Origin of the sequence: Hyphococcus formosus (assembly GCF_046736345.1) — a bacterium.
Taxonomy (GTDB): domain Bacteria; phylum Pseudomonadota; class Alphaproteobacteria; order Caulobacterales; family Parvularculaceae; genus Hyphococcus; species Hyphococcus formosus.
The window spans coordinates 545,343-603,013 of the sequence record NZ_CP157210.1; the positions used below are offsets into that span (position 1 = coordinate 545,343).

55 protein-coding genes (2 of these 55 cut by a window edge) are annotated in these 57,671 nt (G+C 53.0%); 33 read left to right on the forward strand and 22 right to left on the reverse strand.

Annotated features, from left to right (window positions below):
- The 3 genes from ygiD to ABFZ83_RS02520 form a co-directional block, all read left to right on the forward strand.
- On the forward strand, positions 1-257 hold the 3' portion of the coding sequence (ygiD, locus tag ABFZ83_RS02510; RefSeq protein WP_411817858.1) for a 4,5-DOPA dioxygenase extradiol. 529 nt of this gene lie to the left of the window's left edge; the window shows 257 of its 786 coding nt (coding positions 530-786); the start codon falls outside the window, past its left edge; the stop codon is at positions 255-257.
- A 163-nt stretch (positions 258-420) separates the two neighbouring features.
- A complete protein-coding gene (locus ABFZ83_RS02515) occupies positions 421-1,383 on the forward strand; it encodes a helix-turn-helix domain-containing protein (protein WP_411817859.1) in 963 nt (320 codons plus the stop codon).
- A gap of 145 nt (positions 1,384-1,528) precedes the next feature.
- The gene (locus ABFZ83_RS02520) at positions 1,529-2,020 is read left to right on the forward strand and encodes a VOC family protein (protein WP_411817860.1); all 492 of its coding nucleotides are present in this window, start codon (positions 1,529-1,531) and stop codon (positions 2,018-2,020) included.
- 117 nt (positions 2,021-2,137) lie between these two features.
- Here the strand turns inward: ABFZ83_RS02520 and ABFZ83_RS02525 are convergent, their stop codons facing one another.
- From ABFZ83_RS02525 to rpsF, 7 genes are all read right to left on the reverse strand, one after another.
- Positions 2,138-2,917: an ABC transporter ATP-binding protein gene (locus ABFZ83_RS02525; RefSeq protein ID WP_411817861.1), complete on the reverse strand. Its 780-nt coding sequence runs from the start codon at positions 2,915-2,917 to the stop codon at positions 2,138-2,140.
- Positions 2,918-2,919: 2 nt separating this feature from the next.
- Positions 2,920-3,693 carry an MlaE family ABC transporter permease gene (locus ABFZ83_RS02530; protein WP_411817862.1) on the reverse strand — a complete coding sequence of 258 codons (774 nt, stop codon included), beginning with the start codon at positions 3,691-3,693 and terminating at the stop codon, positions 2,920-2,922.
- A 27-nt stretch (positions 3,694-3,720) separates the two neighbouring features.
- A complete protein-coding gene (gene alr, locus ABFZ83_RS02535) occupies positions 3,721-4,809 on the reverse strand; it encodes an alanine racemase (protein WP_411817863.1) in 1,089 nt (362 codons plus the stop codon).
- An 84-nt stretch (positions 4,810-4,893) separates the two neighbouring features.
- A complete protein-coding gene (locus ABFZ83_RS02540) occupies positions 4,894-6,384 on the reverse strand; it encodes a replicative DNA helicase (RefSeq protein ID WP_411817864.1) in 1,491 nt (496 codons plus the stop codon).
- Positions 6,385-6,474: 90 nt separating this feature from the next.
- The gene (gene rplI / locus ABFZ83_RS02545) at positions 6,475-7,080 is read right to left on the reverse strand and encodes a 50S ribosomal protein L9 (protein WP_411817865.1); all 606 of its coding nucleotides are present in this window, start codon (positions 7,078-7,080) and stop codon (positions 6,475-6,477) included.
- Between the two features lie 5 nt (positions 7,081-7,085).
- On the reverse strand, positions 7,086-7,310 hold the full coding sequence (rpsR, locus tag ABFZ83_RS02550) for a 30S ribosomal protein S18 (protein ID WP_369313791.1): 225 nt from the start codon (positions 7,308-7,310) through the stop codon (positions 7,086-7,088).
- An 18-nt stretch (positions 7,311-7,328) separates the two neighbouring features.
- On the reverse strand, positions 7,329-7,715 hold the full coding sequence (gene rpsF / locus ABFZ83_RS02555; protein ID WP_411817866.1) for a 30S ribosomal protein S6: 387 nt from the start codon (positions 7,713-7,715) through the stop codon (positions 7,329-7,331).
- 838 nt (positions 7,716-8,553) lie between these two features.
- Between rpsF and ABFZ83_RS02560 the strand changes: the two genes are divergently transcribed.
- The 3 genes from ABFZ83_RS02560 (at position 8,554) to ABFZ83_RS02570 (ending at position 13,004) form a co-directional block, all read left to right on the forward strand.
- On the forward strand, positions 8,554-11,055 hold the full coding sequence (locus tag ABFZ83_RS02560) for a TonB-dependent receptor (RefSeq protein WP_411817867.1): 2,502 nt from the start codon (positions 8,554-8,556) through the stop codon (positions 11,053-11,055).
- A gap of 80 nt (positions 11,056-11,135) precedes the next feature.
- Positions 11,136-12,065 carry a hypothetical protein gene (locus ABFZ83_RS02565; RefSeq protein WP_411817868.1) on the forward strand — a complete coding sequence of 310 codons (930 nt, stop codon included), beginning with the start codon at positions 11,136-11,138 and terminating at the stop codon, positions 12,063-12,065.
- Positions 12,066-12,098: 33 nt separating this feature from the next.
- Positions 12,099-13,004, forward strand: a complete 906-nt coding sequence (locus ABFZ83_RS02570; protein WP_411817869.1) for a glycerophosphodiester phosphodiesterase family protein — start codon at positions 12,099-12,101, stop codon at positions 13,002-13,004.
- On the opposite strand, the gene ABFZ83_RS02575 is transcribed toward ABFZ83_RS02570, so the two are convergent.
- Positions 13,001-14,032, reverse strand: coding sequence for a glycosyltransferase family 4 protein (locus ABFZ83_RS02575; protein WP_411817870.1), 1,032 nt, complete (start codon positions 14,030-14,032; stop codon positions 13,001-13,003). The genes ABFZ83_RS02570 and ABFZ83_RS02575 overlap by 4 nt on opposite strands.
- Before the next feature lie 197 nt (positions 14,033-14,229).
- Here ABFZ83_RS02575 and fabD point away from each other — a divergent pair, with 197 nt between their 5' ends.
- The 7 genes from fabD to gmk all read left to right on the forward strand — a co-directional run bounded on the left by fabD (position 14,230) and on the right by gmk (position 20,480).
- Complete coding sequence (gene fabD / locus ABFZ83_RS02580) at positions 14,230-15,165, forward strand: ACP S-malonyltransferase (protein ID WP_411817871.1); 936 nt, start codon at positions 14,230-14,232, stop codon at positions 15,163-15,165.
- A 45-nt stretch (positions 15,166-15,210) separates the two neighbouring features.
- A complete protein-coding gene (fabG, locus tag ABFZ83_RS02585; protein ID WP_411817872.1) occupies positions 15,211-15,948 on the forward strand; it encodes a 3-oxoacyl-[acyl-carrier-protein] reductase in 738 nt (245 codons plus the stop codon).
- A 166-nt stretch (positions 15,949-16,114) separates the two neighbouring features.
- The gene (locus ABFZ83_RS02590) at positions 16,115-16,351 is read left to right on the forward strand and encodes an acyl carrier protein (protein ID WP_369313801.1); all 237 of its coding nucleotides are present in this window, start codon (positions 16,115-16,117) and stop codon (positions 16,349-16,351) included.
- 140 nt (positions 16,352-16,491) lie between these two features.
- Entirely contained in the window at positions 16,492-17,778 is a 1,287-nt protein-coding gene (fabF, locus tag ABFZ83_RS02595) for a beta-ketoacyl-ACP synthase II (protein WP_411817873.1), read from the forward strand.
- A 123-nt stretch (positions 17,779-17,901) separates the two neighbouring features.
- Complete coding sequence (gene mltG, locus ABFZ83_RS02600; RefSeq protein ID WP_411817874.1) at positions 17,902-18,936, forward strand: endolytic transglycosylase MltG; 1,035 nt, start codon at positions 17,902-17,904, stop codon at positions 18,934-18,936.
- On the forward strand, positions 18,936-19,826 hold the full coding sequence (locus ABFZ83_RS02605; RefSeq protein WP_411817875.1) for a YicC/YloC family endoribonuclease: 891 nt from the start codon (positions 18,936-18,938) through the stop codon (positions 19,824-19,826). The genes mltG and ABFZ83_RS02605 overlap by 1 nt, the downstream gene beginning before the upstream one ends.
- 9 nt (positions 19,827-19,835) lie before the next feature.
- Positions 19,836-20,480 (forward strand): guanylate kinase, encoded by a 645-nt coding sequence (gene gmk / locus ABFZ83_RS02610; RefSeq protein WP_411817876.1) that lies wholly within the window; start codon positions 19,836-19,838, stop codon positions 20,478-20,480.
- Between the two features lie 67 nt (positions 20,481-20,547).
- Here the strand turns inward: gmk and greA are convergent, their stop codons facing one another.
- Positions 20,548-21,021, reverse strand: a complete 474-nt coding sequence (greA, locus tag ABFZ83_RS02615; protein WP_411818792.1) for a transcription elongation factor GreA — start codon at positions 21,019-21,021, stop codon at positions 20,548-20,550.
- Positions 21,022-21,213: 192 nt separating this feature from the next.
- A complete protein-coding gene (carB, locus tag ABFZ83_RS02620; protein ID WP_411817877.1) occupies positions 21,214-24,522 on the reverse strand; it encodes a carbamoyl-phosphate synthase large subunit in 3,309 nt (1,102 codons plus the stop codon).
- Positions 24,523-24,788: 266 nt separating this feature from the next.
- Between carB and ABFZ83_RS02625 the strand changes: the two genes are divergently transcribed.
- The 4 genes from ABFZ83_RS02625 (at position 24,789) to ABFZ83_RS02640 (ending at position 27,155) form a co-directional block, all read left to right on the forward strand.
- Complete coding sequence (locus ABFZ83_RS02625) at positions 24,789-25,106, forward strand: ArsR/SmtB family transcription factor (protein ID WP_411817878.1); 318 nt, start codon at positions 24,789-24,791, stop codon at positions 25,104-25,106.
- A gap of 3 nt (positions 25,107-25,109) precedes the next feature.
- The gene (locus ABFZ83_RS02630) at positions 25,110-25,532 is read left to right on the forward strand and encodes an SRPBCC family protein (RefSeq protein ID WP_411817879.1); all 423 of its coding nucleotides are present in this window, start codon (positions 25,110-25,112) and stop codon (positions 25,530-25,532) included.
- Between the two features lie 113 nt (positions 25,533-25,645).
- Positions 25,646-26,659 carry a lyase gene (locus tag ABFZ83_RS02635; RefSeq protein ID WP_411817880.1) on the forward strand — a complete coding sequence of 338 codons (1,014 nt, stop codon included), beginning with the start codon at positions 25,646-25,648 and terminating at the stop codon, positions 26,657-26,659.
- A gap of 1 nt (position 26,660) precedes the next feature.
- Complete coding sequence (locus ABFZ83_RS02640; protein ID WP_411817881.1) at positions 26,661-27,155, forward strand: choice-of-anchor V domain-containing protein; 495 nt, start codon at positions 26,661-26,663, stop codon at positions 27,153-27,155.
- An 8-nt stretch (positions 27,156-27,163) separates the two neighbouring features.
- Here the strand turns inward: ABFZ83_RS02640 and ABFZ83_RS02645 are convergent, their stop codons facing one another.
- The 4 genes from ABFZ83_RS02645 to carA are packed head-to-tail and all read right to left on the reverse strand — an operon-like array spanning position 27,164 to position 29,919.
- Positions 27,164-27,898: an MBL fold metallo-hydrolase gene (locus ABFZ83_RS02645; protein WP_411817882.1), complete on the reverse strand. Its 735-nt coding sequence runs from the start codon at positions 27,896-27,898 to the stop codon at positions 27,164-27,166.
- Between the two features lie 32 nt (positions 27,899-27,930).
- Positions 27,931-28,185 (reverse strand): hypothetical protein, encoded by a 255-nt coding sequence (locus tag ABFZ83_RS02650; protein ID WP_411817883.1) that lies wholly within the window; start codon positions 28,183-28,185, stop codon positions 27,931-27,933.
- Between the two features lie 21 nt (positions 28,186-28,206).
- A complete protein-coding gene (locus ABFZ83_RS02655) occupies positions 28,207-28,686 on the reverse strand; it encodes a hemerythrin domain-containing protein (RefSeq protein ID WP_411817884.1) in 480 nt (159 codons plus the stop codon).
- 60 nt (positions 28,687-28,746) lie between these two features.
- On the reverse strand, positions 28,747-29,919 hold the full coding sequence (gene carA / locus ABFZ83_RS02660; protein ID WP_411817885.1) for a glutamine-hydrolyzing carbamoyl-phosphate synthase small subunit: 1,173 nt from the start codon (positions 29,917-29,919) through the stop codon (positions 28,747-28,749).
- Between the two features lie 226 nt (positions 29,920-30,145).
- Here carA and ABFZ83_RS02665 point away from each other — a divergent pair, with 226 nt between their 5' ends.
- Together ABFZ83_RS02665 and ABFZ83_RS02670 are read left to right on the forward strand one after the other, a co-directional pair.
- Complete coding sequence (locus ABFZ83_RS02665; protein WP_411817886.1) at positions 30,146-30,604, forward strand: GatB/YqeY domain-containing protein; 459 nt, start codon at positions 30,146-30,148, stop codon at positions 30,602-30,604.
- Positions 30,605-30,715: 111 nt separating this feature from the next.
- The gene (locus ABFZ83_RS02670) at positions 30,716-31,915 is read left to right on the forward strand and encodes an acyltransferase family protein (protein WP_411817887.1); all 1,200 of its coding nucleotides are present in this window, start codon (positions 30,716-30,718) and stop codon (positions 31,913-31,915) included.
- Here the strand turns inward: ABFZ83_RS02670 and ABFZ83_RS02675 are convergent.
- Together ABFZ83_RS02675 and typA are read right to left on the reverse strand one after the other, a co-directional pair.
- Positions 31,912-33,354, reverse strand: coding sequence for a hypothetical protein (locus tag ABFZ83_RS02675; RefSeq protein ID WP_411817888.1), 1,443 nt, complete (start codon positions 33,352-33,354; stop codon positions 31,912-31,914). The genes ABFZ83_RS02670 and ABFZ83_RS02675 overlap by 4 nt on opposite strands.
- A 173-nt stretch (positions 33,355-33,527) precedes the next feature.
- Entirely contained in the window at positions 33,528-35,369 is a 1,842-nt protein-coding gene (gene typA, locus ABFZ83_RS02680) for a translational GTPase TypA (RefSeq protein WP_411818793.1), read from the reverse strand.
- A gap of 165 nt (positions 35,370-35,534) precedes the next feature.
- Here typA and dnaG point away from each other — a divergent pair, with 165 nt between their 5' ends.
- Positions 35,535-37,490, forward strand: coding sequence for a DNA primase (dnaG, locus tag ABFZ83_RS02685; RefSeq protein WP_411817889.1), 1,956 nt, complete (start codon positions 35,535-35,537; stop codon positions 37,488-37,490).
- Positions 37,491-37,503: 13 nt separating this feature from the next.
- Positions 37,504-39,477, forward strand: a complete 1,974-nt coding sequence (gene rpoD / locus ABFZ83_RS02690; RefSeq protein WP_411817890.1) for an RNA polymerase sigma factor RpoD — start codon at positions 37,504-37,506, stop codon at positions 39,475-39,477.
- A 104-nt stretch (positions 39,478-39,581) separates the two neighbouring features.
- On the opposite strand, the gene ABFZ83_RS02695 is transcribed toward rpoD, so the two are convergent.
- Together ABFZ83_RS02695 and katG are read right to left on the reverse strand one after the other, a co-directional pair.
- Positions 39,582-40,493: a hypothetical protein gene (locus ABFZ83_RS02695; protein WP_411817891.1), complete on the reverse strand. Its 912-nt coding sequence runs from the start codon at positions 40,491-40,493 to the stop codon at positions 39,582-39,584.
- 163 nt (positions 40,494-40,656) lie between these two features.
- Complete coding sequence (katG, locus tag ABFZ83_RS02700) at positions 40,657-42,843, reverse strand: catalase/peroxidase HPI (protein WP_411818794.1); 2,187 nt, start codon at positions 42,841-42,843, stop codon at positions 40,657-40,659.
- A 374-nt stretch (positions 42,844-43,217) separates the two neighbouring features.
- On the opposite strand from katG, the gene ABFZ83_RS02705 reads away from it, so the two are divergent.
- The 4 genes from ABFZ83_RS02705 to ABFZ83_RS02720 all read left to right on the forward strand — a co-directional run bounded on the left by ABFZ83_RS02705 (position 43,218) and on the right by ABFZ83_RS02720 (position 46,051).
- The gene (locus ABFZ83_RS02705) at positions 43,218-43,511 is read left to right on the forward strand and encodes an aspartate decarboxylase (protein WP_411817892.1); all 294 of its coding nucleotides are present in this window, start codon (positions 43,218-43,220) and stop codon (positions 43,509-43,511) included.
- 126 nt (positions 43,512-43,637) lie between these two features.
- On the forward strand, positions 43,638-43,934 hold the full coding sequence (locus tag ABFZ83_RS02710; protein ID WP_411817893.1) for a hypothetical protein: 297 nt from the start codon (positions 43,638-43,640) through the stop codon (positions 43,932-43,934).
- A 9-nt stretch (positions 43,935-43,943) separates the two neighbouring features.
- Positions 43,944-45,293, forward strand: coding sequence for a hypothetical protein (locus tag ABFZ83_RS02715; protein WP_411817894.1), 1,350 nt, complete (start codon positions 43,944-43,946; stop codon positions 45,291-45,293).
- The gene (locus ABFZ83_RS02720) at positions 45,293-46,051 is read left to right on the forward strand and encodes a PepSY domain-containing protein (protein WP_411817895.1); all 759 of its coding nucleotides are present in this window, start codon (positions 45,293-45,295) and stop codon (positions 46,049-46,051) included. Before ABFZ83_RS02715 ends, ABFZ83_RS02720 begins: the two co-directional genes overlap by 1 nt.
- A gap of 53 nt (positions 46,052-46,104) precedes the next feature.
- Here ABFZ83_RS02720 and ABFZ83_RS02725 read toward each other — a convergent pair whose 3' ends face one another.
- A complete protein-coding gene (locus ABFZ83_RS02725; protein WP_411817896.1) occupies positions 46,105-46,419 on the reverse strand; it encodes a hypothetical protein in 315 nt (104 codons plus the stop codon).
- Between the two features lie 179 nt (positions 46,420-46,598).
- A complete protein-coding gene (gene ald, locus ABFZ83_RS02730) occupies positions 46,599-47,708 on the reverse strand; it encodes an alanine dehydrogenase (RefSeq protein ID WP_411817897.1) in 1,110 nt (369 codons plus the stop codon).
- A 151-nt stretch (positions 47,709-47,859) separates the two neighbouring features.
- Between ald and ABFZ83_RS02735 the strand changes: the two genes are divergently transcribed.
- From ABFZ83_RS02735 to ABFZ83_RS02755, 5 genes are all read left to right on the forward strand, one after another.
- Complete coding sequence (locus ABFZ83_RS02735) at positions 47,860-48,312, forward strand: Lrp/AsnC family transcriptional regulator (RefSeq protein WP_411817898.1); 453 nt, start codon at positions 47,860-47,862, stop codon at positions 48,310-48,312.
- A 105-nt stretch (positions 48,313-48,417) separates the two neighbouring features.
- Positions 48,418-49,140 (forward strand): hypothetical protein, encoded by a 723-nt coding sequence (locus ABFZ83_RS02740; RefSeq protein WP_411817899.1) that lies wholly within the window; start codon positions 48,418-48,420, stop codon positions 49,138-49,140.
- Positions 49,141-49,195: 55 nt separating this feature from the next.
- Positions 49,196-50,149 (forward strand): lipoyl synthase, encoded by a 954-nt coding sequence (lipA, locus tag ABFZ83_RS02745; protein WP_411817900.1) that lies wholly within the window; start codon positions 49,196-49,198, stop codon positions 50,147-50,149.
- Positions 50,150-50,161: 12 nt separating this feature from the next.
- Complete coding sequence (locus tag ABFZ83_RS02750; RefSeq protein ID WP_411817901.1) at positions 50,162-50,845, forward strand: glutathione S-transferase N-terminal domain-containing protein; 684 nt, start codon at positions 50,162-50,164, stop codon at positions 50,843-50,845.
- On the forward strand, positions 50,842-51,291 hold the full coding sequence (locus ABFZ83_RS02755) for a type II toxin-antitoxin system RatA family toxin (RefSeq protein WP_411817902.1): 450 nt from the start codon (positions 50,842-50,844) through the stop codon (positions 51,289-51,291). The genes ABFZ83_RS02750 and ABFZ83_RS02755 overlap by 4 nt, the downstream gene beginning before the upstream one ends.
- Here the strand turns inward: ABFZ83_RS02755 and ABFZ83_RS02760 are convergent.
- Both ABFZ83_RS02760 and ABFZ83_RS02765 read right to left on the reverse strand, forming a co-directional pair.
- The gene (locus ABFZ83_RS02760; protein ID WP_411817903.1) at positions 51,288-51,791 is read right to left on the reverse strand and encodes a CinA family protein; all 504 of its coding nucleotides are present in this window, start codon (positions 51,789-51,791) and stop codon (positions 51,288-51,290) included. The two genes, ABFZ83_RS02755 and ABFZ83_RS02760, sit on opposite strands and share 4 nt — an antisense overlap.
- The gene (locus tag ABFZ83_RS02765) at positions 51,788-52,966 is read right to left on the reverse strand and encodes a bifunctional 2-C-methyl-D-erythritol 4-phosphate cytidylyltransferase/2-C-methyl-D-erythritol 2,4-cyclodiphosphate synthase (RefSeq protein WP_411817904.1); all 1,179 of its coding nucleotides are present in this window, start codon (positions 52,964-52,966) and stop codon (positions 51,788-51,790) included. The genes ABFZ83_RS02760 and ABFZ83_RS02765 overlap by 4 nt, the downstream gene beginning before the upstream one ends.
- 73 nt (positions 52,967-53,039) lie before the next feature.
- On the opposite strand from ABFZ83_RS02765, the gene dusB reads away from it, so the two are divergent.
- The 3 genes from dusB to ABFZ83_RS02780 form a co-directional block, all read left to right on the forward strand.
- Positions 53,040-54,050, forward strand: coding sequence for a tRNA dihydrouridine synthase DusB (dusB, locus tag ABFZ83_RS02770; RefSeq protein ID WP_411817905.1), 1,011 nt, complete (start codon positions 53,040-53,042; stop codon positions 54,048-54,050).
- 243 nt (positions 54,051-54,293) lie between these two features.
- Positions 54,294-56,576, forward strand: coding sequence for an ATP-binding protein (locus ABFZ83_RS02775; protein WP_411817906.1), 2,283 nt, complete (start codon positions 54,294-54,296; stop codon positions 56,574-56,576).
- A gap of 27 nt (positions 56,577-56,603) precedes the next feature.
- Positions 56,604-57,671: the 5' portion of a sigma-54-dependent transcriptional regulator gene (locus ABFZ83_RS02780; protein WP_411817907.1), read on the forward strand. Its footprint extends 321 nt past the window's final position; only the first 1,068 of its 1,389 coding nucleotides appear in the window; it begins with the start codon at positions 56,604-56,606; its stop codon lies beyond the right edge, outside the window.

The window sequence follows — 57,671 nt, forward strand, 5'->3', positions numbered from 1 at the left end:
ACGAAAAAGCGAAGCCCTATGATTGGGCGACGCGCTTTAACGACTACATCAAGGACTGCGTTAAAAAGAAAGATACTGATGGCCTCGCTAACTACCTGAACGCAGGTCAGGACGCGGTTCGGTCTGTTCCCGGCAATGACCATTATTTGCCGCTTTTATATGCGGTTGGTGCCGCTGGCGACGATTACGAAGTGAAATTCAACCCGGATTTCATCATCTATAAATCGCTTAGCATGACCAGCATCACCTTTCGCTAGGCCTCCGGTACAGTCTGTTTAACGCGCACACTAAATCGACTGTACTTTCTCCCGAGCGCCGGGGCGGCAATGTTCGTCCCGGTGACTTCGGCTTTCATGCATATAGCTTTTTGGGGGTGAACGGCAGTATAAGCAGCCGTTTAAACCATTGGCCTTTGATTTTATGAGTGTCTGGAAATACGCCACCGCCGCAGAAAGCGACGCAAATAGCGTCGCCCATTGGCGTGAGGCGATGTCACGAATCAACCTGCCGGTTGAAACCGTAGAAGATCCTTCGACTTTCCGCGGTTCGATTATTTCGCGGGAATCGCCACTCGGAATCAAAATCTCCGTGGTTGAGGCAGAGCCGCAAAAAATTGCCGGGAAATATGGCAATCAACCGAATGCGATCTGGATGGCGGCGATGATCAAGGGCGACGCGCAGCTTGATGCCGAAGGCATGGACTTGAAGATTGCGCCTCGTGATATTGTGTACGGGAGGACAGGCGGCAAGCAGGCGTCGCTTTCCTATAAAACGCCTTACAAGCAGATTTTCATTACTGCGCCGCCGCTGGTCATTGATCCGCGTTTGATTAGCCCCGTTGCCTTGCAATTAGGCTGCATCCGTATGGATTCGAGTATCGCGCGAATTTTTTCGAACCTATTGCTCGATATTGCTGAAGATTTCGAGACCATGGACACATCGGAATTGCGTCCGATCGAATTATCATTGGCCGAGTTGTTGATCTCCTGCATCATGGCTGAAGGCGGCGAGGTGGCACTCGGGGGCGCTGCTGCGAACCGCACCGCGCATCTCAACCGAATTCAGCAGACGATTGAGGCATTTCTCGGGGACCCCGCACTGGACACGAAATATATTGCCGATCGCGAAGGGGTCTCTATCCGCTATCTGCAAAAACTGTTCTCGACCTCAGGGCAAACGATCGCGACCTATATCCGCATGCGCCGTCTCGAACGGTGCAAGGATGACCTCCTCAATCCGGCTTTTGATAATCTCTCAATTACGCAAATCTGCTTCCGCTGGGGGTTTAGCTCGTCCGCCCATTTCAGTCGTGCTTTTCGCGACCAATTCGGCGTCTCACCTCGGGAATTCCGCAAGCATATCAGGCCTTTAGGGGATAGCTGATTGTTGCGTCGAAGGGTGTGTGCCGAGAGGCAAATTTCGGGACGCTTCTAGTCAAGACCGTATGGCCGACCTTCTCTACCACTAACAGATACAAAGGGTTAGGTGCGCAATCATGAATGATGCGCCGAAAAGGTTAGAGGAATACATGGCATATCCGAACACACTGATTTTTGTTGACTTGGCATCCGATGACCCAAAAGCGGCTGGCGAATTCTACGCTGCTGTTTTCGGTTGGGAGAATGATGCGCGTCCAGAGGGTGTGTTCCACCGTATGGTTCCCGGTCAGAACTTCCGCCTTTCCGACGGTTCGCAAAGTGAAGTCGGTAATCTTCATCTTGGTATTTTTGACGCGGCGAATGCGCGTCCAAATCCAAATCCCGAAGGTGTTGAGCCGCGCAAGCTAGCGGATACTGGCCGTAAAGCGCGTATCTGGATCATGGTCAGCGAGGATGATTCAGTTGATCGCATTCTTGGCGAAGCTGAGAAGCGCGGTGCGACCGTATTGTGGCGCAATCACTATTGGAAAGAGTTCAACGGATTCAATCATTGCTTCCGCGATCCATGGGGCAACGAAATTCTGCTTTGGGTAAAGGGTGGCGACAACCCTCAGATCCCTGAAGATTATACTCGCGAATAAATAACTCGGCCGGAGTAGTTCAGAACGAATGATCTGGCCACCAATTATTGTTTAGCGTCTTTGCGGCGCGATTGAGCCGTTGGATCATCCAACGGCTCTATTTTTTATTGGTGTTTGTTAGCTACGCCGGAGCGTCATTTGAATTGGCCCTTCGGCACGTCCGTGAACGAATTGATCAACCATCGGATTACCGGAATTATCGATTTCATCTGGCGTGCCGCGCCAGATAATGCGGCCTTGATAAAGCATTGCAATTTCGTCGGCGATTTTTCGCGCTGATGCCATATCATGTGTGATTGATATGGCCGTTGCGCCAAGGGCTTTAACGCGATCAACGATCAAATTGTTGATAACATCCGCCATGATTGGGTCGAGGCCCGTCGTTGGTTCGTCGAAAAAGAGAATATGCGGATCAGAGGCGATCGCTCGTGCAAGGCTGACGCGTTTTTGCATACCGCCTGACAACGCAGCCGGTTGGAGATCTGCGACCTCAGGGGCCAAGCCGACCTGCGTCAGGCAATCAATGGCTTTTTCGCGCGCTACGCTTCGCGATTTCTTCTCAGCGTTGAGCAATCTGAAGGCGACATTTTCCCAAACCCGTAAGCTGTCAAAAAGGGCCGAGCCTTGAAACAACATGCCCGATTGTTCGGTCATGTATTTCTGATCAGCATTGGTTTGGCGTGCGATATCGCGACCATTGATTTGGACGGTGCCTCTATCGGGCCGCAAAAGCCCGAGCATGCATTTCAGCAAGACTGATTTGCCGGTACCGGAACCGCCGATGATCACCAGCGACTTGCCCTTGTCGATATCGAAATCAACACCACGCAAAACCTGTTTGGTGCCAAAGCTTTTGTGCAGATCGCGGACGGAGATTGTGTGTTTGGCTTTACTCATGCTCAAGTCTCAACGAGGAGGGACGTCATGAAATAGTTCGAGGCGAGAACGGCAACCGCACCGGCGACAACGGCGGTACGGGTTGCAGCACCAACACCCTGCGCGCCGCCGCGACTATGATAGCCGTAATAGCATCCCATGACTGCGATCAGGAAACCAAACACGGCTGCTTTCATAATGCCCGAGACCACATCGCGTGTCGTCAAAAAGTCGGCAAGGTTTGTAATGAAAACGGGCCCGGAAAAATCGAGCGCATATACGGCCACGAGATAGCCGCCATAAATGCCAATGATGTTCGCGATCAAAACGAGCAAGGGCAGGGCGATCGTCGTCGCTAAAATTCGCGGTGCGATCAGATATTTGAAGGGATCAACGGCGAGCGTCGACATGGCATCGATCTGCTCGGTTACGCGCATCGTGCCGATCTCCGCCGCCATCGCAGACGAACAGCGTCCGGCGACCATCAGTGCCGCGAGAACAGGGCCCAATTCGCGGACAATGGAAACGCCGAGAATTTGCGGAAGGAAAGTCTCGGCATTGAACCTAAGGCTGCCATCATAAATGTTGAGCGCAAGCGCGGCACCGGTGAATACAGCCGTGAGCCCGACGACGGGCAACGATGTAAAGCCGATCCTTCCAAAAGCGGAAAAGAAAGCCCGCCAATAGAAAGGACCCAATACCCAAGTGACAGCACCGCGCCCCGCAAAATTGGCCATGCGGCCTGTTTCGCGCAGCGCCTCTATCGTCATGCTGCCGATCATGGCAATCACGTTCATCGGCGGAGATCCCCCCTTTGGTGGATATTAGAGGTAGCGGCGATCGACCCGTCCGCCAAGTCCTGTAAGCAAATCATAAGCGACCCGATTGGTGATCCTCGAAGCTTCGGTAAGGCGTAAATTCGGACCAAAAAACTCTGCAATATCACCGGGTTCTACGGATTTCTTCAAGCCGGTTATATCAATTGTGATGAAGTCCATGGATATCCGGCCCGCAATCGGCGCGCGTGCGCCGCTCACAAGTGCGATACCGGCTGGCATGTTATTGCGTGGATAGCCGTCACCATAACCCAGCGCAGCGGTTGCGATTTTCGCCGGTTTCTTTGCGGTGTAGGTCGCGCCATATCCAACCGCCTCCCCAGCAGCAATATCCCGAACCTGGACGATCGGAGCCTTGAGCGAGGCAACAGATTTGATTCGCAAATCGTCCTCGTCAAATGGTGAGCCGCCATAAAGCGCGATGCCGGCGCGGATCATGTCGAAATGATATTCCCGGTCCATCAGCGCGCCCGCGGATGCGCCCAGGCTCAGCCGAGCATCCGGGAAGTGGGTGGCCGCGGCGACAAAACGCTCACGCTGTGTCCGATTGAGCGGATGGTCCGGCGACGACCCGCAAGCCAAATGGCTCATGACCAGACTAATATTCAGACTGTTGAGTGCCGCAATCTCATTCACGGCGCTCTGTTCTGCGCCCATTCGATTGATGCCAGTGTCGACATGCAGCGAGGCTTCTTGCCCGGGCCGGTTACTGGCCCAGTGTTTCGCCTGTTCGAGACTGTTCAGAACCGGAATGAGGGATGCCTGATCAAACAACGGTAAGGTGTCATCGTTTTGCCCCGCGAGGCAAAAAATCCGGGCGTTCCGATCGGCTAAGGTCTCTCTAAGGGCCAAGCCTTCTTCGGGGTAAATTACGAAAAAGGTCTCGCAACCAGCGCGTGCCGACAGCGTATGGGCAATTTTCTCATGTCCCAATCCATAGGCATTACATTTGACGACCGCCGCGATTTCACAATCACTCGTCACATCGCGCAAAAGCGCATAGTTCTCACAGAGGTTGGATAGGTCAATATCGACCCAAGGTCCGTGACGCGGCGTGGATAGCGAAGTTTGGCTCATACAAGCCAGCATTAGGCGGCTTTTGCGGTCGGGAAAAGAGGTATAAGCGCGCAGGACGCGTGTAGAGCCTACAAAACCACACGATTAGTGGTCGTGCTCACCCATATAGCGGTCATCCGCCAGATTAGAGAATTTCGTGAATTTCTCTTCAAAGTGCAGATCAACTTTACCGATTGGGCCGTGACGCTGTTTACCGATAATAACTTCGGCGGTATCGCCGACTTCGCTCATGCGGGCGAGCCATTTTGCATGCTCTTCGGTGCCTTCACGGGGTTCGGTCCGCCCGAGATAGTATTTTTCACGGAAAACGAACAAGACAACGTCGGCGTCCTGCTCGATCGAACCCGATTCGCGAAGGTCAGCGAGCTGTGGTCGTTTATCTTCGCGGGCTTCAACCTGACGTGACAACTGCGAAAGGGCAATCACCGGAACATCAAGTTCCTTTGCGATCGCCTTTAGGCCCATACTGATTTCAGTGATTTCCTGCACCCGGCCATCAGAGGCGCGTTTGCCTGAACCGGACAGAAGCTGCAGATAGTCGACGACAATCAGGCCGAGCCCATGCTGCCGTTTTAAGCGGCGCGCGCGCGCGGCCAACTGGCCGATTGAGATACCGCCGGTGTCATCGATATAGAGCTTGAGTTTTTCAAGCTCTCGAGCCGCATGATAAATCTGGTCGAATTGTTCCTGATCGACTTCACCGCGGCGAATCTTTTCCGAAGCGACTGTCGCAAACTCAGACAAGATACGGGTTGCGAGCTGTTCAGCTGACATTTCAAGGGAGAAGAAACCGACGACCGCGCCGTCAACGGCCTTCATGGTGCCGTCAGGTTGTTTTTCTTCGCGATAGGCTTTGGCCGCATTCACAGCAATATTGGTTGCGAGCGACGTCTTACCCATAGAAGGGCGGCCCGCGAGAATAATCAGATCAGACGGGTGCAAGCCGCCCATCATGCGATCAAGGTCGCGCAAGCCGGTCGAAACACCGGCAAGACCCCCGTCGCGTTTAACGGCGGCATTCGCCAATTCAATCGCTTCGGTAATGGCTGTTCGGAATGATTTAAATCCGCCGCCATATTTGCCGGTTTCCGCGAGTTTATAGAGCGCCTGTTCGGCGTCTTGAAGCTGCGCGGACGGGCTATCATCAAGCGTTGCGACTTTTGCCCGATCCGCCATCTCTGTGCCGATCGACATCAAGCCACGGCATACAGAAAGGTCAAAAACGATGCGCGCGTAATCCGCCGCGCCCGTCGTTGATGGAACATTGGCCGCTAGTTGTTCTAGATAACGTTTGCCGCCTGCATCGAGATAGCCTTGCGCATTTGCGAGATAGGTATCGATCGTAACGGGCGAGGCGAGGCGACCGGAGTTTACAAGGTCACCTGCGGCTTCGAAGATCAGTTGATGGACGGGGTCGAAAAAATGCTCGCCTTTCAAGAAGATAGAAATGCGATGATAGATTTCGTTGTCAAAGAGAATGGCACCCAGAATGGCCTGCTCGGCATCAAGGCTTGCGGGGAGTTTATCCTCCGCACCCGAACTAATTTGTGAAGCTGCCCCTGATCCGTCCGCCATGGTTATGTTAGATCAAAAAAATCGCCGGCTGGAAAGCCAGCCGGCGACTAAATTATTCCCCATGACGGGTAAACAATAAGAAGCGCTATATTAAGCTTCGGTAGTGTCGGCGGCTTCGCCTTCTTCCGAATCAACAGCGGCTTGTGCCTCTTCGTCAAAGAACTCGGCTTTTGCTTCTTCGTCCTCTGCGGCTTCACGGTCGGCTTCGCTTGCCAACACGTCTTCACCACGGGCTTGACGTTCTGCTTCGTCTTCTGACCGCGCAATATTGATGTTGATATTCGCGTCGACTTCGGGGTGAAGCGCAATGCGAACAGGGAAAACACCAAGTGCTTTCAGCGGCTTGTCGAGTCGAACCTGTGAACGCTCGATGCTGAAGCCACCAGATGATGCGGCATCCGCAATGTCACGGGTTGTCACTGAGCCGTAAAGCGCGCCCATATCCGAAGATTGGCGGATAAGAACGTAGCTTGTGCCTTCGATTTTCTCAGCAACAGCTTCAGCTTCTTTTTTGCGTTCGAGGTTGCGTGCTTCAAGCTGAGCGCGTTGGGCCTCGAAAGCTTTCTTGTTGTCATCATTAGCGCGGAGCGCTTTTTTCTGCGCCAACAGATAGTTGCGCGCGTAACCTGGGCGTACATTTACAATATCGCCCATTTGGCCGAGATTTTCGACCCGCTCAAGAAGGATAACTTGCATGGGCCTTACTCCGATACATAGGGAAGCAAAGCGAGGAAACGCGCGCGTTTAATTGCGCGGGCGAGCTCACGTTGCTTCTTGTGTGAAACGGCTGAGATCCGCGATGGAACAATCTTGCCACGCTCTGAAACGAAGCGCTGCAACATTTTCGGATCCTTGTAGTCAATCTTCGGTGCGTTATCACCGGAGAAAGGACAGGTTTTGCGGCGTCTGAAAAATGGTTTAGCCATGATTTATGTCCTCTTCTCTTACCGGCGTCCGCCGCGGTCACCACGGTCTCCGCGATCGCCGCGGTCTCCACGATCATTTCTGTCGCGGCGGCTCAATACGGGTGATGGCTCGGCATCCAATTCGTCAACACGGATCGTCAACGAACGCATGACGTCGTCGATAATCTTTTCCTGACGCTCAAGTTCAGCGATTGCCGCTGCCGGCGCTTCGATGTTGAAAAGGCTGTAATGGCCTTTGCGGTTTTTGTTGATTTTGTACTGGAGGTTACGAAGACCCCAATATTCTGACTTCTCGATTTTGCCGCCATTGTCGGTGACAATCTTGGCGAGCGTTTCGGTCAGACCTTCGACTTGCGCGGGGGAGATATCCTGACGCGCAATAAAGATGTGCTCATAAAGCGGCATAGAGCCAGCTCCTTGTTTGGCGATGGAGACCCCGGGGTGCTGCTGGCGTACCCGGCTGGCCTTTGGCTCACATGACTAAGGGACCATCCCTTAAACCCGGACAAAGATGTCCGAGCGCCTGCGACCATCGCTCGTGAAGACCGGGGCAATAAATGAGGGTGTGGAGATTTGCAAGCCTGAAACCAATGAATATTGAGGGATTTTGCCGGTTTGGCGCGAAAAAGACATGGCCGGAAAGCTGTTATCTTGTGGCATCTAGCGAAAGGCGCACTAGATGCGTATTTTGATATTTCGATTCGAGAGCGTGTGGTTGCGCCACCGGACGCTGAAACTCGAACCAGTACCCGGTTCGTGACGGTAGTCGATTGAGCGACCGATTTAGCATTGCGAGTTGCAAGTAAAACCAATCAATATTGCTAATAATCACCACCCTGATGAGTTCACCGATGCAAAAATATTGAGCACCAAATGCGCAACGGGACGCGCATGGTACGCGTTTGTTAAAGAACTGTAGCAATTGTTATGCATGGCGTTCCTATATGCCGTTCAATTCGCAACGGGTTTGGCATTCATATAAAGTAAAAAAGATCCCTGTACGATGTAATGAAGTAAATATTCATCTGCGAAGTCTGGTCAGTATTTTCGTATAAAAGAATTTATTACCATTCCGGCAATGCACAATTTGTTTAAAAAACAATCGCAAAAGTTTCATCAAAAGTCGGTTCACAGAATAAATCCGTTAACGCTAGAAGCGCGCTGCGGGTTGTGGGGGAAGCAGCACGTAATTTTGCTCATTTAGTCGGCCCCGTAGGTGCCGGCGCAAATTCTGGGGATACTCATGAAGAAATTATATCTCGTAGCATCTGTTGCTGCGATTGCGGCTAGCATGGCTGTGTCAAATGCGGCATTGGCACAAGATGCGAACGGCGAAGATTCAATTGTCGTAACTGGATACCGATTGCAAAACCGTTCGTCGATTGCTGCGAAAGCCGACGAAGATCGTATCGCTGACTTCCTCAGCGCGGACGAGCTCGGTCGCCAGCCAGACCTCAATGTTGCAGATAGCCTTCGCCGTATTCCGGGCGTGGTCACAGTTTTCGACGAAGACGAAGGCCGTTATGTTGGCCTGCGTGGTCTCGATCAGCGCTACACATTTATTTCAATCGATGGTGGTCAAATCGCATCGACCGATCGTTCGGATCGCGACATCAATATCGAGTCTATTCCGCCAACAGCGGTTAAGCGTCTTGAAGTCATCAAAGCGGTAACGCCAGATTATGACGGCCACAGCGTTGGCGGCGTTATTAATCTCGTTACGCGTTCAGCATTCGATACTGAAGGTCTTTACGCTGTTGCAAACGCATCTGTTGGTCTTCACAATAATACGGGCCAGCTTCCAAACAGCTTCTCAAACCCATCATATCGTTTTGACGGTGCGGTCTCTCATACATTCTTTGATGATACAATCGGCGTCCTTTTCGCCGGTACGTATTTCGACAAGAAGCGCGATCAGGGCCGCCCAATCATCGGTGTCGGTTCAAACGAAATCGGTGATTTCGTCAATGAAGCGCAGCCGCTTGATTACGCAAATCAGATCAAGCGCTGGAACGGTCTTGCCAAGTTTGAATACAAACCGAATGACAATTTCCATGTCGCGCTTTCCGCGTCGCGTTTCGACTACCAGTATGACGAAGTTCGTACGCAGTTCCGGATCTATGAAGAAGGCCTGACGCAAACCTCTGCGACTACAGGCAGCTATGATGCTGGTCAGGGCTATCTTCGTTTTGACAAATTCCCGCTCGGTCAGACGATCGACAACCTCCAGGGCACAATCGAGTTCCGCCCAACGGAACGCGGCCTTCTAGAAGTCGGTGCATATTATTCGCACGGTGTTCAGGGGCACCCATACCCGAACGCGTCATTCCGCACCGGTAGCCTTGCTGGCTTTGGTTACAGCTATGACTTCGAAGGCGAAAGCATTGATGATGGTCAGCTCGCGACTGTCGTTCTGAATGACCCATCACTGCTCCAGAACGGCCTTGATCAGTTCCAATTCCAGAACTACTTCCACGGCAACTTCCGCAATGAAGAAGACGTGACTGAGTTTAAAGCTGATTATAGCTGGAATCTCGAGGGCGACGCGGAAGGTCTTGGTTTTAAGGTCGGTGCAAAATATCGCAATCTCGAAAAGAACCGTTACGACGAAGCGACTAACTTCACTCTTGCCGATCCAGGTACAGTATTGACCGTTGAAGATTTCATCGACGCTGGATCACAGTCTTACACCGTCGAAGATCTTGGCATTAATTACCCACTAATCGATGAAGATCTGTTCACAGACTTCCTTTTTGCAAACCCGGACCTCTTCAACGCGGTTGATGCTTCGAATGCGAATTCATTCTACGACATTCAGGAAGATGTCATGGCTGGCTACGGTATGCTTTCATACCGCCACGGACCGCATACTTTTATCGGTGGTGTTCGCTATGAGCGCACTGAGGTAGCAACTGTTGCGACGCTCAATGGTGGTCCTGAGCAAATCGCGCGTGAGATCGAGTATGATCACTTCCTACCGTCTATGGTCTACACATTCGAAATCACTCCGCAAATGAAGATCCGTGCGGGCTTCGCCGAAGCCCTTGGTCGTCCGAACCATCCGGACCTAGCGGGTGCGGAAACTTTTGACGAAGTGAACCTCACAATCCGCCGGGCGAACACGGCGCTTAAGCCGCGCGAATCGAAAAGCTTTGATCTTGGTTTCGAATGGTATATCGACCGCGGTCAATTCTTCTCGGTTGCAGCGTTCCACAAGATTATCAAAAACCAGATTACCTCTGAGACATTCGAAGAAGTTATCAATGGTGATACATACACTGTAACGCAGCCAATCAACCTTGATCAGGTAGAAGTTTCTGGTCTCGAAATCTCCTATGCGGACGATGCTTTCGAATTCCTTCCGGCTCCGTTTGACGGTTTGGGTATCGCTGCCAACCTTACGCTGATGGACGGCATCAATGGTCCTGCACCGGGCGGAAACCTGTTGTCACAGCCTGACTATCTCTACAATGTGGCTGCACTTTATGCGAAAGGCCCATTCTCGGCGAAAGTCACTTATAACTATGTTGATGATCGTCCAACGAGCGCAACGCGTGCCGAAGCGTCTTATGAACAGCTCGACGCGCAGGTTCGTTGGCAGTTGAATGACAACTTCCAGTTCCAGGTAGAGGGACGGAACCTTCTCAATAATCCACGTACAAATTACTATTCGGACTTGAACCACCTTCGCGAAATCAATGATTTCGGGAACTCTTACTGGTTCACGATTTCCTACAAATACTAATTTGTAGGCTCTTGATCGCGGGAACGGTCGGCACCCTGTGCTGGCCGTTCCTTATTCCATTCGAAAAAGGAATTTCGGTTATGTTTAAAGCACTATTGTCGGGAATTTGTGCGGGTGCGGTTTTATGTGCGTCTGTTTCCGCGGAACCGCTGCGCTTCGCCGTATTTGGTGACATTCAAGAAGAGACTGCGGAAGGGCATGCGAAAGATTTGGCACTCGCAGAGCGCATTAACGAAGCCAATCCTGAATTCACTGTTTTTGTAGGCGATATTCAAGGCGGTGGACCGTGCACAGATCAACAGCGCGAAGAGGCGGTTGAAGTATTCAGCCGGATCAATGGGCCATTGGTGTTCGTGCCGGGCGACAATGCGTGGACAGACTGCAAGCTCAAAGGAAAAGGCGACTGGCATCCGTTGGAGCGCCTTGAGAAACTACGTGAAGCCCTGGTCCCCAAGGGTAAAAGCCTTGGCAAAAATCCGATGCCGCTAGTTCAGCAAAAGGGTGAGTACCGCGAGAATGCGCGGTGGATGCGTAAGGGCATTGTATTTGTGACACTCCATATGCCGGGCGGAAATAATGGTCTGTACCCCGACCGCTACGCTTTTGAAGAATATGAACGCCGCAACAAGGCTAATCTTGAATGGCTGCAAGCGGCTTATGACGAGGTAAAATCAAAGAACGCGAAGGGCCTAGTGGTTCTGTTCCACGGAAATCCCGGTTGGGACGATATTTATTGGCGCGCCACCGCCTATCGCGATTTCAAATCTCTATTGGCCAATGAAGGTGAAGAACTGGGCGTGCCTATCCTCGCGGTTCACGGCGACTCGCATATTTTCCGTGTCGATAAACCCCTCAAATTCAAAGACGGCCGTACACGTGCAAATCACGTAACGCGACTTGAAGTCTTTGGCTCACCCGAGCGGGGCTATGTGCTGGTTACCGCTGATGAAAATAATCCAGAGATTTTCTCATTCTCTGCGGTCGAAGTTGAAGGTCATCCGGGTCAATAGGGTCCGGATACCCAAATTATACAGGCATAAAAAATGTTGAAATTTTCGCGGTGGATTGTTGCCGCGCTACTCCTAATGTTGTCCGGGTGTATGGCCCTTAAAGAAGGCGTGCGCACAGGGAAAATCGTTTCTTGTCGTTCGGATTCCGTTCTTGCGTCGATCCGGCACGATCGGACTGGGCGCATCCTCGTAACCGCGCATCGCGCCGCGCATGACACAGCGCCGGAAAATTCAATCGCTTCGATAGAGCGCGCAATCGCTCTAGGTGTCGATATCGTCGAGCTTGATGTCAGGCTGACCAGCGATGGCGTTCCGGTCTTGATGCATGATGCGACGGTTGATCGAACCACCAACGGCGAGGGGGCCGTTGACGGATATACGCTCGCGGCATTGCGGCGATTAAAACTCAAAATGCCCGATGGTACGCTTACTGAAGAGAGGGTGCCGACATTGAGCGCCGCGCTTAACGCAGCGATGGGCCGTATTGCTGTCAATATCGATCTGAAATCGACGGAAATTGCCCCTATCGCGCATGTGGTCGAGAGAAGCGGCGCTGCATCTGGGGTCTTTTTTTACCACAGCAAAATGAGCGTACTTGATGAAGTGCGGTCATATTTACCTGACGCGGTGGTGCAGCCGATTGCGTCTTCAGCCGAAGAGGCGCTTTCATTAGCGAAGCAGAACAACTTGGAGCTTATTCACCTTCGCGAGGAATATGCCTCTCAAGAATTATCCGACGCGCTCGATGAAATCGGTGTATCCGGTTACATCAATATCTTAGGCATGCCGGATCAGATGCTCCGGTGGGGTGATGAACGCCTAGTGCGCGCGATTATTGATACGAACCCGGATGTTATTCAAACGGATGAACCAGCGGCGTTAATTTCTATTCTCGATGAGCTAGGCGTGCGAAAGGATCTTTCGCGGGCTTGTAGCTAATGTTTACCGAACCAATTCTTCAATAAATCGGTGAAGAATTGGATCGTATTGTCCTCGCTGCAATTCTGCGCGGCGTAGTTTTTAGCGTTGTGGCCGATCCGCATTGCGAGTTCCGGGTCATCTGCCAATGTCTTGATCGCTTCGACCAGCGCGGCGCTGTCTCTCGCGGGGACGAGAAGTCCAGTTTCGCGGTCCTTGATGTAGTCCGCGGCACCGGCTGCGTCGGTGACGATTTGCGCCTTGCCGAGATGCATCGCGCCAACCAAGGTCACGAGCCCGCAGGGTGTTTCTCGGCTGCGAAGCGGAATGATCGCCGCTTCGGCATACTGGACGATGGCCCACGCTTCGTTGAACGGAAGGTTGAACCTAACCTCCAAATTGGGCGGCGGGTTCAGGCCGTCAAAATTATGCGGGCGTGCGACAACGATAAATCGGATTGCTGGAAGCGCGCGGGCCGCTTCGCATAAGACTTCATAATCGCGGGCTTCGCCGCCAAGTGCCGCAAAATAGGCCTCTGAGACGGCGCGAGGCTCGATTTTGGTGAGCGGCGACGAAACACCCCAAGGCGCACGCAAAAACCGGCTTTGGTCGATGTTGAAGAGATCCGCGTAAAGCCCTTGTTCTGCATCGGTAAATACCGCGAAACCGTCGACATTTTTGAATGCCGATTGCATGAGGCTTTTTCGGACCCCGGTCGGCAAATCCGTATAGTTGAAGGAAAATGCCAGATGCTTTGCGGCGTTAATGGCGGGCCCAGCGACCCATTCCGTCCAAGCGGTGGCCCAAGGGCCATGGGAAACAACAAGGTCAAAGGGCTGTTTGCGTGCATCTCGGGCTAAGGCGCGTGCGCCTTTTAAACGGCCGAGCGCTGCCAATCGCGGCGATTTTGCCGCCATGGAATAGCCCGTCCATTCGAGTGAGCGTCCATTCACGGTGAGGTCACGGGGCATCAGATCCCGTAGCCACACCCAATCCGGGTCAGGGTTATTCGAAATATTTGCGATGCGGATGGGCGTCTTATTGGTCATATGGCTCGTTCGTTGCCGCGCAATCCGCCTTTACGGCGCTGCACAAAAATCTATCAATCATCAATGCTGATAACAGCGCCCGGCAAATGCCGCAAAATATAGTTGATTTGTGCCAGTAATTTACGCTGGTTCTTGCCCTAAACGGTGGTGAAGGCTATGTCCGCGCTCTCAAATGATTCCAATGAAGGGCAGACCAGATGGCGCGTGCATATGTATTTCCAGGGCAAGGTAGTCAGGCCGTAGGCATGGGCTCAGATCTGGTCGATGCATTTCCCGCGGCGCGGGAGGTTTTTCAGGAAGTTGATGACGCGCTTGGCCAGAACCTGTCCAAATTGATGCGTGAAGGTCCAATGGAAGAGCTTACCCTGACGACCAACACGCAGCCCGCATTGATGGCACATTCAATTGCGGTGGTGCGGGTTCTGGAGGCAGAAGCCGGGCTCGATATTGCAAATGCGATGTTTGTCGCCGGTCATTCGCTCGGTGAGTATTCCGCGCTGTGTGCGGCGCGCGCGATTAGCCTTGCGGATACGGCAAAGCTCTTGCGGATCAGGGGCGAAGCCATGCAAGCGGCTGTACCGGTCGGCGAAGGCGCAATGGCAGCATTGATTGGCGTTGATCTGGACGCTGCGCAAAAAGCAATCGATGCGGCTGAGGGCGACGGGGTTTGCGAAATCGCTAATGATAACGCACCCGGTCAGGTGGTTATCTCGGGCGAGAAAAAGCGCGTCGAAGCAGTATGTGCCGGCGCGAAGGAATTCGGTGCCAAGATCGCTAAATTGTTGCCAGTGTCAGCGCCATTCCACTCTTCTCTCATGCAGCCTGCGGCAGAGCGAATGGAAGACGCTTTGTCGAAGGCGGAAATATCAGCGCCAGCGACTGCATTGGTTGCAAACGTAACGGCGAAAGATACCGTGAGCCCGAGCGATATTCGCGCGCTACTAGTAAAACAGGTTACGGGGCGTGTACGTTGGACTGAAAGCGTTCAATATATGATTGCACAGGGGTGCGATAATTATGTTGAACTGGGATCAGGCAAAGTCCTGAGTGGCCTGATTAAACGGATCGACCGCAGCGCAACGATTTCCAATGTCGGTGCGGCTGGCGATATTGATGGTTTTGTAAAAGGCTGATTACACAAATTCACTTCTTCCGTAGACAGAAAAAAGGGATACGGCATGTTTGATCTTTCCGGTAAACGGGCACTTGTCACTGGCGCAACGGGCGGCATTGGCGAAGCGGTTGCGAAATCACTGCATAAGCAAGGGGCGGCCGTTACCATCTCCGGAACGCGCGCCGAAAAACTTGAGGCGCTGGCGACTGAGCTAGAAGGCCGCGTTCATGTTGCGCCTTGTAACCTTTCCGATCTTGATGCGGTTGATGCACTACCAAAACAAGCAGCCGAGAATATGGGCGGGCTCGATATTGTGATTTCGAATGCGGGCGTGACTCGCGACAATCTCATGATGATGCTCAAGCCCGATATGTGGGATGAGGTCATCAAGATCAATTTGACCGCGTATTTCCGTCTGGCGAAGGCGAGCCTCCGGGGCATGACCAAGCAGCGATTCGGCCGCATTATTGGCGTTACCTCAGTTGTAGGTGTGACCGGCAATCCTGGACAGGCGAACTATTCTGCCTCTAAGGCCGGCATGATTGGCATGTCAAAATCACTGGCTCAGGAAGTGGCGAGCCGTAATGTGACCGTGAACTGCATCGCGCCTGGATTTATCGCGACGGCCATGACCGATGCCCTGAATGATCAGCAAAAAGAAGCGATTCTGGGGAAAATTCCTGCCGGCGCGATGGGATCACCTGATGACATTGCCAGCGCGGCTGTATATTTGGCATCGGAAGAGGCGCGGTACGTCACGGGCCAGACAATCCATGTCAATGGCGGCATGGCGATGGTCTAGGGCCAGAATTGCGTCAGTTAGTGACTTGAAAGTGGTAGTTTTGACGTTGCAACAATCTGCAATATGCCGTAATTGCGCCCCGAATGACATCTTTCTGGCTGCAGCGGACCATCTTCAAGTTATCTGTCGGAAAGTATAAATAACTGTTTTTACTAAGGAGCGTTGAATGTCTGATCTCGCGGAACGCGTAAAGAAAATTGTTGTCGAGCACCTCGACGTGGATGCAGCTAAAGTTGAGCCGAAAGCGAGCTTTATCGATGACCTCGGTGCCGATAGTCTTGATATCGTCGAGCTGGTTATGGCGTTCGAAGAAGAATTTGACGTTGAAATTCCTGATGACGCTGCTGAAACGATCCAATCGGTTGGCGACGCTATCAAGTTTATCGAAGAGCAAAAGAAGTAATTTGCTTTTCTTGTGTTGACGTGCCGCTTGGTGGTTTTGCGCCAGCGGTGCCGTTTGCCTGTATTGTTGATGCCTGCATCGGTGCCTGACTTAAGCGCTTACCATCTCGGCTCAATTGTATTTGATCGGAGTTGAATGGCATGCGCCGTGTTGTGGTCACTGGTATTGGAATCGTTTCTCCACTCGGGTTCGGGATTGAGCCCGTATGGTCGCGACTCATCAATGGCGAATCTGGAGCCGGAGTTGTTGAGAAATTCGACACCTCTGGACTTCCTTGCCGTATCGCAGCGGAAGTTCCCAAAACCAATGGTTATGGCGGCGGCGAAAAAGCCGGTGAGGCTGCGTTCAATGCAGATGATTGGGTCGAGCCGCGCGAGCAGCGTCGCATGGACGACTTTATGGTCTATGGCGTCGCAGCGGCGCAGATGGCCTTTGAAGACTCCGGTCTTGAGCTGAAAACCGACGAAGAACGCGAACGCGCTGGTGTGATGACCGGCTCGGGTATTGGCGGGCTTCAGGGGATTGAGCGTGAGGTTCTTGTTCTCAACGAAAAAGGGCCGCGCCGTGTATCGCCATTCTTTATCACCGGTAATTTGATCAACCTTGTCTCCGGGCAGATTTCAATCCGCCATGGGATGAAGGGGCCGAACCATGCAGTTGTGACCGCCTGTTCATCGGGGGCACATTCAATCGGTGATGCTGCGCGCCTGATTGCATTTGATGATGCTGACGTGATGTTGGCTGGCGGCGCAGAATCGTCAATCTGTCCGATCGGGTTTGCCGGCTTTGCTTCATGCAAAGCGCTGACGACGCATTTCAATGACACGCCGGAAAAAGCATCGCGCCCCTACGATACCGACCGTGATGGTTTCTTGATGGGTGAGGGCGCTGGTTTTGTCATGCTCGAAGAATATGAGCGCGCAAAAGCCCGTGGCGCAAAGATCTATGGCGAGGTCATCGGTTACGGCTTGTCTGGTGACGCCCATCACATCACTGCCCCGGCAGATGATGGGAATGGTGGTTACCGGGCGATGCAGATGGCGTTGAAACGCGCTGGACTGGCCCCCAAAGACATTGACTATGTCAACGCGCATGGGACCTCGACCCCTGTCGGTGATGAAATTGAATTGCGGGCGGTTGAGCGCCTGTTCGGCGATGCCGCCGAGAATCTGGTGATGTCTTCGACGAAATCGTCAATTGGCCATCTGCTCGGTGCGGCCGGTGCGGTTGAGGCAATTTTTTGCCTCTTGGCGATGCGTGATGGCGTTGCCCCGCCGACGCTTAATCTCGATAATCCGTCGGTTGAAACGCCGATCAATCTTGCGCCGAATAAGGCCGTCAGGAAACCAATCAACGTCGCGCTATCCAATTCCTTTGGATTTGGCGGCACCAATGCTTCGCTCATCATGCGGCGGGTCGATGGGTAATCGCCAAAAATCTGGCGAAAAGTTGGTTTCCCCTTCATGCAAAAACGCTCTAAGCTTGCTGCGCGCATGGGTTCACCATGCGCGATCAAAGCGCAATTTGGGGACTTTGCGGGGATGGGCAGGATGAATTCGACGAGTAATCTTAAGCGCGGCCAGCGCGGTGGAGCCGTAAAATCATTTCTGATTTTCATTGTGGTGATCGGATTGATCGCCGGCTTACTGGTTGGCGGTGGTGCCTATTATGCCTATCGCGAAGCGACCAATCCCGGACCGAGCACCGAAGATACGATCGTTCTTCTAGAAAGCGGAAGCGCAGTTTCGACTATCGCCCAGAAGCTTGGCGATGACGGGGTAATTAAACACCCCAAGCTTTTTGTTGCGGCAGTGCGGTTACGTGGGGTGCAGAGCGCTCTTAAGGCCGGCGAATATCGCATTCCGGCCGGCGCGAGCGTCATGGATGTGATTGACCTTCTGATAGAAGGCAAAAGCATTCTTCATTTCTTCACTGCGGCGGAGGGGCTGACAACGGCGCAAATCCTTCGCCTTGTTGAGAGCAATGAAACTCTCGAAGGCGAGATTTCCTTGAGCCCGGCCGAAGGGGAGTTGTTGCCAGAGACATTTGCCTTCACGCGCGGTGAAACGCGCGATGCCATCATCAAGCGCATGATGGACGACCAAGTTGCATTGCTAGAGGAGTTATGGCCCAACCGCGCTATGGAACTTCCCTTCGCAAACCCGCAAGAGGCGATTATTCTCGCATCCATCGTTGAAAAGGAAACAGGCTTACCGGAAGAGAGACCGCAGATTGCATCGGTTTTCGTGAACCGGTTAAAGCGAGGTATGCGCCTTGAATCAGATCCGACGATTATCTACGGCCTGACAAAGGGCGAGCCATTGGGGCGCGGCATACGCCTGAGCGAACTGCGCGGCGAAACCCCATATAATACCTATGTCATTAAAGGATTGCCCCCGACGCCAATCGCAAATCCCGGTCGAGCGTCGATAGAGGCGGTGCTTAATCCGGCGGATACGGATTATATTTTCTTTGTCGCCGATGGTACGGGCGGACACGCATTTGCTTCAACGCTAAGAGAGCACAATCGTAATGTTGCTTCATGGCGGAAGATAGAGCGCGAACGCGCGCAACAGGATGGATAGTGAAGAGTAAAATCGCATCAATGACCGGTTTTGCGCGCAGCGAAGGCGCGCAAGATGGCTGGCGCTTTGTTTGGGAAATTCGCAGCGTCAATGGGCGCGGTCTTGAGTGGCGCTGCCGCCTGCCGCAAGGGTTTGAGGCGTTAGAACCAGAACTCCGCAAGCGCACTAAAAAGAAATTAGCGCGCGGTTCCGTCAATTGCACTTTGACATTAAATGCCGATGCAACTGCCGCCGGCTATCGGGTCAATGAAGACATGCTGGCCGAGGCTGTTGCCATGGTCGAAAAGCTTCGTGTGCAAATAGAGTGTGCGCCGCCACAGCCAGAAGGCATTTTGGCACTACGCGGCGTAATCGAGGCGGTTGATGGTGATATTGACGATGAGGCGCGCTCGCATCTGATTGATGCGCTGATCAAGGGATATGAGGAAGCGCTCGATGGTCTCGTGGCGTCTCGCCAAAAAGAAGGCGAGGCGATGCATGCCGTCTTGAAAAGCGAGTTCGATGAGATCGAAAAGCTGACCAAAGACGCTGCGGATCATGCTGCCGTGACGCCTAAGGCCATACGCCAGCGCATAGAAGCGCAGCTTCAGGAATTATTGGGTGATAGCGGCATCAATGAGGAACGGCTGGCGCAGGAGGCGGCGCTTCTGGCCATCAAAGCCGATGTGCGGGAAGAATTGGATCGATTGAAATCCCATGTTGAAAGTGGGCGCGCGTTATTGGCGAAAACCGGCGCGGTCGGTCGCGATCTTGATTTTCTAATTCAAGAATGTAATCGCGAAGCAAATACGCTTTGTTCCAAAGCGGCGGATATGGATTTAAAGCGCATCGGGCTTGACCTCAAAAAGGTTATCGATCAATTGCGTGAACAAGTGCAGAATATTGAATAGGACTGGCCAATGATTGGTGGCGATCTGAAAGTGGCCCGGCGGGGCCTGATGTTTATCCTCTCCAGCCCATCAGGGGCGGGAAAAACAACGCTGGCGGATCGCTTGCTCACTAAAGACGGTGAAATGGTTTTGTCGGTTTCCGTCACGACCCGGCCGCGACGCCCCGGCGAAGCTCACGGAAAAGACTATTATTTCGTGTCTGAAGAAGAATTCTTCCGCATGCGCGATAATAATGAATTTATGGAATGGGCAAACGTATTTGGCTATTACTACGGAACGCCGACAGCGCTCGTTCAGGAGACCTTACGTCAGGGTAAAGACGTTCTTTTCGATATTGATTGGCAGGGCGCGCAGCAGCTAGACGAGGTTGCTGGTGAGGATGTTGTTAAAGTCTTTATTTTGCCGCCGTCGCGGGACGAACTTGAGCGCCGCTTGAGAAAGCGGGCGCAAGACCCGGAAGACGTCGTTCAAAAGCGAATGGCGAAAGCCGACGCTGAAATGTCTCATTGGGCGGAATATGATTATGTGATCGTCAATTACGATCTTGATGAATCAGAAGAGCTATTGCGCTCTATTCTGTTTGCAGAACGGTTGAAACGACGCCGCCAAGTCGGGTTGGCGGCAATCGTCAAAGACATGATCGGCGATAACTAACCCCGACCATAAAGCATAAAATGAATTGGAATTTTGCATCCCGAATGAACATCCGGGATGCCTCGAATTATTTGAATTCGACTTTTGCGATTTCGTAAGAGCGCGCACCGCCAGGGGCCGAAACCTCTACCATGTCGCCTTCGCTTTTGCCGATTAGGGCGCGAGCGATTGGTGATGAAATCGAAATCCGGCGCAATTTAATGTCGGCTTCGAGGTCGCCAACGATTTGCCAGACTTTTTCTTCTTCGGTCTCGTCGTCGATCAATGTCACTGTTGCGCCGAATTTGACGGTGTCACCATCGAGCTTCGCAACGTCAATGACCTGCGCGCGCGTATATTTGTCTTCCAGATTCAGAATCTGGCTTTCGATCCAACCTTGACGCTCTTTTGCTGAATGATATTCGGCGTTTTCTGACAGGTCACCATGTGCACGCGCTTCCGCGATCGCCTGAATGACTGCAGGGCGTTCTTCGTTTTTCAGTTTTTTAAGCTCAGCTTCCAGTTTCTGGTAGCCGTCGAGCGTCATAGGAAATTTTTCCATCATCGCGCCCTCTCTCTCCTCCAACCAAGGCCGGTGCCTTGAATAAAAGCTAAAAAAAATAGCGCGGTCTGGCGGTATGCCGGACCGTCGCTGATTTAGCAAAAACCGTATCTAGGATGCCCAAAGGGCAATTTCAAGGCCTGTGGAAAAGCTGTCATTTCCCACAGGCCATTGTTAAACTTAATAGTTTTACTAACTAGCAGCCTTGAAAAAGTCCTGAAGCGGCGCAACTTCAAGGTCTCCGGCACGCATTGCCTCGATTGCCCGGACTGCGGCGCGAGCCCCTGCGGCGGTGGTAATACACGGTATTTTCTGGGCGAGGGCGGTGGTTCGGATCGACCGTGAGTCCTTGATGGACTGTGCCGCTTCGGTCGTATTGAACACCAATTGAACTTCGCCATTCTTGAGCGCATCAACGATATGCGGGCGCCCTTCGAGCACCTTATTGACCCGCGAAACGTCGAGCCCCTGTTCTTTGAAGAAGTCGGCTGTGCCGCCGGTCGCGATAATCGAGAAGCCCATATCGAGCAATTTGCGGGCTGCGCCGACCATTTGTGCCTTGTCGGAATCTTTTAGCGAGATAAAGACGCACCCTGTCATAGGAATGCGCGCGCCGGCACCGATCAAGCTTTTTGCTCGTGCCTTGTCGAAATTGACATCGATCCCCATGACTTCGCCTGTCGATCGCATTTCCGGCCCGAGGACGGTATCAACGCCCGGGAAGCGCGAGAACGGGAAGACCACTTCTTTGACCGCAACATGCTTGAATTCTGGCCATTTGAGATCGAGATCCTTGATCTTGACCCCGGCCATGACTTTTGCCGCTATCCGCGCAACCGGTAGGCCAACAGCCTTGGCCACGAATGGCACCGTCCGGGATGCGCGCGGATTGACCTCAAGCAGATAAATCACATCGTCTTTGATCGCATACTGAACATTCATCAGGCCGACGACGCCAAGCGATAGCGCGAGTTTTTTCGTTTCTTCTTTGAGCGCCTCAATCGTCTTGTCAGAAAGCGTATAGGGCGGGAGCGAACACGCACTGTCGCCGGAATGGATACCGGCTTCTTCGATATGTTCCATGACGCCAGCGATAAAGACGTCTTCACCGTCCGCAATCGCATCGACATCCACTTCGACCGCATTCTGAAGGTAATGGTCAAGCAGTAGCGGCTCATCAGGATTGATTTCGATTTGCGCCGTGGCGAGATAGCGTTGCAATGACGCTTCATCGCGTACTATTTCCATGGCGCGTCCACCAAGCACATAGGACGGACGGGTCACCAACGGATAGCCAACCTGTTCGGCGATTTTTGCGGCAACGTCACGGCTGGCGGCGGTTGCGTTCTTTGGCTGCAATAGACCAAGTTGTTGCACCAATTGCTGGAAGCGCTCGCGGTCTTCCGCAAGGTCAATCGCGTCATAGGGCGTACCAAGAATAGGCACACCTTCATCCTCTAATATTCCAGCAAGTTTGAGCGGTGTCTGGCCACCATATTGTACGATGACGCCCAATAGCTCGCCGCTCTCTTGTTCTTTAGCGACGATTTCCAGAACGTCTTCGGCGGTGAGGGGCTCGAAATAAAGCCGGTCCGAGGTGTCGTAATCGGTCGAAACTGTTTCAGGGTTACAGTTCACCATGATCGATTCAATGCCAATATCCGCGAGCGCAAAGGCCGCGTGACAGCAACAATAGTCAAACTCGATGCCTTGTCCGATACGATTCGGGCCGCCGCCGAGGATAATGACCTTTTTTGCGGTTGATGGTTTGGATTCGCAAACTGCATCGCCCGCAAAGACAGATTCGTATGCGGAATACATATAAGGGGTTTTGGCGGCGAATTCTGCCGCGCATGTATCGATACGTTTATAAACCGGCTGGACTTTGCGTTCACGGCGGAACTGGCGCACGAGTTTTTCGTTGCTTTCGCAAAGTTGCGCGAGGCGTTTGTCGGAAAAGCCCATTGCCTTTAACGCGCGCAGGCGTTCTGGATCACTCGGCAGGCCTTCGCGTTCCACTTGCTTCTCGGCAGCGACGATTTCGGCAATCTGCTCAAGGAACCAAGGGTCATATTGAGTAATCGAACGGACTTGCTCAATCGGTAATTCATGGCGTAGCGCCTGCGCTGTCACGCGAAGGCGGTCGGGCGTAGGGGCGGCAAGCGCAGCACGGAAGGCATTGATATCATCGCCCGCGCCGAGGCCCGGTATCTCAATCGGGTCGAGACCACAAAGGCCCGTCTCCAGCGAGCGAAGCGCCTTTTGCATGGATTCTGCGAAATTCCGCCCAATGGCCATGGCCTCGCCAACAGATTTCATCGCTGTTGATAGCATTGGTTCTGCGCCGGGGAATTTCTCAAATGCAAAGCGCGGAATTTTCGTAACGACGTAATCGATTGTGGGTTCGAATGCCGCTGGGGTCGCGCCGGTGATGTCGTTTTCCAACTCATCGAGGGTGTAACCAACCGCCAGTTTCGCGGCGATGCGTGCAATCGGGAATCCTGTTGCCTTTGACGCAAGCGCGGATGAGCGCGACACGCGCGGGTTCATCTCAATGACGATTAAGCGGCCCGTTTCAGGGTGAACAGCGAATTGCACGTTTGATCCGCCTGTTTCAACGCCGATCTCGCGCATGACGGCGATCGATGCATTCCGCATGATCTGAAATTCTTTATCGGTCAGGGTAAGTGCAGGAGCGACCGTTATTGAATCGCCTGTGTGCACGCCCATCGGATCGACATTTTCAATCGAGCAAATGATGACGCAATTGTCCGCTTTGTCGCGAACAACTTCCATCTCGAACTCTTTCCAGCCGAGAAGGCTTTCATCAATCAGAACCTGACCAACGGGCGAGGCTTCGATACCGGTGCGAACATAATGTTCAAACTCTTCGCGGTTATATGCGACGCCGCCACCAGTACCGCCAAGCGTGAAGGCCGGACGAATAATTGCGGGAAGGCCGATCTCATCAAGATATTTCATCGCATTCGCGATACCCGCCGGGCGGTCATAGCCGATGGTCTTTCCGCTCTCATTGGTAATCGCAGGCGATGATGCAATTGCAGAGCGCGGGTTTTCGAGACCGATTTTTTCCATCGCCGCGCGGAATTTTTCGCGGTCTTCGGCTTTTTCAATGACATCGGCGCGCGCGCCAATCATCTCGACATTGTATTTTTCAAGAACGCCAGCCGCTTCGAGATCGAGTGCGCAATTAAGCGCGGTCTGTCCGCCCATAGTCGGCAAAAGCGCATCGGGCCGTTCTGCGGCGATTACTTTTTCGACGAATTCGGGCGTGATTGGCTCGACGTAAGTCGCGTCTGCCAATTCCGGATCGGTCATGATCGTCGCCGGATTGGAATTGACGAGGATGACCCGGTAGCCTTCCTCTTTGAGGGCTTTAACCGCCTGAACACCGGAATAGTCAAATTCGCAGGCTTGTCCGATCACAATAGGACCGGCACCGATAATAAGAATAGATGAAATGTCTGTACGTTTGGCCATGAATACTCGCGCGCAAACCCACGCAGACGAACGAACCAAAGATTGGCCGCTGGCCGCGCAGTAGATGAATCAATTGTCGATTAAAGCGGTGTCTTAGGTGATGTGTGCCGCTAGGGGAAGCCCGTTGGGCAAAGTAAGCGCAGGTTTTTTTTACCTGCGACCATTCAACCGGATGGGTGGGTTCGAGAAGGTAACTTTCGTGACTGAATTGCCTTGACACGAAACCAAAAGGTTACCTATAAAAGCGTAACCGAAAGGTTTCGTAAATGCTTAATCAAGATGCCGACCAGCCAGTCTTTCGCGCGTTAGCTGACCCAACCAGGCGAGCTATCATAACGATGCTTTCCGAGGGGCCTCGGGCGACCGGTGACATTGCTTCGGAATTTGAAATGTCGCGCCCGGCCGTGGCCAAACATTTGACGATATTGCGCGAGGGCGGGGTTATCGAGGTGAAGCCACGCGGACGAGAGCGGATCAATCACCTTAATCCGCAGGCGCTCAAGCGAGCGGCGGCCTGGCTGAACTATTTCGATCAATTCTGGGATGAACGACTAACCAGGCTTAAACAGCTCGTGGAGGAGTAAGCGATGACGAAAATGCAGATCGTGAAGACGCTTTTTCTAAAAGCACCGCCGGCCCATGTATGGAAGTTTTTGACCGAAGCAGACCGCCTTGCGGAATGGTTCCACCGTGGCGGGAGCGACCTCAAGGAGGGTGGGGATTATATCCTTGAGACCAATAGCTATGGGAAAGAGGGGGAGACTCTCTGTTGGGGGCGTGTTCTTGAAATGAAAGAGCCAGAGCGGCTTGTGCATACTTTCACCCACAACTTTATCGATGGCGCTGAAACCAAATGCACCTGGACGTTAGAAGCCGTGGCAAACGGAACGATTTTGACGCTGGTCCATGATGGTTGGGAAAATGTTGCTGAAGAGCGGTTTAATGCGGCCGCCAGCCATGATGTCGGCTGGGACGAGCATTTTTCACGTTTGCGCAGGGTCACAAACTAACAAAAATTTTATCGAAAAATCTGGTTTCCCGCGGCGTTTAACGGTCTCGTTCGCCGCGGGCTATGCTAATATTTCCGTCTTGGGGCAAATTTCTCACCAATATCGGAGGTAAAATGCAATTTACACGGATAATTGCGGCGGGATCAGTTTTCTTATCAATTTTTGGGGCCGGATTTTCTGCCGGTGCCGAAACCGTTGAAATTCGCGAATGGAAGGTTCCTTACGAAAATACCCGTCCGCGCGATCCATTTGCGGAAACAAGTGATTCCGTATGGTTTGCGGGACAGCGCGGTGGCTATTTAGGGCATCTCGATGTGGAAACAGGGACGATCGTCCGCGTTGATCTTCGCGAAGGGTCGGGGCCGCATAATTTGATTGTGGGTTCCGACGGCGTAGTCTGGTATGCGGGCAATCGGCATGGCCTTATTGGTCGATATGATCCGTCCACAAAGGAATTTGAAGAGATTCCGATGCCGGATGAAGCGGCCCGAGATCCGCATACGCTCATCTTTGATGAAAACGAAGAAAATATCTGGTTCACCGTGCAGGGCGGGAATTTCATGGGGCGCATGAATATTGAAACCCGAAAGGTTGACCTGATCCCGTCAAAGACAGAGCGGTCACGGCCTTATGGTATCAAAATGGCTCCGGATGGGTCGGTTTGGGTTGTCTTATTCGGGACGAACAAACTCGCGCATATCGATCCAGAGAGCTTGGCGCTTACCGAGATCGAATTGCCGCGCGAAGAGACACGGCCACGCCGCATGGAAATTACTGAAGATGGCCGGATTTGGTATGTGGATTACGCAACGGGAACCTTAGGGGCCTATGATCCGAAAACCGAGAAAACCAGCGAATGGCCCATGCCGCAGGGCGAAAACGCGCGTCCTTATGGAACAGCGTCTGATGCGAGTGGCCGTATTTGGATTGCGGCGAGTGGCCTAAGCCCGAATGTGCTGGTTGCATTCGATCCGGAAACGGAAGAATTTATAAGCGCTACGGAGGTTCCGTCCGGCGGCGGCACGATCCGCCATATGCATTATCATGAACCAACGGGCGCGATCTGGTTTGGTACGGATACCAATTATATTGGCCGTGCGATCGTAGAACCTGAACTGCAGAACTAAAATGAAATTGCACAGGGTTGTTGGTGCCGCATTGGCATTGATGTTTATGACGGGTGCTGCGCTCGCTAATCCCGACGGCGCGCCTTGGGGCGCGTCGAACCCGCAATCGGTTCAGAATTGCCATTCGTGCCATTTCGACGGAAAGGCAAATCTCAATTCCAGCGCAATTACGCTGGAGGGGGTGCCCAAAGCGATAAAGGCCGGTGAAACCTATCGCCTGACATTGAACCTTGCGAAACCTGAAAAAACCGTTGCCGGTTTTCTTGCATCGGTGTCGCGCGGAAAATTTTCGGCGCAGGCCGGTGATCTTGAGGTCATGAAAGGGCAGATCCGATCAACGGAACCCAAATTGGAAATAGCCAAATGGGTTTTTGATTGGACTGCACCAGAGGAAATTGACGGCGAAGTAGTGTTTATGATCGCCGCCAATGCAGCGAATGACGACCAATCCAGCTTTGGTGATGAAATTCACTTTAGAACCTTCACCGTCAAATAGAATGTTTCTTATTGCCAGCGTTTTGAGAGCTTTTGATCGATCTCATTCGCTGGCTTTTTTTCTGCGCCCTGATAGCCGGTCACATGATCTGCAACAAAGGGATTATTCTGGCGCTCGCGGTTAAAGCTTGATACGCCGCCATGTCCGGGGACGAACTGAACGTCGCCCAAAGGCCAGAGTTTTTGCGTAATTGAATTGATCAAAGTCTGGTGGTCGCCGCGCGGGAAATCGGTCCGGCCAATTGACCCTTGGAACAGGACGTCACCCACGAATGCGATATTTGCGCCTTTGTGATAAATCACAACATGTCCCGGCGTATGGCCTGGGGTGTATACGACGTTGAATTCGATACCATCTAGATTGAGGACGTCTCCGTCATTGAGCCATTTATCTGGCGCGCAATTCTCGCCCATACCCGGATGACCATATTTCGCCCAATGGTCAGCGATTTCATCTAACCAGAATGTATCTTCCTTGTGCGGACCAATAATCGGTGCGCCGGTTTCGCGCTTGATTGCTTCGGCGCCGCCAGCATGATCGAGATGACCATGCGTGAGCCAGATCTGCTCGATTTTGGCGTCGAAGGCTTTCGCTGCTTCCAGAATTTTTTCCGGCTCACCGCCCGGATCGACTACGGCTGCCTTGCCGGAAGGCGCACGAATAATCGAACAGTTTTGCTGGAACGGCGTCACAGGGACGACGCGAACCTGAAAGGGCGGGGTCTGTGTCTGGTCAGTGCTCATAATTGCTACATAACCCTTAGGCCCGGCGATTGCTAGGTTTCACTTGGTCGCTTATCCCGTAGCAAATAGCGGTAGATGCCGATGACGTTGATTGCAGTTAAAACGATATTTTGCAGCAATAAGCCATTCTCGTTCTCGATGAAGGCAAAGGTGATCCATAACGTCGAGGAAAAGGTGAAAATGATAAAGGCAATGCCCGTGACACGCGTACTAATATGCGCGGCAACCAAGGAAGCGGCGGCGATTCCGGTAAAGGTCGCCGCCCATTGGATGAGGTCTACAGGCAATGGTTCTAACTCCGGGCCGGTCTAGGCGGCCTTAAGCTCGTCTTCGTCGAGCGGCATGATCGCAGCGAGCACAACCTTTTTCCGTGCGTCGAAACGCTCGCCCATCAGCTTTGCGGTTTCTTCCGATAGCAATTTTTTTGCTTCCGGGAAGAAATCGTCTTCTTCTTCATCCATATGGTGTTCAATGATCTCGGAAAGGGCACCAAATTTAACGCCCCATTCCTCAGAGGTCACTGGGAATGTATCCAACTCTTCGAGCAAACCATTAGCGACATGATGCTCGTTGAGGGCTTCATAGGAATCTTTGCTCATCTTCGTATCGTCGCGAAGAAAGCTATAGAAAACCGCTTCCTCGACTTTGTGATGCGCCCACATATCGTTTTTGAACTTGGTGAAAAGTTCAGTCCGCGTTTTTTCCGCGCGCGCAGTGGTTTCCTTGAGCTTAGACATAAGCTCGCGCGCGTCGTCATGATCCTTCTTGATACGATCAAAAATATTCATGCTCATCCTCCATATTTCGGGAGGAGAACACGAATAGGAAGCGATTGGTTCCGGGCGCGCTTAAGCGGCGGCTTTCAGCCCCTCAACAAAGCGACGGAAGATATAGAAGCTGTCTTCCGGGCCGGGCGAGGCTTCCGGGTGATGTTGAACCGACATAGCTGGCGCGTCTTTCAGCCGGATACCGGAATTGGTGCCGTCAAAGAGCGACACATGGGTTTCCTCGACATTATCGGGCAAATTATCACCGTCTACCGTGAAGCCGTGATTCATGGAAACGATTTCCACCTTGCCAGTCACAAGGTCTTTGACCGGATGATTTGCGCCATGGTGACCTTGCTGCATCTTTTTGGTTTTGGCACCGGCAGCAAGGGCCAGCATTTGGTGGCCTAGACAAATACCCAGTGTAGGAACTTTATTTTCGATCAGTTTCTTGATGACCGAGACGGAATATTCACCGGTCGCCGCTGGGTCTCCGGGGCCGTTTGAAAGAACGACGCCGTCAGGGTTCTTTTCCATGATCTCTTCATAGCTCGCCTGCGCGGTCACGACAGTAACCCGGCATCCTTCACTGGCGAGGCGACGCAGAATGTTACGCTTCACTCCATAATCAATCACGACAATATGCGGGCCATTTCCGGTTTGGGTTCCGTAGCCCGCATTCCATTGCCATCCGGTTTCGGAATGCTGATAGGTCTGAAGGGTCGTGACATCTTTGGCGAGGTCGCGACCTTCGAGGCCATCCCAATCTGCCGCGCGCTTTGCCATCGCTTCGATATCGAACTGTCCTGATGGGCTATGGGCGATGACCGCATGGGGCATGCCTTGTTCGCGAATGCGCGCGGTGAGGGCGCGTGTGTCGACACCGGCGATCCCGATAATGCCGCGCCGACGCATCCAGGCAGAAAGATCAAGCTGCGCGCGGTAATTTGACGGGCTGGTGACTGACGCCCGTAAAATTGCGCCACGAGCAGCGGTTGATGCGGCGGGAGAGGCGTTTTCAATGTCTTCGCCATTCACGCCCACATTGCCAATATGAGGGAAGGTAAAGGTGATCAATTGGCCCGCGTAGGACGGGTCTGTGAGGATTTCCTGATAGCCCGACATGGCAGTATTGAAGCAAACTTCGCCGACGGCTTCGCCGGACGCGCCGAGGCCTTGACCGTAAATCGTTGTTTCATCAGCTAAAACCAGAGCGGCGGTGGGTTTTTCGGCAGGTGCTTGACTAATCTTCATGGATGCATATCTCTTCCCGGCTTAATTGCTTCATTCGCCAGCGCACAGGAGCGGACGAAATCGGTTCACGCGGGCGCGTAAATTGGCCGGAAGCTAAGCGAAGGGCCACCATGGGTCAACAACGGATAAGAACGAATTTATCCATAGATAACAACCACCTAAACATTAAGGAGCGCCAGCGGCGCAAATCTTGAATAAAGAAGTGTGCTCGGCGACGGAGAATCAGATGCTCAGAGAGCAAATTGAAACAGGTTTAAAAGCGGCAATGAAAGCCAAAGATTCGAAGCTGCGCGTGGCAACGCTGCGGCTCATCAATGCTGCCATCAAGGATCGCGATATTGCGGCGCGGAGCGAAGACCGCTGTGAGGGCGCGACCGAAGAGGAAATTTTGTCGATCCTCACCAAAATGGTGAAGCAGCGCGAGGAAAGCGCAAATGCCTTTGAAAAGGGCGGCCGGCCCGAACTGGCCGAACAGGAGCGCGCCGAAATCGACGTGATTCGCGAATTCCTGCCGCGTCAGCTGTCTGCGGATGAAATCGAAAAAGCCGTTGCGGAAGTCATCAAGGAATATGATGCCTCGGGCCTTAAAGACATGGGTAAGTGCATGGGTGCGCTCAAAGATCGGTACAACGGATCGATGGATTTCGGTAAAGCCGGAAAACTCATGAAAGAAAATCTTTCCTAGATTTTCATCGCGGCGCTAACCCTTTGGCTAGCGCCGCATTTGACCAAGCTTAAAAAATCATCCTCTATAAAAAAAGCTGTCCGTCAGGCGGCTTAATGGGGGGTGAGGTATATGGCTGTCTCCGACTCTGTAACCGGTGCATTCGCGACGATCGATCGACGGCGGTATGACCTCGACTGGCTGCGGGCCATCGCTTTTGGTCTATTGATTTTTTATCATATCGGCATGTTTTACGTGAGCTGGGATTGGCACGTAAAAAGCGTTTATGCGGGGCTGGCCGCCGAGCCCTTGATGCGCATCGTCAATCCATGGCGGCTTGCGCTTTTGTTTTATATATCCGGCGTCGCTGTTCGGTTCTCGACCGATAAACTCCCGTCACGATCTCAATTTGCATCATCTCGACTATTGCGGCTCGGTCTTCCGATATTGGCGGGCATGGCTTTTTTTGTGTCGCCGCAAGCATATTTCGAGCTTCGTCAAGCGCAGCTGATAGAACCGGGTTATTTTCCGTTCTATTTAAATTACCTCGATTTCAATCAACTTTACCCGATCATCACGCCGACCTGGAACCATCTTTGGTATATCGTCTATTTATTGGTGTACATATTATTGATCACACCATTTCTTCCAATGCTGCGGAGTTTGGCGGAAGGGCATGTGGCGAAAGCGTTAAACTGGATCGCTGGCGGCCCAGTTCGGCTTATCCTTTTCGTGCCGATTCCGTTCATCATTTACGAATTGTGGTTGTCGCCGCAATTTCCAACGACCCACAATCTGGTCTATGATTGGGCAAACCATGCCCATCGCTTTTCGATTTTCTTACTGGGTTATTTCACCGCAAAACATATACGATTTTGGGATAGCGTTGACCGCACGCTGCCATTGGCAGCAGGCATCATCATCGGTGTTTTGGCGCTTCCGCTTGTGAATATTCCGGGATTGGCGGATATTCCGTTTTTAGGGGCAGTGGTCGGCGTTTTATATGCGTGGTCGTTTATCGTTTTATTGATGGCCATGGCGCAGCGCTATTTAAACCGCCCGTCGGCGGCACTAAGATATGTAACGGGCGCGGTGTTTTGTTTTTATATCCTGCACCAGACAATTATTATCATCGTTGGCTATTATTTGACGCAATTGAATTTGGGCGTATGGCCTGAGTTTCTCGTGCTGACCGTCTCGACGATTGCGGGATGTATCGCAGGATATGAGACCGCCCGGCGTATTCCCTTTGTGCGGATCATGTTCGGCATAAAGACGAATAGCGGGAAGGCGCAAAGCCCATGCAAAACCTCTAACGCTCTATTGGGTTAATGCAGCGGCGCGCCGATATTTTGTTTTCTAAACAGGCTCATATTATGCCCTTTCAGGAAAGCAATCTCATTGTCTATATTTTGGTGTTCCGCTGCGAAATAGGAAAGTGCGTCCTCGTCTACTTGTGGCGCGGTGGTCACAATTACTCTCAGTGACTCGCTTCGCTCGAGTTTATGTTCGAAATAATTATTTCCGACATTGACGCAATTACCGATTTTTAGAGTCACAAATAGCGCGAACAAAGTTGGCAATATGTGACGCGGGAATGTCACTTGCGAGAGCCCTTTGGTTGTCAGGAAAAACAATCCTACTAGGCCGAGCCAGAGAAAATTACCGAAGGAAATGTAACGGCTGACGAACGCCTGATCTGGCCCTAACTCGGCGGCGCGACCAAAGGATGTCAGGGATGCTGCACCGAGGGCGTAAATGATAAACGCAAGAAAGGGAAGCAACGGGAAAATCGTCTCGGCCTTAATTGGGGTCTTGCGTGCGATCAAAGTAAGGCCAACGCCGATTATAACCAGCAAGGGTATCGTCAGGTTAGAAGCAAAACGCACAACCGGGCTCGCGATATAGTTCGTAATAAATGTCAGATGAAGAATTACCGCTTCAAGGCCAGTGACTTTGTTTTCGACATCCATAGTCATCGGGTCGCCATTTGGCATGCCGAGATAAATCCATACCACCGCGCCCGAAAATACTACCCAGCCGAAGAAACATAAAAGTGTTTTGTTCAGTTTGAATTCTTTGGCTGACCATCGAACGAGCAGGATTGCCAGTCCGATCGGTAATAGCGCAAGTCCAGTGCCAAAGGCGAGAATCGCGATGGTCGCGGATATACCTGCACCTATAGTTGCGAGGGCGGTTAGGTGCCTTTGGGTAAGGAAGTTAATCGACCAAATTGCACCGGCTGTGTTGATGAAAACCGCGACCTGCCAACCCCATAACCAGTTTGCAGACTGATCGAGTGACCACCAGATCAATGCCGAAACGCCAAGGAGCCAAGGAAAAACATTACCGGCGTCCAGCAATTCCGTTGATCGCTGGATAATGCGGAACAATCCAATAAACCCAACAAAAGCAAAGCCAAGACTCGCGACGATTTCCCAATCATGATTGAGGCCAGTTATTTTTGCGATGGCCAAAAGGACAACATAAGCACTTGTATGCCAGTGGGAACCATGCAGTTCAAAAAGGTCCGCCCATTTTAATGATCCGTCCTCCATCCGTTCATAGATACGAACGAGATCCCAATGATCCATATACGGAAATTCAAAATGTAAAGAGAGCGCGAAAATCGCGGTAATAATAAAAAACAAAAGAGGAAAGAGGTAGATATGCATCCATGGGTGCTGTCGCCACCATGATTGCAATCCTTGCTTCGCTGAATGAAGATATCCGATCATTTCTTGTGCGTTTTGCAGGGCATGAGCCGCCAATTATTGAATGCTCTTACTATTCTTATCAATATTAGCGCAATTCTGTGAATATTTTTTGCGGGGCGCACAAATTGCGGCGTTGGGGGCTGCTAACTAAAAAAAACGGCACCCAATGGGTGCCGTTTAATTCTGGGGATCGCTAGCCAACCTAACGAGTGAGAGCTCTCACTCCATCAGCCTTGAAGATTGTCCTTCGCGCGCTTTTTGCGCAGATGCGGTTTCAAGGCAATTTTCCGAAGGCGGATAGATTTCGGTGTGACCTCCACCAGTTCGTCATCATCGATATAGGCGATTGCCTGTTCGAGCGACATGCGTTTCGGCGGGGTAAGCTTAACCGCATCATCCTTGCCAGCGGCGCGGATATTGGTTAGCTGTTTCGCTTTTAGCGGATTCACATCAAGGTCATTCGGCTTTGCGTTTTCGCCGACGATCATGCCCTCATAGATTTGCTCGCCGGGCTGAATGAACATCACGCCGCGTTCTTCGAGATTCCAAATCGCATAGGGCACCGCAGTACCATCGCCGTTCGAAATCAACACGCCATTGCGGCGTCCTTCGATCGGGCCTTTATGCGGCGCATGCTCAAGATAAGATCGGTTCATAACGCCGGTCCCGCGGGTATCCGTCAGGAACTCGCCATGATAGCCAATCAGCGCGCGCGAGGGCACATGCATGATGAGGCGCGTTTTACCTGCGCCTGCCGGTTTCATCTCGACGAGATCAGCTTTTTTCTGGGAAAGCTTTTCAATGACGACACCGGAATAATCATCATCTACATCAATGACGACTTCTTCGATTGGCTCTAGTGCCTGACCATTTTCATCAAGGCGTGTAACAACGCGCGGACGCGATACCGCAAGCTCAAACCCTTCGCGGCGCATATTCTCGATCAAAACGCCGAGCTGCAACTCGCCGCGACCAGCGACTTCGAAAGCGTCCTTGGATTCCGTCTCAGTGATCGTAATCGCCACATCGCCTTCGGCCTGACGCATCAGGCGTTCGCGAATGACGCGCGATTGAACCTTGTCACCTTCGCGGCCCGCAAGCGGTGAATCGTTCGGTGCAAGGGTGATCGAGAGGGTCGGCGGGTCAATTGGCTGTGCGGGCAGAGCATCCGTGACCGCCATATCGCAAAGCGTATCCGAGACAGATGCTTTAGAAAAACCGGCAATCGCAATAATATCGCCCGGTGCCGCTTCATCGACCGGTTGGCGTTTCAGACCACGGAACGCGAGCACTTTGCTGACGCGCGCCTGCTCAATCAGGTTTCCATCGCGCGACAATGCTTTCATGGTAACGCCCGGTTTCGCCTTACCGGAAATGATCCGTCCCGTGAGGATACGGCCCAGAAACGGATCGGCCTCCAGGGTTGTCGCCAACATGCGGAATGGTTCGTCCGCCGCATTTTCGGCAACGGTGGGGGCAGGGATACGGTCGAGAATGGTTTCAAAAAGCGGGATCAAATTCTCGCGCGGACCTTCGAGCGAATGATCCGCCCAGCCATCACGGCCAGCGGCATAGACAACGGGGAAATCCAGTTGCTCGTCATTTGCGCCGAGAGCCGCAAACAAATCAAACGCCGCATCAAGCGCAGTGTCCGGATCGGCGCTCGGGCGATCCACCTTGTTGAGAACCACGATAGGCTTCATGCCGAGTGCCAACGCCTTTGAAAGAACGAACTTCGTTTGCGGCATTGGCCCTTCGGTCGCGTCAATAAGAAGTAGGCAACCATCCACCATCGATAGGATGCGTTCGACTTCGCCGCCGAAATCTGCGTGTCCGGGCGTATCGACAATATTCAGTCGAACCGGCTCGTCGCCGCCTTCCCAAAGAACGCTTGTACATTTCGCAAGGATGGTAATGCCGCGTTCCCGTTCGATGTCATTAGAGTCCATCGCCCGTTCGGCCATATCGGAATTTTCGCGAACCGCACCGGACTGGCGGAGCATCTCGTCGACAAGGGTGGTCTTTCCATGATCGACATGTGCGATGATGGCTAGATTGCGGAGGGGTATATTGCGTTGCGTCATAGTGGCGGGACGTGCGCGTTTTCTGGAAATATAGCAAGCCCTTTGGCGTAGAAAAGAGCGGTAAAGGCATGCTATGCGCCGCGTTCGGTTGCGCTTATACATCTATATCGCGCACTGTTTTCGTCAGCTGCCAAACCTGATTGAGCCAATATGGTCCGTTTCACACCTGATTTTCTAGATGAACTGAAAGCCCGTTTGCGGCCTTCGGATGTCATCGGGCGATATGTGAAGCTAAAGAAGCAAGGCAATGAATGGGCTGGGCTTTCGCCCTTCAACCAAGAGAAAACGCCAAGCTTTTTTGTGAATGATCAAAAGGGCTTTTACCATTGCTTTTCGACCGGCAAGCATGGCGATGTCATCTCCTTTCTGCAGGAAACCCAGCGCCTGACCTTTTATGAGGCGGTGGAGCGACTAGCCGAAGAGGCCGGATTGCCGCTTCCTGTCGAAACGCCCGTCGAGGCCGCCCGGGCCGAAAAAGCCAAAGGCCTTGCGGAGGCATGCGGCGCGGCGGCGAAATTCTTTGCCAATATGCTGCACCGGTCCGATGGCCTTGGGGCAATGGATTATCTGCGCGGTCGGGAAGTAACGGATGCACAGATTGAGCAATTCCAGATCGGCTACAGTCCCGGCGGACGGAATGTCCTCAAGGATTATCTGATCAATCAGGGTTTTACTGACGAGGTCCTGATTGAGGCAGGGCTTGTCATCAAACCCGAAGATGGTTCGGCGAGCTATGACAGATTTCGAAACCGGATCATGTTCCCGATTTTTGGGGCCCGCGATCGCGTGATCGCTTTTGGGGGGCGGGCGCTTGATCCAAATGCGCGCGCGAAATATCTCAATTCGCCCGAGACACCCTTATTCCATAAGGGATCGGTGCTTTATAATTTCACGGCGGCGCGGATGGCGGCGGCGGAAGACAAGGCCCCGCTCATTGTTTGTGAAGGCTATATGGATGTGATCGCGCTTTGGGGCGCTGGCATTCGGCGCGCGGTTGCACCATTGGGCACGGCACTCACCGAAGATCAAATCGCGCTTTTATGGCGCGCATCCGATGAACCGGTTTTGTGTTTCGACGGTGACAAGGCTGGTATCGGGGCCGCTTATCGTTCGATTGATCGGGCCTTGCCGCTATTAAAGCCCGGAAAGTCGCTCAACTTTGCCTTTTTACCGCACGGACAAGACCCTGATGATCTTGTGCGGTCCGAAGGGGCAGGCGCGATGAATGAGGTCCTCGAAAACTCGCGTCCGCTTGTTGATGTGCTGTGGGAGCGAGAAATAACGACCCGTTCGCTCGAAACGCCAGAGCGCCGCGCGGCTTTGCGTGCGCATATGCGCGATCTCGTAAAAGCGATTACCGATAAAGACGTTCGTGGTGCCTATGGCGAAGAGTTGAGCCAGCGCTTGAGTGCGCAATTCAAACCGGCTCCGCGCGGGGATTACAACCGAGGCGAGCAAAAGCGTTTTACGCCTAAGCCTCAAGGTAGTCGCGGGGGCGGGCGAAAATCAGGGCAGGGCTTTCGATTTGCCGATGCGCCGCGACCAACACCGGGGCTTAAGGGCCCATCGCAATGGGTGCGCGAAGCAACTTTACTATTGGCGGCGATAAACCATCCAGCGTTGATCGAGCGCCATGAAAACGCGTTTTTTGGTCTCGAACTTGTCGATTCTGACCTTAAACTGCTCCTCGCAGAGGTTTTAACCGCAATTTCCACAGACCCAGCACTTGACAGCGCTGGGTTGAAAAGCCATCTCAGCCAGACCGGCGCAGCAAGAAGCTTGGAGCGGATCGTTAAGGATTCACAGCTCTCGAAACATAAATTCTTGCGCCCCGACACAGAGATTGACGAGGTAGAACAGGGGTTCGTGAACGCCCTGGCGCATCACCTGTTTGAATCGACCCACAAGCAGGAGGTCGCCCGCTCGGCGTCTCAGATATTCACAGATGGCGACGATGCATGGAAAGCGGCGACGGCCGCGCGTGAGGAATTAATCAATTCGAGCAAAGGGTCCGGGGAAGATACCGCAGACGGGGGTTCGTCTGGTGGTCTGGTTGATGCGCTCGAACGGATGAAACAAACCGTAGAAAAAAAATTCGGTCGGTAAGGAATTTTGCGAAATGGCGAATAAAGCGGCGGCGAAAAAAGAGGCGGATACACCAGAAAGCGGTGATGGTCCGATCCTCGATCTTACAGACGCGCATGTGAAAAAGCTGATTAAGACAGCAAAAGCGCGCGGATATGTAACCTATGATGAGCTGAACAAAGTTCTGCCATCCGAAGAAGTCTCTTCAGAACAAATCGAAGACATCATGTCCCAACTCTCTGAGATGGGCATCAATGTCGTTGAAAACGAAGAGGAAGATGACGACGATGCGGCCCCCGAAGAGGAACCGGCGTCGAAGTCAAAAGCCGTTGCCGTCAAAGAAGAAAAGAAATCCGGCGTTGTAACGACCAATACCGGCGCATCAGCCGACCGGACGGATGATCCGGTTCGGATGTATCTGCGCGAGATGGGCACGGTTGAGCTTCTGTCGCGTGAGGGCGAGATCGCCATCGCAAAACGGATCGAGGCGGGGCGCGAAACAATGATCCGCGCGCTTTGCGAATCTTCGTTGACCTTTGAGGCGATCACAGTCTGGCGTGACGAGCTTCAAGAAGGCCGCGTTTTGCTGCGCGATATTATCGACCTTGATGCGACCTATGGCGGTGGGCCCGAAGCCCGCCCAGACATGACCCAGCCGGAAGTGGCCGAACGGGTCAATCGCGAGGAAGCCGAGAAAGCGGAAACGCAAGAAGACGATGATGACGATTTCGACGAAGGCGCGCTATCGCTCTCTGCGATGGAAGCGGAACTTCGCGATGGCGTTATGCTTACCTTCGACGAGATTTCCGAAGACTATAAAAAGCTCCGTCGCCTTCAGGACATCATGATCGAAGAGCAGCTCAAAGGTGATGACCTTTCTGCTTCTCAGACGCGGCGTTTCAAAAAGCTGCAAAAAGAGATTGTCGAGCGGGTTCGTTCGGTTCGCCTAAACAATCAGCGTATCGAAGCGCTGGTTGAGCAGCTATACGACATCAACCGCCGCTTGATGGCGCTTGAAGGCAAGTTGGTTCGCCTGGCTGATAGCTATGGCGTCAATCGTCAGGAATTCTTGGCGGACTATATCGGTTCGGAACTCGACCCAGAGTGGTTTGACCGTATCTCGAAAAAAACCGGAAAAGGCTGGGTGAACTTCACCACCAAAGCCGCCGATCAGGTTCAGTTAATCCGTGATGAGATCGGTGATCTTGCGACGGAAACTGGCCTCACGGTTCAGGACTTCCGCCGTATTGTTTCCATGGTGCAAAAAGGTGAGCGTGAAGCGCGCATCGCGAAGAAAGAAATGGTCGAGGCGAATTTGCGTCTCGTGATTTCAATCGCCAAGAAATACACCAATCGCGGGCTGCAATTCCTTGACCTCATCCAAGAGGGCAATATCGGCCTGATGAAAGCGGTGGATAAATTCGAATATCGCCGGGGTTATAAATTCTCGACCTATGCAACATGGTGGATTCGTCAGGCGATTACCCGCTCCATCGCGGACCAAGCTCGCACGATCCGTATTCCGGTGCACATGATCGAAACGATCAACAAGATCGTCCGGACATCGCGCCAGATGCTGCATGAAATTGGCCGCGAACCAACGCCGGAAGAGCTGGCGGAAAAACTTTCCATGCCGCTCGAAAAAGTTCGTAAGGTGATGAAAATCGCAAAAGAACCAATCTCGCTCGAAACGCCGATCGGCGACGAGGAAGATTCGCATCTTGGTGACTTCATCGAAGACAAAAATACGATCCTGCCGATTGATGCGGCGATCCAATCGAACCTTCGCGAGACAACAACGCGGGTTCTGGCGTCACTAACACCGCGCGAAGAGCGCGTCCTGCGGATGCGTTTTGGCATTGGTATGAATACAGACCATACGCTCGAAGAGGTCGGTCAACAATTCTCGGTTACGCGCGAACGTATCCGCCAGATCGAGGCCAAAGCCCTCCGTAAACTGAAACACCCAAGCCGCTCACGCAAATTGCGCAGCTTCTTGGATAACTAATTAAAAAAGCCCCGGTTTTCCGGGGCTTTTTAGTATGCAATTTCCAAAATCGGCGAAATGCGCCTTTCTAGATCGTGTCATCGGCTGTTGGGCTATTGGCTTAACTAACCGCGACAGGTCTGCATGATTCTCATTTGTACATCTCTTGAGAGGATGCTTCCATAGTTGAGAATTTCACCGCTGGTCCATGCCTCGGCAATATTGGTTGAAACACAGTCGCAATAGGCATCAACGTCGTCGATACCGTCAGAAAACGACGCAGTCTTTTGACATTCCGTCAGTTCGAAAAACGCAACTTTTTCGCCGACACGACAAACCTTCATGGCGAGAATTTCTTTCATCACCAAATCATTGCTGTGTGAGTCTAAATCGGGGAAAGTTTCCAGCTGTTCAATTTCCTCTTCGAGATACGCAATTTGCATATCCTGTTTTTCGGCTCGTGCGGGGTCGGTTTCTTTCGCCCGTTTTTGTTTTGCCCGATCGTATGCATATCGTTTAGGGAATAGCATCAGCTTGTTTTCTTCAAAACTTTTCTGGCTTCGCCTTTCGCGGGCGGCATTTGCATGCTGGTCAACGCATGCGCAATCCCACAGGTTGTTATGGGCTGGTGTATCCGCGCAAAATTGCGCCGCTGGATCGGAATAAGACGATGCCGATGCGGCGGCCTCGATAAGAGCAGGGGCATTGGCCTGTTGCGCTGACGTTGATTTTGTTTCTCCCGCGTCGACGCTTGCGCGATAGGCATTATAGGTATTGACGCATCGGGTTCCCAAATTTGTTGCCATAGAGACCCGATGTCCTACGTCAAATGCACGTTTGCAGGCTTTCTGGCATGCGCCGGCCAGATTTTGATCGCGGTTGCTCTGGCAATAAGATTGAATGGCGTCCGCTTTTTCTCGATTGATGACGTCTCCCGCCATTAGATAGTCGAGACCGATTTTTGCTGGCAGGTTTTCAGCGCTCGCTGCACCGACTAAGAAAACAAGAAAACTCAAAATTACGATTACAGGTTTCATCTACTCCCCTCCGATAGAAACGCCGCGAACCTAGATTGCGTTTTGCAATATTGCAAATAGTTAGAGTAGATTAGGGCCTCTTAAATAAGCAGCCAAAATTCGAAAATAAAAACGCCCGACATAATGTTATGTCGGGCGTTATATTTCTTGGGCTTGAGATCGTTTATGACCGTTTCAGATCAAAACGGTCTGCGGTCATGACTTTTGTCCATGCTGCGATAAAGTCATTGAGGAATTTCTCCTCGGCATTGTCATAGGCATAGACCTCGACGACCGCACGAAGCTCCGCATTCGAACCAAAAACGAGGTCATTTTCGGTTGCGGTCCATTTGAGATCACCGGTCTGGCGATCACGACCTTCGAAAACATATTCTTCGCCCGATGGTGCCCATTTGGTCGACATATCCAGCAGATTGACGAAAAAGTCGTTGCTGAGCGTACCTGGTGCATCGGTCAGGACACCATGTTTTGCACCGCCCGCATTTGCGTCAAGCGCGCGCATGCCACCGATCAAAACCGTCATTTCAGGAACGGTCAGGTTCAACAGGCTCGCCCGATCAACCAGCAATTCAGCCGGAGAGCGATCATTCCCCGCATCGATATGATTGCGGAAACCGTCTGCCGCCGGTTTCAGCAGGTCAAACGATGCGACATCGGTTTGCTCTTGCGAGGCATCCATTCGGCCCGGTTCAAAGGGAACGGTAATCGTATGACCAGCGTCGTTCGCCGCTTTTTCGATTGCCGCAGCACCGCCAAGCACGATCAAATCGGCTAGTGATACTTTTTTGCCGCCCGATTGAGCGTCGTTAAAGCTCTGCTGAACACCTTCCAAGGCAGAAATCACTTTTGCGATTTCCTCCGGGTTGTTCACCGCCCAATCTTTTTGTGGCGCGAGGCGAATGCGGGCCCCATTGGCACCGCCGCGTCGATCCGTACCACGGAAGGTCGAGGCCGATGCCCACGCCGTGCGGACGAGTTCCGGAACGGTTAGGTCCGTAGCCAGAATATCGGCCTTGAGCGAGGCGATGTCTTGAGCGTTGATCAAGGCGTGATCAACCGCAGGGATCGGATCTTGCCAAATCAATTCTTCGTCCGGCACTTCGGACCCAAGGTAAAGTGCACGTGGGCCCATATCGCGGTGGGTCAGCTTGAACCATGCTTTAGCAAAAGCCAGTTCAAATTCCTCCGGGTTCTCGTAAAAGCGTTCCGAGACTTTACGGAATTCCGGATCAAATTTGAGCGCAAGGTCCGTCGTGAACATAATGGGCGCATGGCGCTTGTTCGGATCAAACGCATCGGGCGCTAATTGCGCGGCCGCTTCTTCGGTGGGTATCCACTGAACGGCACCGGCAGGGCTGCGGGTCTGCTTCCATTCGAAGTTAAACAAATTGCCGAAATATTGGTGCGTCCATTCCGTTGGATTAGCCGTCCAGGAGCCTTCAAGGCCACTGGTGATTGTATCTTCGGCGTTACCCTTTCCGCATTTATTCACCCAGCCGAGGCCTTGTTCTTCCATGCCAGCGGCGGCGGGTTCTGCTTCGAGACATTCTTCCGGCTTGTGTGCGCCATGCGCCTTACCAAAAGTGTGACCGCCCGCAATGAGCGCAATCGTTTCCTCGTCGGTCATTGCCATACCGCGGAAAGCCTGACGAATGTCATGCGCAGCGGCGAGGGGATCAGGATTTCCATTCGGGCCTTCGGGGTTTACATAGATAAGCCCCATCTGTGTTGCCGCTAGCGGCTTGCCCAATTCGCGTTCACCGTGGAAGCGTTTGTTCCCGGCCAGCATTTCGGTTTCCGGTCCCCAATTGACAAGCTCCGCCTCCCAATCATCTTCCCGGCCACCGGCGAAACCAAAGGTTTTAAAGCCCATGGATTCCATGGCAACGTTACCGGTCAGCACCATCAGATCGCTCCAGGAAACGGAGCGGCCATATTTTTGTTTGATTGGCCACAATAAACGGCGGGCTTTATCGAGGCTGACATTGTCCGGCCAGCTATTGAGCGGCTCAAAACGTTGCTGACCGCCGCCAGCGCCGCCGCGCCCGTCATACATTCTGTACGTCCCGGCAGAGTGCCACGCCATGCGAATAAAAAATGGTCCGTAGTGACCATAATCGGCTGGCCACCAGTCTTGCGAGTCCGTCATCAACGCTTCGATTTCTTGTTTCAAAACGTCAAGATCGACTTTGGCAAACTCAGCCGCGTAATCGAAATCCGCGCCCATCGGGTCAGATAGGTCGTCATTGCGGCGCAGTGGGCTAAGGTCTAGCATTTCCGGCCACCAGAACTCGTTCGATTTCGCCACGTCTTCGCGTGCAGCAGACGCAGTGGGCGTTTCGTGCGGCATCTCAGCGTCGTGATCTTTCGTTTCACTTGCTAATTGTTCGCTGGTCGTGAACGCTTTTTCGTCGGTTTGTTTCTCGCTGGAGCAAGCCGATGCGAATGCAAGCGCCAATGTCGCGGCGGTTGCATAAAGCACCGTTTTTGAATTGCGTGTCATGATTAGACTCCCAAAAAATATATGGTGAAGAGATGATTACAAAGGCCGCGCGATCTCTGAGTTCAAAATATCGACATCTTCGCTCAGTGTACAATTGATAGTCTTGATGCGACGAATCGGTCCGCTCTATATATGCGTGAAAATGCCGTAATTACTGGCCCTCAAGCCGGTACAGAAGTCACCGAATCACATGAAAAGAAGCTCGTAAACAAGGAGTTCCCATGACATCCCCAGTTGGATCAAAAGCCAATAAGTCACAATTTGATTGTTATGATGACCTGAGTGATGACGAGCCTTATTTCGTCATTCGCGCGGATGACCCATTATCGGACGCGCTAATTGAGCTGCATGCCTATATCGGTGCCGGACAATCCGGTGCTGCGCACAATAAGCTTGCGGAGATCATGGAACTCACGCGCGAGCGTCCGCCGCGTCCATCGGACTCACCAAAATATCGTGAGACCTTTGCGATTTCTCAAGCAATGGAAGTCTGGCGCCGTAATAATAAGCGCTAGTCACTTTTGTTATCGTAATATCAATCCAATAGCGGCTGCGCTACACTCTTGCGTGTAGTTGCGCTTTCGCTAAGGTTTGCAGCGAATTTAATCGCGGCCTTACCGAAGGCCGAACAGGAGGAAAAGATGGCGATTGACGGTAAATGGAACATCACGATTAAGACGCCAATGGGTGACCAGAACGCTGTATTGACGCTTAAGCAGGATGGCGATGCGTTGACCGGCGAAATGTCGGGTTCTGCGGGTCAGTCTGAGATTGAAAATGGCAAGGTCGATGGCGACAAGTTGACTTGGGCGGCTAAAGTAACATCACCAATGCCGATCACACTCGAATTTGAAGCACTCACGGAAGGGGACAAAATCTCCGGTAACGTGAAGCTTGGCGCATTCGGGACCTCGACATTTACGGGCACTGCGGCCTAAATTCTATCCATGCATCGTTTCGCCGCCGCCATAGCTGCTGGTCTCGCGCTTGCTGCTTGCGGCGGCGAAAATGCTGACGACACCCAAATTTCTCTGGGGGGTACCGCCCCGCCCACAGAAGAAGAGCGCTATATCGCTTCGGCGGAAAGCTCGGCCAGCCTCGATTCCATCGCACAATCATTTGTCCAATTGGCGCTCGCGATCGGCGAGCATGATCCGGCATTTGTTGATGCCTATCATGGCCCGGAAGAATGGGCCGACGAAGCAAAAGCGCAATCGCGTTCACTCGAACAATTGGAAATGGAAGCGCAAGGGCTGTTGATTTCGGTCGCGCGTGCCAATGCGGATGGCGAAACCGTTCGCGGCGCGATGCTCGAGAAATTAATCCGTGCGGCGCTTACCCGAATAGAGATGACACAAGGCGAGGCGTTTTCTTTCGATGAAGAAACGCGCCGCCTTTATGATACCGTCGCGCCTGAATATTCGATTGCTGAATTTGACGCTGCGCGGGCGGAGATCGAAAAGCTGTTGCCGGGCGATGAACCTTTACATGAGCGGGTAGAAGCGTTCAGAAATTCATTGGCGATACCATCTGATCGATTGAGAGCGGTTTTCGATGCGGCCATTAAAGAATGCCGCGCACGCACCTTATCCCATTATGATTTGCCGGCGGATGAACGGTTCGAGCTTGAGTTTGTCACTGACAAACCATGGAGCGGTTATAATTGGTATCAGGGCGATTTCGAAAGCCTGATACAGGTCAATACCGACTTGCCAATCGTAATCGACCGAGCCGTCGATCTCGGCTGTCACGAAGGTTATCCGGGGCACCATACCTGGAATGTGATGCTAGAGCGTGACCTTTTGAATGACAAAGGGTGGATAGAATATTCTGTGTACCCGCTTTTTTCTCCATTATCGGTAATTGCCGAAGGGTCAGCGAATTATGGCATTGATCTAGCGTTTCCCGGCGAGGAAAAGATCTCATTTGAACGCGATGTATTGTTTCCCCTTGCGGGGTTGGACCCGGCTAAGGCCGAATTATTGGCAAAGGTCAATGAACAGCGCGATAAACTCGCGCAATCGCGGAACCATGTTGCACGTGAATATCTCGACGGAAAGATAAATCGAGAAGAGGCCATCGAGATGATTATGAAATATCTTCTCGAAGGGCGGGATAGAGCCGAACAGACCGTCCGGTTTATCGAAACCTATCGCGGGTATGTTTTGAATTACGAACTGGGCCGGGACCTTGTTGCGGGATTTGTCGAACGCAATAGCAATAAGACGACCAGTCGTTGGAATGCTTTTGAAACCTTATTGACGACGCCCCTCGCTGCGTCGGATATCGCACCATAATGACATTCAAATCGCTAATTCAGCGCGTTCACCTCTGGGCTGGTTTGATCCTTGGCATTCAAGTACTGCTTTGGATGTTGAGCGGCGTGGTGATGAGCTGGTTTCCGATTGAACTTGTAAGAGGTGAGGTCAGTGCCTATTCCGCGCCATCGATACCGCTAGAGGCGGAGACATTTGCATCGCCCGGCGGAATCATCGCTCAAGCCGAAGGGGCAACTTCGCTTGAGCTAAAGCGATTTATGGGGAAAACAGTTTACATTGCTCGTGGCGAAAGCGGCATTGCCAATGGCATATATGATGCGTCCAGTGGCGAACGCATTACACCGCTGAATGAAGCGACTGTCCGAAAGATTGCGGAACAGGACTATGTCGGGGCCGGCAATGTGGTCCGCGCTGCGTTATTATCTTATCCGCCTAAAGAATATCGTGCCGAACGCCCGGTGTGGCGCGTTGATTTTGATGACCGGTTTCATACGCGCCTCTATATTGCGCCCAATACCGGCGAGGTCCGGGCCAGGCGGAATGATATTTGGCGGCTTTATGATTTTTTCTGGATGCTGCACATCATGGATTATGGTGAGCGGGAAGATTTCAATAATCCGCTTTTGATGGCGGCTTCATTGACGGGATTGATCTTTGCTGTGTCGGGGCTGATCGTTGTTGGCTACCGGTTGCGGCGTGGTCGCTTCAACAATGATATTTCCCTTTTGATCGGTAAGCGTTCAAAGAAAGTGACAATGCATAAAAGCGAAAAATAAAAAACGCCGAACTCAAGTTCGGCGTTTATCTTGGATTGCTTTTTTGCGTATGATCAGAACGCGAAATAAATAGGCTCGGGTGCTGCGAGGGAGGGCTCTTCTTCGCTCTCGTCTTTATCGGCCTTTGCCAATCTTTTTTTGCTCTCTTCAGGGCAGGTCGCATCGTCATGGTCAGCGGCAGAATTGGTTCCTGCACCGATGACAAATGATAAAAAAGCACGAGGTTTACTTTTCTCGGCTTTTGCTTCTTCGCCGATGCTTGATCCCGCGGTTGATGAGAAAATAGGCCCTGGCGTAGCTTGCGCGGCGCTCAGCATCATCGCGATGACGGCCGAGACACTTGCGGCTGAGTGTACAAATTTGCCCATGATAAATTCCTCTCCAAGGAGAATATGCCCGTGACCACTCAGTCAAGGCAAGAAAATTTATCTATGAACACGGGTATGTTACCTTACCATGAAGTAATGTTCTGGCGCGTAACTATGCTGTACCGCAACAATATTCCGGAATGCAGCCCAAGACCGCATTCCGGTAGAGAAATACTTGCTTAGAGCGCTTCAAGCGCCGGCGTGAAGTCTGAATTCAAGGCTTCGGCAACGGCCTTATAGGTGACCTTACCGCGGTGCACATTAAGCCCTTCACGGAGATATGGGTTCTCGCGCAGGGCTGCGGTACCATTATTGGCGAGCATCAGGCCATAAGCCAATGTCGCATTATTGAGCGCATGCGAGGAGGTGAGGGGAACGGCACCTGGCATGTTTGCGACGCAATAATGGATCACGTCATCAACCACATAGGTTGGGTCCTGATGAGTTGTTGCTTTTGATGTTTCAAAACAACCGCCTTGGTCGATCGCTACGTCAACGAGCACCGAACCATCCTTCATGCCTTTTAGCATCTCACGGGTAACGAGTTTTGGTGCGCTGGCACCGGGGATCAAAACGGCTCCGACAACCACATCCGCGACGTCCGTTTCTTCGTCGAGCGCCTCAAAGGTCGAATAGCGTGTTTTTGCACGGCCGTTGAAGAGTTCATCAAGCTCTGCGAGGCGACGCTGTGAACGGTCAAGTATGGTTACATCTGCACCAAGACCAACCGCCATGCGCGCCGCATGCGTACCAACGACACCGCCACCAATGACGAGGACCTTGGCTGGCAATACGCCGGGCACACCGCCCATCAGAAGCCCGCGTCCACCTTGGTGCGCGGTTAGGGCATAGGCCGCAGCCTGAATGGAAAGCCGTCCGGCGACTTCACTCATCGGTGCCAAAAGCGGCAGGCCGCCACGGGGATCGGTGACCGTTTCATAGGCAACGGCAGTTACGCCAGATTCGATAAGGCCGCGCGCCTGATCGGGGTCGGGGGCAAGGTGTAGGTAGGTATATAGAATTTGCCCTTCGCGGAGCTGGACCCATTCGCTGGGCTGGGGTTCTTTGACTTTGACGATCATGTCTGATTGTTCAAAGACTGATTTCGCGTCCGGAGCGATTTTGGCACCAGCGGCTTCGTAGTCTGCATCAGTCGCTTTGATCCCGGCACCTGCACCGGTTTCGATCAGTACTTCATGCCCGTTCTGCACATATTCGCGGACGCTCCCAGGCACGAGTCCGACGCGGTATTCATGATTCTTGATTTCCTTAGGCACACCGACGCGCATAGGATCCTCCATGTTAAAAGCTGCGGGGCAAAATAATATTCTTCCTTTTCGCGTATTTCATCGATAATTTTTGGCTATATAACGTTTGTCACGAAACCCATTCGCGAATTAGCCAGTTTTCGCGAATTTGATGCAGTAAATTGGAAAACGCATGGACAAATTCGACGCCGCTATTCTTAAAATTTTACAAGAGGACGGGCAAACGCCTTTTGCGGATCTGGGCGAGCGGGTCGGCCTGTCTCCTTCTGCGTGCCACAAGCGGGTCAAAGAGCTTTGGCGAAGCGGCATGATTGCCCAGCAGGTGGTGATCGTAGACGAGGCCAAAGCTGGGCTCGAAACCTCGGTTTTTGTGCAGGCGACGCTCAAGAATCAGCAAGAGGCAACATTATCGGCATTTGAGAAAGCGGTGACGCGGCACCGGGAGATCATGGAATGCTATTTGATGGCCGGATTGTCCGATTACTTGCTTCGAATCTTGTGTCGCGATGGGGCGGATTATGAACGGATTCACGCAGATATTTTAACGCGGTTGCCGGGGGTTGAGCGCGTCATCACCAATTTTGCGATCCGCAAAGTGTTCCGTCGGACGGCGGTTCCGCTCTGATCCGTTAAGGTTTCGATAAGAAAGTTAAATTTGAAATTAAAGCGTTAAGCGGTCGGCAAAAATTCAGCCTCATTCTGTTTATGCAACAAATGAGTGAGGGCTTAGATGCTTACAACCGCACGTGTCGATATTCCGGGGACGGTAGCGGCGAAATTGAGGCGGACTGCTAATTACTCGGACAACGTCAATGATTATGCCCGTGAGGATCTGTTGGGCTTTAGTCGGCCAGTAGCGGCGGCATTTGCGCTATTAGCGCCGCTGACATTGGCATTTACGAGCTATTCCAGCGGCTTGATCGTGACCGCACAAATCGCGACGATCATTTCCGGGCTGGTTGCTTGCGGGCTCGTGGTTATTGGCCGGGAAGAATGGCCGAATATCGTCGCCAAATTTCAATCCTGCGTTTCGATGAAGCGGCGGGCGATTGCCGATCTCAGATGCGGCTTCGGCGAAGCCTCATTCTTAAGCAATGGCCGCGCACCGCGCATGTTCACCTATGAGCATGGCGTTTTGGTATTGGCGGATGCGGGTGACCTGAAAACCCTGTTTTTCGACATTGCGAATGACGGATCAGATCCACGATGGGATATCTATGAATCGGGCGAGCTCAATCGCCGTGTCTGGCGTTGGTTGCGCCTGCCGGTGTCACGAGAAATTGTCCAATTCTCCACCGAAGGGTCGCGCCTCGTACTGGAACGTGAGAGCGAGCACATTGGCTCAATTGAAGCATGGGAATCGATAAATCTCGCGATGGGAGAGCCCTTGGACGGGGCGATTATCCACCAGCCATTCGACGAAATTGTTGAGATGATTGAGCGGCTTCTGTGATCTTAAGGTAATTTAGCCTCTTACAATCTTTGGGTGCCGCTGCTAAATGGCCCCTATGGCGACACTGATTGATAATGTGAGCGCGGAGGCAAAGCCCCGCCACCCTGAAAAGCAAAAACGCGCGGACAGTCCGATCCTGCGGAAACCGGAATGGATTCGGGTCAAAGCCCCGGTCTCCAAGGGGTTTAACGAAACCCGCGGGATTGTGCGGTCGAAAAACCTCACGACGGTTTGCGAGGAGGCGGCTTGCCCCAATATTGGCGAGTGCTGGGACAAAAAACACGCGACCATGATGATCATGGGCGACACCTGCACCCGCGCCTGTGCCTTTTGCAACGTGAAGACCGGCTTACCGCAAGCGCTCGACGCGCAGGAGCCAGCGAATGTCGCGGCCGCCGTTAAGGAAATGGGCCTCAATCACGTGGTCATCACGTCAGTTGACCGGGATGATTTAACCGATGGCGGTGCGGAACATTTCGCAGCGGTGGTGCGGGCGATCCGAGAGCAATCTCCTAAGACCACAATTGAAATTCTGACACCAGATTTTCTGCGTAAGGATGGTGCGGCGGAGATTGTTATCGACTCCAAACCAGACGTGTTTAACCACAACCTTGAAACAGTACCGCGCCTTTATCTTTCGATCCGTCCGGGTGCGCGCTATTTCCATAGTTTACGCCTATTGGAAAAGGTCAAAGAGCGCGACCCGCAAATGTTTACGAAATCCGGTATCATGGTCGGATTGGGCGAGACGCGCGAAGAAGTCATGCAGGTCATGGACGACATGCGTTCAGCGGGCATCGATTTCATAACGATCGGCCAATATCTTCAGCCGACCCGGAAACACGCACCCATTGACCGTTTTGTTCATCCGGATGAGTTCAAGTCCTATGAGACAGTGGCACGTGCCAAAGGGTTCTTGATGGTTTCGTCTTCGCCGCTAACGCGTTCATCTCATCATGCTGGTGAAGATTTTGCGCGTCTTCAGGCGGCCCGGGCTGCCAAGCGCTAGTCGGAGAAGATCATGATAAAGCTTTATGACCTCGCTCTCGCGAATGAAGACGTACGCCCGAGTCCTTATTGCTGGAAAGTCAAATTTGCGCTGATGCATAAAGGGCTCGAATTTGAGACGGTTCCATTACGCTTTGCCGAAAAGGATAATTATCCGGATAGAGAACATGGAATGTTACCGGTCATCGAAGATCGGGAGCAGATCATTTGCGACAGCAACAACATCGTTGCCTGGCTTGAGAAAAACTTTCCCGACAAACCGCTGACAGAAACCTCAGGTGAGCGTGCAGCTGTTGAGTTTTATAATGCGTGGTTGACGTCAGACTTGATGCCAATTCTCGCGCCGCTTTTGTGGGTAAGAATTCATGCGGCGGCTCATGACGATGACAAAAATCATTATCGCACGACCAGAGAAAAGCGTCTCGGGTCGACCTTGGAAGAGGCAGCGGCCAAACCGGGCCTAAAAGCCGAAGCGGAAGCGGCGTTCAAAACTTTGGCTATGCCGCTTGCGGGATTTCGTTTCCTTGGAGGCGATACACCCAACCTAAGCGACTATACGGTATTCAGCTTTGTTATGTGGATGCGGTCGGTCGTCAGTGATGATTTTCTTGATCTCCCACAGCCGGTTGTGGCGTGGATTGAGCGTATGCTCGATCTGTTCGACGGATATGCGCGAGAGGCAGTACGCGCATTGTGACGGCCAGAAAGACGACAACTGACGTTCCTTATACGGCTGAACAGATGTTTGATCTGGTCGCCGATGTAAAACGGTATCCGGAATTTCTACCTTGGTGCAATGCACTGCGCATCGTTAAAAGTGATGTCATTGACGGGCAGGGTACCCTGACGGCGGATATGGTTGTCGCCTACAAGGTTTTCCGCGAGCGGTTTCGCAGTCATGTCACGCTTGATCGCGCGCAAAAGCAGATCGAAACCGCTTATGTTGACGGGCCGTTTAGTAATCTGGAAAACCGTTGGCGATTTGAGGACCTGCCGGAAGGCGGGTCGCGCATTCATTTCGAGATCGCTTTTGAGTTCAAAAACTTCCTTTTACAGGCAACGGCACAGGCGGTTTTCGATAAAGCTTTTGGCCGCATGAGCGAGGCTTTCGTCAAGCGCGCCCATGAGGTCTATGGCGGTTAATCCGCGCTGCGTAACTGTGTGAGCAACAGGTGCAGCGCAGTTTCGGTTGCTTTCGCGCGCACAAAACTACGGGACCCATCGGCAAAAACGCGGCGTTCAACGCGCGTCACGCCGTTCTGATCACATAGGCCAAACCAAACAAGACCAACGGGCTTTCGCTCGGTACCGCCGCCGGGGCCAGCGATGCCGGTCACCGATACAGCTAGGTCCGCCCGGGATTTGTTGACGGCACCAATCGCCATCGCGCGCGCGACCGGTGCACTGACCGCGCCATGCTGTTCGATCAAGCTCAGGGGAACGCCGATCATTTCGTTCTTGGCTTCGTTTGAGTAGGTAACGAAGCCCCGCTCAACGACCGCAGACGATCCGGGGACATCCGTTAGCGCCGCAGCGATAAGCCCGCCAGTGCAGGATTCGGCAGTTGCAATCATCAATCCTTCGGCACCGGCCTTGTCGATGACAGACTCCGCGAGCGACCATATGCGATGTGTCTGGCTCATGATTCATTTGCCGGTATTGCGACGGTTGCTGTTGCCATCGCGGCAATGCCTTCGCGCCTGCCGGTAAAGCCCAATTGCTCCGTGGTCGTTGCTTTTACGGATATGCGTGCGTCGCTAATATTCAAAATCAGCGCAAGTGCAGCGCGCATGCGGTCACGGTGAGGGCCGATTTTCGGTGCCTCGCACATTAGCGTAACATCGCAATGGGTGATCTTTCCGCTTCGGGCTTTCACAAGGTCCCGGGCTTTTTCTAGGAATATGTGGCTTGGTGCGCCTTTCCACTGCGGGTCAGAGGGCGGAAAGTGATCGCCAATATCGCCTTCGCCGATTGCACCTAATATCGCGTCCGTGAGGGCATGCATGCCCACATCGGCGTCAGAATGACCTTTGAGCTTTTTAACATGCGGGATTTCTACGCCGCAGATAAAAACCGCATCGCCGTCTTCAAAGGCATGAACGTCAAATCCATGACCGGTTCGATATTCCATTGGCTTTTCTTTCCGTCCAAGAATTATTTCTGCCATGCCAAAATCTTCGGCTTGCGTGATTTTCATATTGTCTGGCGACCCAGCGACGAGCGCAACGTTCAGGCCCGCTTCTTCGGCGACGGCAGCATCATCGGTAAGCTGTTTACCGGCGGCGGCGCGGTGGGCGCTCAAAATTTTGTCGAAATGAAAGCCTTGCGGGGTTTGTGCGCGCCAAAGCGAATCGCGCGGAATTGTTGTTTCGATTAAATCGGTGCCGCGTTTGATAGTGTCATGTACGGGCAGGGCGGCAATCGCACCGTCATTTTTATCGAGGGCATTGATGACGCGCCGAATGGTTTTCTCATCAATAAAGGGCCGGGCTGCATCATGGACCAAGACCCGCGATGGTTTTTGCTCCAATAGGCTTTCGATGCCTAAACGAACGGAATCCTGCCGCTCCGCACCGCCCGTGACGGGCGGCAATAATTTGCGGTGTTTGAGCAGCTCGCCCATCGCGTTTTCATATTCTTCGTTATCATCCCGGTGAATAATCACGCGAACCGCATCAATATCGCTATGGGATAAAAACGCCTCGGCCGTCCAGGCGATCACAGCGCGACCGGCGAGATCACGATATTGCTTCGGGCCACCGGCTCCGGCGCGGGTGCCGCGTCCAGCGGCAACGATTACAGCGATTGTATTAACCATGGTTTCCTGACGCGATTTGTAAGCCGACGGTTTAACGGCTAAATAGCCGGTTCGCCAAGGATGCCTATAGAGAATGATCCAGATCGCCGACCATAAACTCAAGAATAATGTCGCACTGGCCCCCATGTCAGGGGTGTCGGACCTGCCTTTTCGTCGGGCAGCGGCGCGCTTTGGCGCGGGATTGGTCGTCTCCGAGATGGTCGCGAGCGAGGAATTGGCGCGGGCACGGCCGGATGTGGTGCGCCGTGCCGAAGGGGATGGCGAGATCTTTCCCTTCGTGGTGCAGCTAGCGGGCCGTGAAGCGCGCTGGATGGCCGAAGGGGCGCGCCTCGCGCAACAGGCCGGCGCAGATATAATCGACATCAATATGGGCTGCCCATCGCGGCAGGTAACGGGCGCGCTTTCCGGCTCTGCCCTGATGCGCGATCTCGATCACGCAATGAGTTTGATCGAAGCCACGATTGGCGCAACGGACCTGCCGGTCACGCTCAAAATGCGGCTTGGGTGGGATTGGGATAGCTTAAACGCGCCAGAGCTTGCGGCTCGTGCGGAAGCTGCGGGCGTAAAGCTGGTTACGGTGCATGGGCGTACGCGCAATGATTTTTATAACGGCACAGCAAATTGGGCGGCCGTCCGCCCCGTAAAGGAAGCGGTATCGATCCCGCTGATCGTTAATGGCGATATTGTTGACGATGCAACGGCGCGCACGGCGCTTGAGCAATCGGGCGCTGATGGGGTGATGATCGGACGCGCAGCGACCGGCCAGCCTTGGCTTGCGGGTTGTGTTGCAAAGGCACTCGCAGAGGAAACGGCACTCACGCCGCCGCCCCTAGAAATTCAGGCCGAAGCCGCGCTCTGTCACTATCGCGAGACAATTGACCATTACGGCGTGCCGCTGGGCGTGCGCATGGCGCGCAAACATCTCGCGGCCTATGTCGATCTCGCGCCGATTGATATTGACCCTGTTGAGCGCCGCTCTTTCCGCGCCGCAATTTGCCGGATTTTCAATCCCGAGCGCGTGGTCGAAGCGCTTGAGGGGTTCTATGCGGGCGACTTGCGCCGCCTTGAAAAGTCTGCGGCCTGACGCCCAATTTTGTGTTTTCCATAGGGCGGTCTGGTCGCTGTTTCATTTTGGCAACAAATGTGTTGATTTTCTGCAACAACGGACGCAACATCCGTTCTTCTTTCCCGTGGCCCCATTCTTTTTTCCCGTGGCCTAAGGGTTGCACCCGGTTTGGGGCACGGCGAGAGGAAGCGTTGTTATGGATAATAGCCGGCGAATAAGCCGGGGATTACGGGCGGTACGCTCAACAGGATGGCGTCAAGTTTGAGTAACAAATCGAACACCGACAACAAGGCACCGCAGTCGCCGCGTATGCTCGCGCCGCAATGGGTGCTGTCGAATGCGACGGCTGCCACGGCGCTGACCATTGCCGGTGTGATCGCATTTCTGACGACCTGGTTCCTGATGTCTCCGCTGGTCGAGCGGGTCGATCGCAGCGTGATGATGTGGATGATCATCGCCAATATTGTGATCGCAACTGGCTTTGCGACACTGGTTGGTGTCCGGCTTTTCCATGTGTGGTCCAGTCGCCGAAACCAACTGGCCGGGTCACGGACGCATATTCAACTTGTGGGTATGTTTTCATTGATTGCGGTGGTGCCGGCGATTGTCGCCTTCCTGTTCGCATTCTCGATTTTGCGTACCAGCCTCAATGATGTGTTCAGTGAACGGATTGATAAGTACCAAGATACCGTACGCGGTCTCGCGAATTCTCTTATCGGGCTGAAAGCCGCCGACATGGAGCAGCGGATGCGCCTTATTGCGCAGGATGTTGCGCGACAAGAAGAGGCCGGAGTCGGGTTTGAAGAAACCCCGATCAGTTTTCGTCGTTACCTTTATGCGCAAGCGCAGGTGCGGGGGCTATCGGCACTTTATCTAGTGGATGGTTCCGGCCGGATTATCGTCCGTGCCGAGGTCGATCCCGGCCAATATGGGCTGCCAAGTGAGGAACGCCTTACCGAACTCCGTAATAGCGAGCCGGGCGAGCTGTTTGTGTTCGGTGTGAACAATGATGTCACGCTCGATACGTTCCGTGGTGCGCTTCCGCTTGGTTATTATGATGGTGGTTATTTGATCGGTTATCAGCCGATTGATCCGGCGACGACCAAACAGCTTTTTGCGGTGACAGACGTTCGGGCCGATTGGCGTGAAGCTGAATTGGGTCGTGCCCGTCTGGAGCGTGTGTTTCTGGCCGGCTATGTGGTGCTGGCGATCATTATTCTCTTTGGGGCGATCTGGCTCGCTCTTTGGGCTGCAACGCGTATGGTTCAGCCAATCGGGCGACTTGTGAATATGGCCGAGCGAGTATCCGGCGGCGAGCTGGATGCGCGGGTTGAGGTGTATAAGGAAGACGGTGAGTTAGGTGTTCTGGCGCGCTCAATGAATCACATGACGGCGCAGCTTCAGACCCAACGCGACGATCTTATTGATACGAACCGCCAATTCGATGAGCGGCGTCGCTTTACCGAGGCGGTTTTATCTGGGGTATCTGCGGGGGTTATCGGCCTTGCGTCGGATGGCGTGATCACCATTGCGAATAAGTCTGCGGTGGAGCTCATGGGCGAGGAGCCCGGCCGCGTTACGGGTCGTAATATCACCGAAATCATGCCCGAGCTTGCGGCGCTTCTTGAGCGTTCGTCCAATTCCCCGTTCACCGAAGTGGGCGATCAAATCGATGTGACGCGGCACGGACAAACCAAAACGCTAAATGTGCGTTTGGTGAAGGATGCGACCGGTGGCGGCACGAATTACGTCGCGACCTTTGATGACATCACACAGCTTATCTCAGCGCAGCGGAACGCCGCATGGGGTGACGTCGCGCGGCGTATTGCGCATGAAATCAAAAACCCGCTGACGCCGATTCAATTGTCGGCAGAGCGGCTACGCCGAAAATATTTGAGCGAGATCACCTCAAATCCGGAAGTGTTTGAACGCTGCACGGAAACAATTATCCGTCAGGTGAGCGATATTGGCCGAATGGTCGATGAGTTTTCGTCATTCGCGCGGATGCCGAAACCGGTTATCGGTTCCGAAGATGTTCGCGAATTGGTAAAGGCCGCTATCTTCCCGCAGAAAGTGGCGTTCCCGGATATAGAATTTACGCTCAAAGCGCCGGACAAGCCAATTGTCGCGCAATGCGATGGCCGATTGATCGTGCAGGCATTTTCGAACCTATTGAAAAATGCAGCGGAATCGATTGGGGCGCGCCTTGCGGAAGACGGCAATGATACGCCGGGCCGGATCGAAGTCCGGGTCGAAGCCAAAGGCGCATATTCAATCGTTCATATCATCGATAACGGTATCGGCTTGCCAAAAGCCGAGCGGCATCGTTTGGCCGAGCCCTATATGACCACCCGGGCCAAGGGGACCGGCCTTGGCCTCGCGATCGTGAAAAAGGTCGCGGAGGAACATGGCGGCTCACTTCAATTTGCAGATGATCGTTCGCTCGGGCCAACGGGCGCGCGAATGACGGTAAAACTTCAGCGCGAATTATCACCGGCGGTGGATGCCGAAGGTAATTCGCAAGTGACGGCAGCGGCAGAGTAGGGCGAAGTAGGAAAAGGTTATTAGCATATGAGTATTGATGTTCTGGTCGTCGACGATGAAGAAGACATTCGCGAACTCATTTCCGGCATTCTGGAAGATGAGGGCTTCAGCCCGCGAATGGCAGCGGATTCAAAATCGGCACTTGAGGCCGTTCACGACCGTTGCCCTTCATTGGTCATTCTCGACGTCTGGCTGCAAAACTCGGAGCTAGACGGGATCGAGATTCTCGAAGCGCTTAAAAAGCTTCATCCAGATCTGCCGGTCGTTATAATTTCCGGGCACGGAACAATAGAGACCGCTGTCGCAGCCATCAAAAAGGGTGCGTATGACTTTGTTGAAAAGCCGTTCAACGCAGATCGCTTGATCCTCGCGGCGAACCGCGCGCTTGAGGCTGCGCGGCTGACCCGAGAGAATATCGAATTACGCGAGCGTGCGCCGGATTGGGGGCTGATCGGTTCGTCGAATGCGGTCTCGTCATTGCGCAATGTGATTGAGCGCGTTGCCGATGCTCGTTCCCGCGTATTGATCTCGGGTCCGCCCGGATCAGGCAAAGAAATGATAGCGCGGTTGTTACATACCCGCTCCAGCCGGCAAAACCGACCCTTTGTTGTTGTCAGTGCCGCCTCAATCGCCCCTGAGCGGATGGAGGAAGAGCTTTTCGGTACCGAAGGCGAAGATGGCCAGATGCGTATGGTCGGCCTGATGGAAAAGGCTCATGGCGGTACGTTGATGTTCGACGAAATCAGCGACATGCCGCTTGAAACCCAAGGCAAGATTTTGCGGGTCCTTGTCGAGCAGCGGTTCAAACGTGTCGGCGGACAAAAGCCCGTAGAGGTTGACGTACGGATTGTTTCAACGACCTCGGCAGATCTTTTGGAACTCGCAAGCGCCGGTAAATTCCGCGAGGACCTTTACCATCGCTTGAATGTTGTTTCGATCAATGCGCCGGGCCTTGACGAGCGCCGCGAAGACATTCCCGCTTTAGTGGCTTATTTTGTCGATCGCATTGCGAAGTCGTCTGGCTTGCCAAAACGACGTTTATCATCCGAAGCCTTGGCGGCGTTACAAGCCTGCGCATGGCCGGGAAATGTGCGT

Coding starts and splice junctions, on each gene's coding strand:
- ABFZ83_RS02515 (WP_411817859.1), top strand. CDS start 421: ATGAGTGTCTGGAAATACGCCACCGCCGCAGAAAGCGACGCAAATAGC.
- ABFZ83_RS02735 (WP_411817898.1), top strand. CDS start 47,860: ATGGACAAATTCGACGCCGCTATTCTTAAAATTTTACAAGAGGACGGG.
- rplI (WP_411817865.1), bottom strand. CDS start 7,080: ATGCAAGTTATCCTTCTTGAGCGGGTCGAAAATCTCGGCCAAATGGGC.
- ABFZ83_RS02695 (WP_411817891.1), bottom strand. CDS start 40,493: ATGAAACCTGTAATCGTAATTTTGAGTTTTCTTGTTTTCTTAGTCGGT.
- ABFZ83_RS02525 (WP_411817861.1), bottom strand. CDS start 2,917: ATGAGTAAAGCCAAACACACAATCTCCGTCCGCGATCTGCACAAAAGC.
- ABFZ83_RS02540 (WP_411817864.1), bottom strand. CDS start 6,384: ATGGCGGACGGATCAGGGGCAGCTTCACAAATTAGTTCGGGTGCGGAG.
- dusB (WP_411817905.1), top strand. CDS start 53,040: ATGATCCAGATCGCCGACCATAAACTCAAGAATAATGTCGCACTGGCC.
- ABFZ83_RS02720 (WP_411817895.1), top strand. CDS start 45,293: ATGACATTCAAATCGCTAATTCAGCGCGTTCACCTCTGGGCTGGTTTG.
- ABFZ83_RS02750 (WP_411817901.1), top strand. CDS start 50,162: ATGATAAAGCTTTATGACCTCGCTCTCGCGAATGAAGACGTACGCCCG.
- carA (WP_411817885.1), bottom strand. CDS start 29,919: ATGAAGATTAGTCAAGCACCTGCCGAAAAACCCACCGCCGCTCTGGTT.
- lipA (WP_411817900.1), top strand. CDS start 49,196: ATGGCGACACTGATTGATAATGTGAGCGCGGAGGCAAAGCCCCGCCAC.
- ABFZ83_RS02520 (WP_411817860.1), top strand. CDS start 1,529: ATGGCATATCCGAACACACTGATTTTTGTTGACTTGGCATCCGATGAC.
- ABFZ83_RS02760 (WP_411817903.1), bottom strand. CDS start 51,791: ATGAGCCAGACACATCGCATATGGTCGCTCGCGGAGTCTGTCATCGAC.
- katG (WP_411818794.1), bottom strand. CDS start 42,843: ATGCCGCACGAAACGCCCACTGCGTCTGCTGCACGCGAAGACGTGGCG.
- ABFZ83_RS02570 (WP_411817869.1), top strand. CDS start 12,099: ATGTTGAAATTTTCGCGGTGGATTGTTGCCGCGCTACTCCTAATGTTG.
- carB (WP_411817877.1), bottom strand. CDS start 24,522: ATGGCCAAACGTACAGACATTTCATCTATTCTTATTATCGGTGCCGGT.
- ABFZ83_RS02560 (WP_411817867.1), top strand. CDS start 8,554: ATGAAGAAATTATATCTCGTAGCATCTGTTGCTGCGATTGCGGCTAGC.
- ABFZ83_RS02715 (WP_411817894.1), top strand. CDS start 43,944: ATGCATCGTTTCGCCGCCGCCATAGCTGCTGGTCTCGCGCTTGCTGCT.
- ABFZ83_RS02670 (WP_411817887.1), top strand. CDS start 30,716: ATGGCTGTCTCCGACTCTGTAACCGGTGCATTCGCGACGATCGATCGA.
- ABFZ83_RS02575 (WP_411817870.1), bottom strand. CDS start 14,032: ATGACCAATAAGACGCCCATCCGCATCGCAAATATTTCGAATAACCCT.
- ABFZ83_RS02630 (WP_411817879.1), top strand. CDS start 25,110: ATGACGAAAATGCAGATCGTGAAGACGCTTTTTCTAAAAGCACCGCCG.
- dnaG (WP_411817889.1), top strand. CDS start 35,535: ATGGTCCGTTTCACACCTGATTTTCTAGATGAACTGAAAGCCCGTTTG.
- ABFZ83_RS02725 (WP_411817896.1), bottom strand. CDS start 46,419: ATGGGCAAATTTGTACACTCAGCCGCAAGTGTCTCGGCCGTCATCGCG.
- ABFZ83_RS02655 (WP_411817884.1), bottom strand. CDS start 28,686: ATGAATATTTTTGATCGTATCAAGAAGGATCATGACGACGCGCGCGAG.
- ABFZ83_RS02665 (WP_411817886.1), top strand. CDS start 30,146: ATGCTCAGAGAGCAAATTGAAACAGGTTTAAAAGCGGCAATGAAAGCC.
- ABFZ83_RS02710 (WP_411817893.1), top strand. CDS start 43,638: ATGGCGATTGACGGTAAATGGAACATCACGATTAAGACGCCAATGGGT.
- ABFZ83_RS02530 (WP_411817862.1), bottom strand. CDS start 3,693: ATGAACGTGATTGCCATGATCGGCAGCATGACGATAGAGGCGCTGCGC.
- ABFZ83_RS02705 (WP_411817892.1), top strand. CDS start 43,218: ATGACATCCCCAGTTGGATCAAAAGCCAATAAGTCACAATTTGATTGT.
- gmk (WP_411817876.1), top strand. CDS start 19,836: ATGATTGGTGGCGATCTGAAAGTGGCCCGGCGGGGCCTGATGTTTATC.
- rpsF (WP_411817866.1), bottom strand. CDS start 7,715: ATGCCGCTTTATGAGCACATCTTTATTGCGCGTCAGGATATCTCCCCC.
- rpsR (WP_369313791.1), bottom strand. CDS start 7,310: ATGGCTAAACCATTTTTCAGACGCCGCAAAACCTGTCCTTTCTCCGGT.
- alr (WP_411817863.1), bottom strand. CDS start 4,809: ATGAGCCAAACTTCGCTATCCACGCCGCGTCACGGACCTTGGGTCGAT.
- ABFZ83_RS02645 (WP_411817882.1), bottom strand. CDS start 27,898: ATGAGCACTGACCAGACACAGACCCCGCCCTTTCAGGTTCGCGTCGTC.
- ABFZ83_RS02635 (WP_411817880.1), top strand. CDS start 25,646: ATGCAATTTACACGGATAATTGCGGCGGGATCAGTTTTCTTATCAATT.
- ABFZ83_RS02765 (WP_411817904.1), bottom strand. CDS start 52,966: ATGGTTAATACAATCGCTGTAATCGTTGCCGCTGGACGCGGCACCCGC.
- ABFZ83_RS02740 (WP_411817899.1), top strand. CDS start 48,418: ATGCTTACAACCGCACGTGTCGATATTCCGGGGACGGTAGCGGCGAAA.
- fabD (WP_411817871.1), top strand. CDS start 14,230: ATGGCGCGTGCATATGTATTTCCAGGGCAAGGTAGTCAGGCCGTAGGC.
- ald (WP_411817897.1), bottom strand. CDS start 47,708: ATGCGCGTCGGTGTGCCTAAGGAAATCAAGAATCATGAATACCGCGTC.
- fabG (WP_411817872.1), top strand. CDS start 15,211: ATGTTTGATCTTTCCGGTAAACGGGCACTTGTCACTGGCGCAACGGGC.
- ABFZ83_RS02590 (WP_369313801.1), top strand. CDS start 16,115: ATGTCTGATCTCGCGGAACGCGTAAAGAAAATTGTTGTCGAGCACCTC.
- rpoD (WP_411817890.1), top strand. CDS start 37,504: ATGGCGAATAAAGCGGCGGCGAAAAAAGAGGCGGATACACCAGAAAGC.
- ABFZ83_RS02565 (WP_411817868.1), top strand. CDS start 11,136: ATGTTTAAAGCACTATTGTCGGGAATTTGTGCGGGTGCGGTTTTATGT.
- fabF (WP_411817873.1), top strand. CDS start 16,492: ATGCGCCGTGTTGTGGTCACTGGTATTGGAATCGTTTCTCCACTCGGG.
- mltG (WP_411817874.1), top strand. CDS start 17,902: ATGAATTCGACGAGTAATCTTAAGCGCGGCCAGCGCGGTGGAGCCGTA.
- ABFZ83_RS02640 (WP_411817881.1), top strand. CDS start 26,661: ATGAAATTGCACAGGGTTGTTGGTGCCGCATTGGCATTGATGTTTATG.
- greA (WP_411818792.1), bottom strand. CDS start 21,021: ATGGAAAAATTTCCTATGACGCTCGACGGCTACCAGAAACTGGAAGCT.
- ABFZ83_RS02625 (WP_411817878.1), top strand. CDS start 24,789: ATGCTTAATCAAGATGCCGACCAGCCAGTCTTTCGCGCGTTAGCTGAC.